Source organism: Pseudomonas sp. PDM32 (genome assembly GCF_019219225.1).
Taxonomy (GTDB): domain Bacteria; phylum Pseudomonadota; class Gammaproteobacteria; order Pseudomonadales; family Pseudomonadaceae; genus Aquipseudomonas; species Aquipseudomonas laurylsulfatiphila.
This window is the reverse complement of sequence record NZ_JAHUWE010000005.1, coordinates 345,538-401,669: the sequence shown is the minus strand read 5'-3', so window position 1 is coordinate 401,669 and position 56,132 is coordinate 345,538. Positions and strand designations below refer to the sequence as shown.

Sequence of the window (56,132 nt, the reverse complement as noted above, 5' to 3'; positions counted from 1 at the left end):
GCCGGCAGGATGATTTTGTACATGAGTTCCTCTCTCCCACTGAAAAATGCCGACACATGGCGCGGCAGACTCACTCTAGCCTGCCCCGTCGTCACCTGCGCTATCATCGCCCGCCTCGATGCCCCAAGAGCCTTGACCCCGGATGTCCGAAACACTGCCACTGCCCGATGATCACCCAGCCCTGCCGCCGGTCCTGGCGGGCCCGCTGCTGCGGCGCCTTGAGCCCACGCGGCTGGTGCTGTGGCTGGTGGGTTCCCGGGCGCTGGCGCTGACCTTGCGCTTGCAGGGCGTCGGTGACATCCGCCTCGATAGCGGGCAATGCACGGTGATTGCCGCAGGGACTCATGCCTTTGTGCACTTGATCGACGTGCCACTCGATTGCGCCCTGCCCTGCGACCAGTCGATCGACTACGACCTGCTGATCGATGGTGCAGAACAAGGCATCGCCGACTGGGCGCCGCACCTGCTGTACGGCGATGCCCGTTGCCCGAACTTCGTCCTGCGCGCACGGGTCGATCAATTGCTGCACGGCTCTTGCCGCAAGCCTCACCACCCGGCGGCAGACGGCTTGCTCTGCGTCGACCGGTTGCTGGCGCAGGAACATGCAGCCAAGGACCGCCCGGCGCTGCTGATGATGACCGGCGATCAGGTCTACGCCGACGATGTCGCGGGGCCGATGCTGCGGGCGATTCACGCCTTGATCGAGCGCCTGGGCCTATTCGGCGAACACCTCGAAGGCGCCGTGGTCAGCGACAGCGCCAGACTCTACGAGCACCCGGCCAGTTACTATCACCGCGCGGACCTGCTGCCGGCGCTGCAAAGCAATGAAACCCTGCGCGAGCGTTTCTTCGGTGGCGCACGCAAGCCGATCTTCACCAGCAGCAGTGCCGACAATCACCTGGTGACCTTCGCCGAAGTCATGGCCATGTACCTGCTGGTCTGGTCCCCAGTGCCCTGGACCCTGATCGCCCCCCAGGCACCGACGCTGACACCGGAACGGCTCCAGCGCTACGCCCTTGAACAGACGCGCATCGATGCCTTCACGGCCGGCCTTGGCAACGTCGCGCGGGCACTGGCGCATCTGCCGACGCTGATGATGTTCGACGACCACGACATCACCGATGACTGGAACCTGTCCGCGCAATGGGAGGAAACGGCCTACGGCCATCCGTTCTCCCGGCGCATCATCGGCAACGCACTGCTGGCGTACATGCTGTGCCAGGGCTGGGGCAACAACCCGAATGCCTTCGCTGCCCTGCTGCACAAGGCCGGGGCGTTGAGCGCCAGCACACAGGAGCGCCACCTCGACTGCAGGGTCCAGGACGATCTGATCGATGACCTGCTGAAATTCCAGCATTGGCATTACGTGCTGCCGACCACCCCGGCCATGGTCGTGATCGACACCCGCACCCGGCGCTGGCGCAGCGAAATGAACCTCAAGCAACCTTCCGGCCTGCTCGACTGGGAAGCCCTGAGCGAACTGCAACAGGACCTACTGGACCACCCGAGCGCGATCATCGTTTCACCGGCGCCGATCTTCGGCGTCAAACTGATTGAAACCGTGCAGCGGGTCTTCAGCTGGTGCGGTTATCCACTGCTGGTGGACGCGGAAAACTGGATGGCCCATCGCGGCGCGGCCCAAGTGATCCTGAACATATTCCGCCACTCGCGCACGCCGGGTAACTACGTGGTGCTGTCGGGCGATGTGCACTACTCCTTCGTCTACGAAGTGCTGATCCGCCATCGCAAGGCCGGGCCACGCATCTGGCAGATCACCAGCAGCGGCATCAAGAATGAATTTCCCGCTACCCTGCTCGAATGGTTCGACCGCCTCAACCGCTGGCTGTACTCGCCACGCTCGCCACTGAACTGGCTGACCAAACGTCGCCGCATGCGCATCGTGCCGCATGTCCCGGAACACGCCGAAGCCGGAGAGCGGCTGTGGAACTCGGCGGGGATCGGGCAGGTGTTCTTTAATGAAAAGGGTCAACCGCAGGACATTTTTCAACACAACGCCAATGGCTCGCCAAAGACACGAATGGTTGCGCCGGAGGGTGAGTACTAAAGGTATAACCCCTGTGGGAGCGAGCTTGCTCGCGATGGCGGCGTATCAGTCGACATCGATATTGGCTTTGAGTCCGTCATCGCGAGCAAGCTCGCTCCCACAGTGATCCTCGTCAGGCACATAGGTAGAGGCAACTCGGCATGAACCTCACCCGCACCCTGATCATCGGCAACTCCGGCTCCGGCAAAAGCTGGCTGGCACAGCGGCTAGCCCAGCAATTGCGTGAGCCCTGGACCGATCTCGACCGGATTCACTGGCTGTCGGACGAACACAGCATCCCCCGCCCCCGCGCCGAAGCATTGGCCATTGCACGGATCGCGACCGACGAACAGCGCTGGGTAATCGAAGGGGTTTACGGCTGGATCATCAGCGAAATCCTCCATCGCGCCACAGCGTTGATCTGGCTGAGCATCGGCGACAAGGAATGCGTCGCCAACATTCACCAACGGGAAACGCAGGATGACGAACGGTTGGTGGCAATGCTGGAGTGGGCTGGCAGCTATCGCACCCGTGACGACTCAAGTGGATTTGCTGCGCACCAGCGCCTTTTCGATGGGTTTTGCGGCGAAAAAATCCGATTGGCAGATCGAAAGGAAATCGCGGCGCTGATTCATCACCTGTAGGTTTGCGCAGCTGTGGTCGGACACAAACCCAATGGATGGCATGTAGCTCAGAATGGGATTACATCAGTCACGGAAACGTCCTGAGGAACATTCGGCGATACTCGATACTGACGTGGATGCACTCTCCACGTAACAACCACTCGTAGGTATCGCCTTGCTAACATGTACTCATTTCTGTACGGTCTTTGCATCAAGCGAGGACAATCACATGGAAACCATCAACTACACCAACGCTCGGGCACACCTGGCGCAAACCATGGACCGGGTGAATGAAGATCGCGCCCCGCTACTGGTAACCCGTCAGAAAGGCGAGCCGGTAGTGATGATGTCATTGGCCGAATACAACGCTCTCGAAGAGACTGCCTATCTGCTGCGCTCCCCCGCCAACGCTGAGCGCCTGATCAAATCAATCGGTAACCTGCGAGCCGGCAAAACCAAAACCAGGCAACTGATTGAAGAATGAATATCGAGTTCACCCCGGAAGCCTGGGACGATTATCTCTGGTTCCAGCAGAACGATAAGGCTGGGCTCAAACGTATCAACCTGTTGATCAAGGCTATCCAGCGTGAGCCCTTCGACGGCCTGGGGAAACCCGAACCGCTCAAGCATAACTTGAGCGGATTCTGGTCACGCCGGATTACGGCTGAACATCGTCTGGTCTACGCCGTTGAAGACGGCGAAATACGCGTCGTGATGTGCAGATACCATTACTGAGCAGAACTTCAGCCCTCTTTCATCACATCACTCACCCCTCTGACAATCATCTCCACCTCCCGCTCATCAAGCGTCAGCGGCGGTAGCAGGCGAATGGTTTTCCCCCGCGTGACGTTGATCAGCAAACCATGATCCCGCGCAGCGATCAGACTCAGGTCGCGGATCGGTTGCTTGAGCTCGATGCCGATCATCAGCCCCTGACCACGGATCGCCACGACGTTCGGGTTGCCCGCCAACTCGGTGCGCAATCTGTCGAGCAGCCGCGCACCCTGGAGCCGGGCGTTTTCCAGCAACCCTTGTTCTTCAACGATATCCAGCACTGTGCAACCGACCCGGCAGGCCAACGGATTACCGCCGAAAGTGCTGCCGTGGCTGCCCGGTGTGAACAGTTCGGCCGCCTTGCCACGGGCCAGGCAAGCGCCGATGGGCACGCCGTTGCCCAAGCCTTTGGCCAGGGTCATGACGTCCGGAACGATGCCTTCGTGCTGGAAGGCGAACCACTGGCCGGTGCGGCCGATTCCGGTCTGGATTTCATCGAGCATCAACAGCCACGAGCGACGGTTGCACAGCTCGCGCACGGCCTTGAGATAGCCCGGTGGCGCCAATTGCACGCCGCCTTCGCCCTGGATCGGTTCCATCAGCACCGCCACGATCCGCGAACCGTAAGCCTGTTGCACCTTGTCCAGCGCATCGAGGTCGCCGAACGGCACTTTGACGAAATCCCCCGGCAGCTGATTGAACCCCAGACGCACCGCCGGGCCGTCGCTGGCCGACAAGGTGCCGAGGGTGCGGCCATGGAACGCGTTCTCCATGACCACCACCAGCGGCTGTTCGATACCTTTGTGCCAGCCATGCAGCCGGGCGATTTTCAGTGCGGTTTCGTTGGCTTCGGCCCCGGAGTTGTTGAAAAACGCCCGGTCCATGCCCGCCAGCCGCGTCAGTTTCTGCGCCAGCCGTTGTTGCCAGTCGATGCTGTAGAGGTTCGACGTGTGCAGCAGCAATCCGGCCTGCTCGGTGATGGCGGCGACAATTTTCGGGTGGGAGTGGCCGACGTTGGTCACCGCCACACCGGCGACCGCATCCAGGTATTCGCGCCCGGCCTGATCCCACAGGCGAGTGCCCAGGCCCTTGTTGAAGCTCAGGGCCAGGGGTTGGTAAGTGCTCATCAGGCAGGCGGCGGTCATGACGTCAAGCTCCAGCAAGGGTCGGTGTTTTTGCAGTATGGTTAGCCACCTGAGCTGGATAAACGCTGTAAAACTTCAATCATTTAAAAGCTGGGCTTGATAATGGATCTGTTCCAGGCAATGAGCGTCTACGTGAAAGTGGTGGAGACCGGCAGCATGACCGCCGCCGCTTTGCAGTGCGATATGTCCACGACCATGGTCGGCAACCACCTCAAGGCCCTGGAGCAGCGGCTGGGTGTACGCCTGCTGAATCGCACGACGCGGCGTCAGCGGCTGACCGAGTTCGGCGTCGCGTATTACCAGCGTTGCCTGGAAGTGCTGGGGCTGGTGGCCGATTCCGAGCGTCTGGCCGAGCAGGCCCTCGATGAACCGAGCGGGACGCTGCGCATCACCGCTCCCCTGACCTTCGGCACCGAACGCCTGGCACCGGCACTGAGTGAGTTCAGCCGGCAAAACCCGCGGGTGAAACTTGACGTGGTACTGACCAACCGGCGCCCGGATCTGCTGGAAAACGGACTGGACGTAGCCTTTCGCCTCGGCGCGCTGGAGCCCTCCAACCTGATCGCCCGCCCGCTGATCGACTACACCCTGACCATGTGCGCGTCACCGGACTATCTGGCCCGTCGCGGCACACCGCAAACGCCTGAAGACCTGCGACACCACGACTGCCTGTCCTTTGCCTATCCGGCCGGGGATGACTGGCAATCGGTGCAAAAGGAATGGCGCCTGGCCGGGCCCGAGGGCGAAGTCAGCGTGGGGGTCAGCGGGCCGATGCTGATCAACAGTTCGGCCGGTTTGCATCAGGCGGCGCGCACCGGCATGGGCATCGTGATGATGCCCGACGCCCTGGTCGAGCAGGACCTCAAGGACGGAAAGCTGTTGGCCTTGATGCCCGATTACTGCCCGCCCAGCCGGCCGATGCACCTGGTCTATGCCCAGGATCGCCACCGTTTGCCGAAACTGCGACGCTTCGTCGAATTCGCCGTACAGATGTGGGGCAAGCACTAGTCGGCCGAACAGGCCATGCACTAATCTGCTGACTGGCGAGTCACTGGCAAGGAGAGCTCAGATGGGCGAAGCATCGAATATCGAACCGTTGAAGTTCAATGTCGAAGACATGAGCGACGGCATGCTGCACACCATTCTCGAGCTGGTCAGCGACGGCATTTGGGACTGGAACGCCAACACCGGTTTCGTCTACCGCACGGCTCGCTGGTACGAGATGCTCGGCTATACGCCTCACTCTCTGGACAACAACGTGCTGACTTGGGAAAACGTCATCCATCCCGATGACTACCCACGCGTCATGGCCCTGTTTGACGACTACCTGAGCCAACGTGCCTGCGGTTATCAGGCCGAATATCGCTGCCGCATGCAGGACGGCAGCTACCTGTGGATAGAAGACCGCGGCCACATCCTGGCGCGCAATGCCGATGGTTCGGTAGCGCGGATGATTGGCGCGCACCGCAGCATTGAAGACAAGCGCCGACTGTTCGAGGCGCTCGAACGACGCAATCACTCCCTCGAGGCGTTGATCGAAGAACGCACTCTGGAGTTGTCACGGGTCAATCATCAATTGCAGCTGCAGCTCGAAGAAAACCGCAAGCTGGCGCAAACCGATACGCTGACTGCCGTTGCCAATCGCTATCGACTCGAACAGGTCCTGCCCCAGGCCTGCGACCGCGCCCAGCGCTTTCGTGAACCCCTGTCCTTGATCGCCATGGACATCGACGACTTCAAGACCATCAACGATCACTACGGCCATGCCTTGGGCGATGCCGCGCTGGTGCATGTGGTCGAGAACGTCAAACGCTTCGTGCGCGAGGGCGACCTGCTGGCCCGTTGGGGCGGCGACGAGTTCATCATGACGCTGCCCAACACCCCGTTGGCCGAAGCCCGGACCCTCGCCGAGAAGATCCGCCACGGCCTTGCGGACTTGCTGCCCGTGGGAGACTTTCAGGTGACCATGAGTTTCGGCGTGGTCCAGCGCTTTGACGAAGAACAGCAGAGTGGCCTGATGGCACGGGCCGATCAGGCGCTGTACCGCTCTAAAATCGCCGGCAAGAACGTGATCTCGGGATAACCCTTACCTCCCCGCCTTCACCAGCACCGGTTGCTCCTGATAGCGATCCGGGTACAGCTGCTTGAGCTGCGCCACTTTCGGTAGATCGTTGATCACGATGTAGGGATAGGTCGGATGTTCGGTGAGAAAGTCCTGATGTTCCTCCTCCGCCGGGTAGAAGCCGTTGTAGCTTTCCAGCCGGGTCACGATCGGTTTGTTGAACGACTTGGCAGCGTCGAGCTGGGCAATGTAGGCCTGGGCGACTCGTTGCTGTTCGCTGCTCCTGGTAAAAATCGCCGAACGATACTGGGTGCCGGTGTCCGGTCCCTGGCGATTGAGTTCGGTCGGGTTGTGCGCCACCGAGAAGTAGATTTGCAGCAAGGTGCCGTAGCTGACCTGAGCGGGATCGAAAGTGACTTCGACCGACTCCGCATGGCCGGTATTGCCGTCGCTGACGCGCTCGTATTGCGCGGTATCGGCCGCCCCGCCCGCGTAACCGGAGACGGCGTTTTTCACGCCTTTGACATGCTGGAACACCCCTTGCACACCCCAGAAGCAGCCGCCGGCGAACACCGCGGTTTCGCTGCGGGCCTGGGTGGTTTCGTCGAGGGCCGGCGGTGGAATGACCACCGCCTCTTCGGCACCACCGAAGGAGAAGGCCGAGCATTGGCTGATGATGCCGGCTGCGGCCAGCCCCAACAATGTACGGCGCCAGGTGAACAGGGTTTTCATGAAATGGACTCCTGAAAAAAACAAGGGCAATCAGCCGAAGGTAAAGGCGTAGGCCGATGCGCCCGGATCAAGAAACTCGATGCTGAAGGTCCGGTCTTGCACACCACCGCTCTGGCGCACCAGTTGATACAAACGCTGCTCGGTCACGGTGCCGCTGCCATCGGGCGCCACATCCATACCGTGGTCGTCACCCGGTGCCTTGCCGTCGATCAGCACCTTGAAGCGCACCGGTTTGCCATCGGCACCGGGACCCAGGACCAGATGCAAGTCACGGGCGTGGAAGCGGTAGACGATGCGGCTGTCCGTTGCGCTGGCAGTGGCTCGCTCGGAGCCGACATGCCACTGACCGCTCAGGCTCCAGTCGTTGAGCGCCAATTGTGCAGGCGGGTTGTAGGTGGCGACCTTGTCCGGCACCAGCGCGGTTTGCGGCACGAAATGCTCGGCACGCTGGTAGCCGACATAGGTTTCCGGCGACTGCACTTCGCTGCTGTCCGGCGCCATTTGCACGCCATCGGCCTTGGCCTCGATCAGCCCGTCCGACACCTTGCCACCCGCCTCACGCAACAGTTGCTGGATGACCCGCTCCGACTCGGCATACTCGCCTTCACCGAAGTGGTGATAACGAATACGGCCCTGGGCGTCGGCAAAGTAATGCGCCGGCCAGTACTCATTGTTGAAGGCGCGCCAGATCTTGAACTCGTTGTCGATGGCCACCGGGTAGTGGATGCCCAGGTCCTTCATGGCTTTGGTGACGTTGTTGACGTCACGCTCGAAGGCAAACTCCGGCGCATGCACGCCGATCACCACCAGGCCCTGATCGCGATACTTCTCGGCCCAGGCTTTCACATAGGGCAGCGAGCGCAGGCAGTTGATGCAGGAGTAGGTCCAGAAGTCCACCAGCACCACCTTGCCTTTCAAGGCCTGGGCATCGAGGGGTGGCGAGTTGAGCCATTGCACGGCGCCCTCCAGTGGCGGCAGGCTGCCTTCGACCGGCAAGGTGCCCGGGGATTTCTCGGCCACTTGCACCGCGCCTGCGGTAGTTGAGTTCTGCGCCATCATCGCCCCGCTGTTACGCGGTAACTTGCCGGACAATTTCTCCACCAGCGCTTGCTCGATACCACCGGTAGACGCCGTGGAAAAACGCGCCAGAACCCCCGTGTCCAGCCCCAGGGCAATCGCCACCACGCCGACCAGCATCGCCGCGCCAAGACCGCGACGAACCCATTCGCCCGCGCCAATCGAGCGTTTCATCGCCGTGAAAACCTTGCCACCCAGCAGCAACGCCAGCGCAAGGGAAGTGGCAGCCCCCGCCGCATAAGCCAGCAGCAAAAAGGTGGTCTGGATGCTCGCGCCTTGCAGCGCCGCACCGGTCAGCAACAGGCCCAGGATCGGCCCGGCGCAGGGTGCCCACAGCAGGCCGGTGGCGACGCCTATCAGGAACGAGGCACCGGGACGTGGCCGCGCATCGGCGCCCGCCGCTTCCGACAAGCGACTGCCCGCCGCCACCAGCGGCCGGGTCAGGCGCTCGGCCAATTGCGGCAGCAACAGCGTCAGGCCGAACAACGCGACGAACACCAGCGCCAGCCAGCGCCCGTACTGATTGAGCTGCACCACCCAGCCACCGCCCACCGCGGCCAATGTGGCAACCAGCGCGAAGGTCAGCGCCATCCCGACCAGCAGCGGCAATCCGCTTTTGACGAAGGGTTGCCCGGTGCGGGCGAAGACAAACGGCAACACCGGCAGAATGCACGGGCTGACAATCGTCAGCACACCACCGAGATAAGCGAGGACCAGCAGCCACATGGCGATTACCTGCAAAAAAGTGAGTGGAAGGGAATCACACCGTCTTCGGCACGAATTTCATCGCCAGGCCGTTCATGCAGTAGCGCAGGCCGGTGGGTTTCGGGCCGTCGTCGAAGACATGGCCCAGATGCCCGCCACAGCGCCGGCAGTGCACCTCCTCGCGGACCATGCCGAACGCACGGTCCTGCCGAGTGGCCACGGCCTTGTCCAGCGGTGCCCAGAAACTCGGCCAGCCGGTGCGGCTGTCGAACTTGGTGGCCGAGGAAAACAGCGGCTGGCCGCAACCGGCACAGGCGAAAGTACCGTCGCGGTGCTCGTTGTTCAGCGGGCTGCTGTAGGCCCGTTCAGTGCCCTCCTCGCGCAGGATGTCGTACTGTTCGTCGCTGAGGATCGCGTGCCATTCGCTGTCGCTGTGGGTCACTTCGAACGCCTCGGCTGCGCTGGCCGCACTGATCAAGGCCGAGCCTGTGGAAAACTTCGGCAACAGGCCGATCGCCAGGGCTGCAACGCCCAACCCGCCGCCCGCCAGAAGAAATTGCCGTCGTGAAAACATGCTCGCCTCCAAAATTCCAGGGGTGTTTCATGCAACACAGCCTAGGCTTTGGGTGATCGCCAAATCCTCACGGGAAGTTAAACAATTCGTGATAACTCGGGCCCCGAAAAACCCGCACAATGGGTATGCCCTTAACTGACTTCACTGGCTTCACTGACTTCACTGACTTCACTGACTTCACTGACTTCACTGACTTCACTGTAGGAGCTGCCGCAGGCTGCGATCTTTTGATTTTTAAAAACAAGATCAAACGATCGCAGCCTGCGGCAGCTCCTACAGTGAGTGGCACTACGCACAATGCGCTGAAGGATTGACCTGGATGGAACAGACCAAACGCGTCCTCGTGGTCGAGGACGACCAGCACATCGCCGACCTGATTTGCCTGCATCTTCGCGATGAGCAGTTCGAGGTGGTGCACAGCGCCGATGGCGATGAAGGCATGCGCCTGCTGCAGCAAGGCAACTGGGACGCACTGGTCCTCGACCTGATGCTGCCCGGTGCCGACGGCCTGGAAATCTGCCGCCGCGCCCGGGCCATGGCGCGCTACACGCCCATCATCATCACCAGCGCGCGCTCCAGCGAAGTGCACCGCATTCTCGGCCTCGAACTGGGCGCCGACGACTATCTGGCCAAGCCCTTTTCCATGCTCGAACTGGTGGCCCGGGTCAAGGCGCTGCTGCGCCGGGTCGATGCCATGGCGCGCAACCTGAAGATGGACGCCGGCAGCCTGCTCACCGACGGCCTGGCGATCGACCCGATCACCCGCGAGGTGGCCCTCGACGGACGACGCCTGGACCTCACGCCCCGGGAGTTCGATTTGCTGTACTTCTTCGCCCGCCAGCCCGGCAAGGTGTTTTCGCGCATGGACCTGCTCAACGCCGTGTGGGGCTACAGTCACGAAGGCTACGAGCACACGGTCAACACCCACATCAACCGCCTGCGCGCCAAGATTGAGGCCGACCCGGCGCAGCCTGTACGCATCCTCACGGTCTGGGGCCGCGGCTACAAATTCGCCACCGGGGAGGAGCCGCAGCCATGAGGCTGACCCTGACGCAACGCCTGTCCCTGGTGTTCGCCGTGCTGCTGCTGGTGTGCTGCGGCACGTCGGCGTGGTTGCAGGTGCGCTCCAACCAGATGCATGAACAGGAAGTGGTGCAAGGCTTGTCCCGGGACCTGGCGCAGCACATCGCCAGCGACACGGTGCTGATGGACACCCAGGGCCTGATGCCCAATGCCGTGCGCGATTTGTTCAGCAAGCTGATGCAGGTCAACCCCAGTGTCGAGGTGTACCTGCTCGACACCGAGGGCAAGATTGTCGGCAGTGCCGCGCCCGAGGGCCGGATCCGTCGGGAGCGGGTCGACCTCGCGCCGATCCAGCGCCTGCTGCGGGGCGATCCGCTGCCGATTCCCGGCGACGACCCGCGCAGCGTCGATGCGCGCAAGGTGTTCAGCGCAGCACCGCTGAAGGTGGATGGCAAGCCGGTGGGTTATCTCTACGTGGTGCTGCTCGGTGAGGATCACGACCGCCTGGCCGAACGCGGTGCAACCAGCGCGGCGCTCAACACAGCGCTGCTGTCCATCGGCCTGGTGGCATTGCTGTGCCTGATTGCCGGCCTCACCGCGTTTGCCCTGATCACCCGGCCGTTGCGCCGCCTGACCGAAACCGTGAGCCAGTTCGACATTGATGGCGTACCGGTCACGCCGGCCCTACCCGTCGCGGTGGAAAAAGCCGCCAGCCACGATGAAATCGCCGTGCTCGATGCCGCGTTCCGGCAGATGCAGGCCCGCCTGGGCGAGCAATGGCGTTCGTTGACCCGCCAGGACCAGGAGCGCCGCGAACTGGTGGCGAACATCTCCCACGACTTGCGCACGCCGCTGGCCTCGCTGCACGGCTATCTGGAAACCCTGTCGCTCAAGGACGCCACGCTGTCCCCTGCAGACCGCCGTCGCTACCTCGGCATCGCACTGGACCAGAGCCGCAAGGTCGGTGGTCTGGCGCAGTCGCTGCTGGAACTGGTGCGACTGGAGCACGGCTTCGTGCAACCGGTGCTGGAACGTTTTTCCCTGACCGATCTGGCCCAGGACATCTTCCAGAAATTCGAACTCACCGCCGAAGCGCGCAAGGTCGAACTCAAGGCCACGTTCGCGCCAAACGCCTCGGCGGCCTGCGCGGATCTCGGGTTGATCGAACGGGTGCTGACCAACCTGTTCGACAATGCCCTGCGCCATACACCGCCAGGTGGAGACATCGAACTGGGCCTGCGTCCGCAAGGGTCATTCATCGAGGTCACGGTCAGCGACACCGGCCCGGGCATTGCCCCGGAACTGCGCGAAGGTTTGTTCCTGCGCCCGTTCAACATCGGCGGCGCACGGCGTGATGGCGGGCTGGGGCTGCGGATCGTGCATCGCATCCTGCAATTGCATGGGCGCGAAATTCAGTTGATCGATATGCCGGGGCGGGGGGCGACCTTTCGGTTTTCGTTGCCGATCGATGAAGAGACAGCGTCGGCGCTGGCGGTGCGGTCGATGAACCTCAATACACCGCGGCAGGCCTGACGACCGCAGCGCCTGCTTCGCGAGCAGGCTCGCTCCCACATTTGGAATGCATTCCCCTGTGGGAGCGGGCTTGCTCGCGAAGAGGCCAGCCCAAACAACCGGGAATCCGAATCAGTCCCGATACCCCGGCGCCACCCGATCCAGCATCCGCAACAACGCCGCCCACGCCAGTTGCATGGCATCCGGATCGTTCAACTCACCCTCTTCCAACAGCCGCCCCGGATCATTGAACTGCCGCTCGGTGTGCGCGCAGACCTCGTGCGACGGCAGAACAACTTCACCGGCCGCTTGCGCGGCCAACTGGATTTCACAGGCCTTTTCCAGGTAATACATGCGCATGAACGCCTGCCCTACCGTCTCGCCCACCGTCAGCAAGCCATGGTTGCGCAGCATCATCACCGGCTTGTCGCCCAGGTCCGCCACCAAGCGTTGCTGCTCGCTCAAGTCCAGCGCCACCCCTTCGTAGTCGTGATAGGCAACACGGCCGTAGAACTCCATGGAAATCTGGTTGACCGGCAACAACCCGCACTTCAACGCCGCCACCGCGCACCCGGATTTGGTGTGGGTGTGCAGCACGCACTGCGCGTCTTCCCGAGCACCATGGATGGCGCTGTGGATCACGAAACCGGCCGGGTTGACCGGGTACGGCGATGGCTCTACGGCGTGGCCGTTGAGGTCGATCTTCACCAGGTTCGACGCGGTGATTTCTTCGAACATCAGCCCGTAGGGGTTGATCAGAAAGTGATGCTCCGGCCCCGGAATGCGCACCGAGATGTGGGTGAAGATCAAATCGGTCATGCGAAAGTGCGCAATCAGGCGGTAGCAGGCCGCCAACTCTTCACGCAGACGTTGCTCTGTCGATGTCATACCCCGGCAACCTCTTTCACGGTGCAATCTTCCAGCCCTTGCCCCAATGCCTCCCAGCCATCGAAACCCCGGCGAGCGATGAACACCAGGCGTGTGGCGTTGGTATGAGCGTCATCCAGCGCCGGCAGAAACTGACTGCGGGTGCCGACATGTTGCAGCCAATGCGCCATGCTGCCCGGCGTCAGCAGCACCAGGCCTTTGACCCGGAATACATCACTGGGCAGCGCCCTCAACCAGCCGCGCAAGCACTCGACGTCGAGGGCTGCGTTGCTCTGCCACAACCAGCTGCTGAACATCTCGCCGTGATCGCCGTCGGACACCCGGGTCAGCGGTTTCTGTGCCCGAGGCTCAAGGTCCAGATCGGTATCCAGCCACAACGCATCGGGCAACTCGGCTTGCACACTTTCATGCACACGCGTCCTGGCACCCAGTGCATCGCGCAACGCCTGCAACTGCGCCTCATCGACCAGATCGGTCTTGTTCAGTAACAGCAGGTCGGCAGCGGCCACCTGCGCCCGAGCCAGGCGCGCGTATTCACCGTCGAGTTGCAGATGGCGGGTGGCGTCGACCACGGTGATGACCATGTCCAATTGCATCTGGCTGCGCAGCTGTGGATAAGCCAGGGTCTGCACGATGCGCTGCGGGTCGGACACACCGCTGCACTCGATGACGATACGCTCCAGCCGCGGTTCAAGCTGCGCCAGGCTGCCGAGTTGCGCCAGCAGGTCTTCCTGCACCGTGCAGCAGATGCAGCCGTTTTGCAGGCTGTACACCGCGTCGGTGACTTCGGAAACGATGGCCGCATCGATGTTCAGTTCGCCGAAATCGTTGACGATCACCGCCAGCCGACTGCCTTCGGCACGGCGCACCATACGGTTGAGTAAGGTGGTTTTACCGGCGCCGAGAAAACCCGACACCACGGTCACGGCGATACGTGGGGAAGTCATTCTGCCTTGCCCTCCAGCACCGGTGGTTCGCCTTGCCAGACAGCTTTGAGGCCGACGGTTTCCAGCGTTGAGTGGCGGTCGTAGACCAGTTGCCCTTCAACGAAGGTCAGCAGCACCTGGGTCTTGTGGATGTAGTTGCGTGCCGGTGCAGCGAACAGGTCACGGTCGATGACAATCAGGTCCGCCGACTTGCCCACTTGCAGGCTGCCGGTGCTGTGTTCCAGGCCCATGGCCACGGCGCCGTTGCTGGTGATCACGGTCAGCGCCTGCTCGAGGCTGATCGGGTCGCCGAAGCAGGCCGGGTCGTCGTTCCACGGGTTCTGCCGGGTGATCATGGTTTCCAGCGCCAGCCACGGGTCGATGGACGCCACCGGCCAGTCGGTGCCCATCACCGCCGTGCCACCGGCGGCGAGCACGCCTTTGAAGTCGTAGATGCGCTTGAGGCGTTCCTGGCCGTAACCGGAACGTGCGCCGCTGGCGAACGGCGTCGGGTACCAGGCGGCCGGGGAAAACTCGGCGATGACATTCAGTTCCTTGAAGCGCGGCAGGTTGCCGGGGTGCAGCAAGGTGCTGTGGGCGCACTGGTGGCGCACACCGCTGAAACCGTTGCGACGACGGGCCTCGGCCACGGCATCGAGGAACACGTCGGACGCGCCGTCGCCGGTGCAGTGGGCGATCACGCGGATGCCCTTGCGGTCCATGTCCACCACCATGTCGGTGATGTGTTCCGGGGTCAGGTTGAGCTTGCCGCGCCAGCTCGATTCCTGCGGCCACGGGGTCAGCAGGTACGAAGACTTCGGCTCCACGGTGCCGTCGAAGTGGAACTTCACCGCGTTGGCGCTCAGGCGCGCGCTGCGGTAGTAGTGACGTTCGCCGGCCAGCAGCTCCCAGCGACGACGCACCGGGAAGATGTCGTCCTGCCAACTGATCGCCGCTTCGATGCGCACCGTCAGTTCGCCGCTGTCGTCGAGTTCCTTGAGGGCTTGCAAACGCTGTTCGCAGACGTGCACGTATTTGCTCGCCGTGACGCCGCGCGAGCTCTGGAAGTGCACACCATCGCGGTAGGCGCGACGCAGCACGCTGACCGGCGTCGGTGGCATGGCCGCGTGAATCATCGCGTAGGCACCGTCGATCATCAGCCCGGTGGGTTCACCGGTCAGCTCGTCACGCTCGAAATAACCGTTGCGTGGGTCGGACGTGTGGCGGTCGATGCCGGCCAGTTCCAGGGCCTTGGAGTTGACCATCATGGTGCCCCACATGCGGTCGAGCAGTGCCACCGGGCGGTCCGGCATGACGCTGTCGAGCCACTCGCGGCCCGGGGTCAGGCCGGCCTCGCGGAAGGTGTAGCGCACCCAGTACTGGCCGTAGATCCAGCCGTCGCCGGGATGGCTGTCGGCGTAGGCGAGGATGCTTTCGCGCAACTGCTCCGGGGTAGGGTCTTCAATGCCGACGTCGAGGTCATCGGCGTAGCGCGGCGCCAGCGCGAGGTCGGGGTGCGTGTGCATGTCGTGCAGGCCCGGCATGCAGAATGCGCCTTGCAGGTCGTGCACGCGGGTGTTCGGGCCCTTGAACATCTCGATCTGGCCGAGGCTGGCGACTGCGATCAACTTGCCGTCGCGGATAGCCACGGCCTCGGCCCACGGGTTGGCCGGGTCCTGGGTGTAGATACGTCCGTTGGTGAGGATCAGGTCGGCGTAGGTCCCCTGCACGGAATGGGTAGAGGAAAAGTTATCGGACTCAGCCATGTAAGCCACCTTCGAGTTCAGGAGATTGAAAGGTCGACCGGACGTTGTGCGTGTCGGCGACCTGAAAAATTTGTTGTTGTTTTAGTCAGCCAGAAACATGGTGGCGTCGACCTCGATCATCACCGGCTCATCGCTGCTGCCGAGTTGCCCCAGCAGCTCGCGCAAACCGTCCAGGTCGCGTGCCCGGTGATGGCTGACGTGGCAGCTTTGCGCGAGGGCGGCGAAGTCCGGCGTGAGGATGTCCACCCCCAGCAACGGCACCGCCTTGGCGTTCATGTAGTCGCGGATTTCGGCATAGCTGCTGTTGTTCCACAGCAGCAGGATCACGCCGACGCCGGCCTCTTTGGCGGCGATCAGTTCGGCGCTGGAAAACTGCAAGCCACCGTCGCCGACCAACGCCACCACCGGGCGCGAAGGTTGGGCCAGCTTGGCGCCGATGGCGGCGGGCAAACCGTAGCCGAGGGTGCCGTAGCCACTGCCGGCGTTGAACCAGCTGTTGGGGGTTGGCGCCCGGTAGCCGAGCGCGCCCTGGTACACCGGTTGGGTCGAATCGCCGACGATCAGTGGCTGCGGCAAGTGATCGCGCAGGGTATCGAGCAGCGCTTGCATACGGGATTGTCTGGCGCTCCAGCCGGCGTGTTCGAGGGCGTTGACCTTGCCCGCTCGCTCAGCCGCCCAGGCTGGATCGGCCTGGCGCTGCGGCAGTCGATCGAGCAACAACAGCAAGCCTTGCCCGGCATCGCCCAGCAGGCCGACCGAGGCCGCTTGTACACCGAGTATTTGCATGGGATCGATGTCCAGGCGAATCAGCGGTGCCTTGAACTGCACAGGGCCAAGACCGAAAAAGTCGTAGTCGGTTTCCCCGAGTTCGGTGCCGACGGCCAGCACCAGGTCGGCCTCGGCAAATAGCTCACGACCATGGGCCGAGGACTGCACACCGTCGAGCAGCAAAGGATGTTCGGGGGCCAGCAAACCGCGGGCGTTGGTGGTCAGCGCCACAGGGGCCTGCAGGCGTTCGGCGAGTGCGGTGAGCGCCTCACTGGCCTGGCGTGCGCCACCACCGGCGAGAATTAACGGACGCTTGGCGTTGTTGATCAGGGCCACGGCGTCATCGATGGCTTCCGGCGCCGGGGCCGGTGCGGCCGGCAATGAACGCGGGTGCAGGTCCAGCCCGTCGGCAGACATTTCCAGCACATCCAGCGGAATCTCGATGTGCACCGGCCGCGGCCGCGTACAGCCGAACAAGGCAAAGGCCCGTGCCAGCACTTCCGGCAATTGCGACGGGTGTTGCAGCGTATGGCTGAAAGCACAGACCCCGGCGACCAGCGCGCGCTGATCCGGCAATTCATGCAGGTGGCCATGGCCCAGGCGCAGGTGTTCGCGACGGTTGCAGGTGGAAATCACCAGCATCGGCACCGAGTCGGCATAGGCCTGGCCCATGGCGGTGATGATGTTGGTCATGCCCGGTCCGGTGATGATGAAGCACACCCCGGGCTTGCCGCTGGCACGGGCATAACCGTCGGCCATGAACCCGGCGCCCTGCTCGTGGCGCGGGCTGATGTGCTTCAGGCGACTGCCGTGCAGGCCACGATACAACTCGACGGTGTGCACGCCGGGAATGCCGAAGACGGTTTCAACACCATAGCCTTCCAGCAACTGAACGAGCGCCTCGGCACAACGGGTCATGCAGCACCTCTTGGAAAAGGGGCCAGCTCGGCCCAACGACGAATGGGGCTAGTATTGTTGAATCAACCAATACAACAATCGATTTTTTTTGGCCTGACTGTTCGATTTACGTCACCATACAAGAGAGCTGTGGCGAGGGAGCTTGCTCCCGCCGGGGAGCGCAGCGGTCCCAAAACCCGATTCACCTCGGACACACATTTGCGACTGCTGCGCAGTCGAACGGGAGCAAGCTCCCTCGCCACAGGGGTTCAGCGTTTGCCTGTTTCCTTCAACTTTGAGCGGGATGATTTATGCGTTTTCCTTCGATGACAGCCCTTCGTGCGCTGGATGCGGTTGCCCGCACAGGCAGCGTGTCGGTCGCGGCCCGTGAACTGAACCTGACCCGCAGCGCCATCAGCCACCAGATCAGCAAGCTTGAGGAGTGCGTCGGTTTCGCCCTGACCGAGCGCATTGGCCGAGGCATCGGCCTGACGTATCAGGGCGAACGCTATGCGCGGGAAGTGCACGGGATTCTGTTGAACCTGCTCGACGCCGGACAGTTGGTCGACGACCAGGAGATTTCCGGACGGTTGTGTGTCAGTTGCGCGCCGGGGTTCGCCACCTATTGGTTGTGCCACCACATCGGTGCTTTTTTGCGGCAGTACCCGCAAGTGCAGTTGCAACTGGTTTCCCCGCGCACACCGGACGACACCAACAACCACAACGTCGACCTGTTCATCGCCTACGGGATTGGCGACTGGCCGGAAATGAATGTTGAAGAGATTGTGGCATTGCGTTTCTTCCCGGTGTGCAGCCCGCGCCTGATCAACGCCTTGGGTGGCCTGAAAAGCCCGCAGGAACTGAGCAGCTACCCCTTGCTGCACATGACCGACTACTCGGACTGGCGCGTGTGGCTGACCGCTGCGGGGGCTTCCGGGGTCAATGCGACGAGCGGCATCCTGTTCTCCGATGCGCACTGCGCCCAATCCGCGTGCATTGCCGGTCAGGGCATCGCCATCGGTGACAACCTGATCAGCGGTGATGCGTTATCCAAGGGTTTGCTGGTGCGCCCGTTCGACATCGGCATCGATTTGCACCGTGGCTACTACCTGGCGGCAGACCCGCAAAAAGCCGACCGCGCCGTGGTCCAGGCCTTCGGCAACTGGGTCAAGACCCAGCTGCAATCGTCTCGCCAGACCTGGCAGGACACCCTTTAAAACTCACAGTACATCCCCCCTGTGGGAGCGGGCTTGCTCGCGAAAGCGGTGTGGCAGTCACCAAAAAGGTTGAATGTGACGCCGCCTTCGCGAGCAAGCCCGCTCCCACAGGGGAAGGCTCTGTTTCAGGGCCTCTGGGCTGCATGGAATCCCCGGCCAATTTGTTCAATAAAACTAACCAATACGAGCAAAATAATTCCATTGATGTAGCGATATTTTTAACAATAATAAGTCCCCAAAGCCCATTTCGGATTCGCATCCGTCCTCGTACGTCTTATGGGCAATAAAAAGAGGAACCTCATTGTGTCCAGCCGTTCAGCGATCCAGCTCAGCGCTCAAGGTATCAGCCAGTATTACGGCCGTTTCGCGGCGCTGGATAACGTCGATCTCGACGTTCGCCAAGGCGAATTTCTTACCCTGCTGGGTCCGTCCGGCTCGGGCAAGACCACCTTGCTGATGATTCTGGCCGGCTTCCTCAGCCCGACCTCGGGCAAGCTGATGGAGCAAGGCGTCGACATCATCCGGCGCTCCGCCGAGAAGCGGAACTACGGCATGGTGTTCCAGGGTTATGCGCTGTTCCCGCACATGACCGTGGCCGATAACGTGGCCTACCCGCTGCGCATCCGCAAAGTCCCCGCTGAAGAACGCAATCGCCGGGTCAAGCACATCCTTGAGGTGGTCGGCCTCGGTACGCACATGCACAAGAAACCCGCCGAGATGTCCGGCGGCCAGCAGCAGCGCGTGGCGATTGCCCGGGCGCTAGTGTTCGAGCCCGAACTGCTGCTGCTCGACGAGCCGCTGTCGGCGCTGGACAAGAACCTGCGCGAACAACTGCAAACCGAGCTGCAACGCATCCACCGTCAGGTCGGTACCAGTTTCGTGTTCGTCACCCACGACCAGAACGAAGCGTTGGCGCTGTCCTCGCGCATCGCGATTTTCAACCACGGCAAGCTGACCCAGGTCGACACCCCGGAAAACATCTACAACCGCCCCGAGAGCCGTTTCGTCGCCGAGTTCCTCGGCAAGATGAACCTGTTCCCGCTGGACAACCTGACCCGCAACGGCCAGAACGCCAGCGGCCGCTGCGGCACCAGCGTATTGCATGCCCAGGCGCCGAACGCACTGAGTGCGGCACCGATCGTGCTGGCCGTGCGCCCCGAGCACATGGAATTGCACAGTGAGTGCCCGACTCGCGACGGCTACAACGTGATGCCCGCGCAACTCACCGACAAGGTCTATCAAGGCTCCAGCACCCATCTGGCCCTCAAGGTCGGCGGCGACACGCTGCCGATCAACCTGTCCGTACCCGGCAATCACCCTGGCGCGTCGATGCCCAGCGGCGCGCCGGTGTGGTTGAGCTGGCCGGTGCAGCAAAGCTTCCTGCTTCAGGCCTGAACCCCCAAAAAACTGCGTCACAAAGCTCTCTTCCAATGACAACAAAAAGGCCGGTGCCCACGCAGGCACCGGCCGACTGAGGACTTGCCCATGCGCCAGGATCACCAACAAGACTGCATCGAAGTGCTTATCGACAAGGCCCGCGACGGTCAGATCAACCGTCGCACCTTTATCCAGGCCATGGGCCTGCTGGCAGCGGTGCCCCTGGCGCTGCGCAGCGGCATCAGCTGGTCGGCGGACAAGCCGCTGGTGGTGGTCAACTGGGGCGGCGACGCCCTGAACGCATTCCGTTCGGCGTGGACCGACACTTTCACCAAGAACACCGGCATCCAGGTGCGCATCGACGGCGCCGGCCCGACCGAAGGGGCCATCCGCTCTCAGCTGGCCAGCGGCCAACCAAGCTGGGACGTGGTCGACGTCGAGAGCTACAGCGCCATCGTGCTGGGCCGGGAAAAGATCCTGCAGCCACTGGACTACAACACCATCAAGCGCGTTCAGGTGGCCCCGGCGCTCTCCTCCGATTACGGCATCGCCAGCTACCAGTTCAGCTACGTGATGGCCTGGGACAGCGAAAAGTTCGGTGAAAACGGACCCAAGACCTGGGCCGATTTCTGGGACGTGAAGAAATTCCCCGGCAAGCGCACGCTGTACAAGTGGATGAACGGCATGCTCGAAGCGGCGTTGTTGGCCGACGGCGTTCCGCCTGACCAGCTGTACCCGCTGGACGTGCCACGGGCGCTGAAGAAGATCGACGAGATCAAGCCGCACGTCCTGTCGTTCTGGAGTTCGGGTGCCGAAAGCCAGCAACTGATGGTCGACGGCGAGGTGTCGGTGGGTGCGATCTGGCACACCCGCGCCAAGCTGCTCAGTGAAGACACCGACAACCGCGTGCGCTGGAGCTTCGACAACGGCTTTATCAACTCCAGCAGCTGGGCGGTATTGAACGGCAACCCCGGCGGCACTCAACCGACCATGCAGTTCATCCAGCAAGCCTTGCAGCCTGAAGGCCAGCTCAAGCTGTTCGAACTGCTGGGCAACGGACCTTCCAACAGCGCCACGGAGAAGCTGATGTCGGCCAAGCAACTCGAAGCCAACTGCGCCTCTGAAGAAAACCTGAAAAAGCAGATCGCTCTCAACGCCCAGTGGTACGCCGACAACTACTCCAAAGCCCTGGAAGAGTACCTGACGCGGCTGTCCAAGTGAGCCTGTGACCATGACCACCATCCTGACCTCGACCCTGACCGCCCCCAAGCCCCGCTTCAGCTCGCCGGGCCTGGAGCGCGGCCTGCTGCTGTTTCCGCTGCCGGTGTTGCTGCTGGTCTTCTACGTGCTGCCGTTCCTCGGCGTGGTCGGCTGGAGCTTCTCGCTGCCGACGCCGGGTATCGAGCAGTACCAGCGCATCGCCACGGACCCGGCGATCCACGAGATGCTATGGCGCACGTTGCGCCTGTGCCTGACCGTCAGTGGCCTGGCCTTGATGATCGGTTACCTGCTGGCCTACTGCTGGGTGTTCAGCCCGCCGTTCTGGCAGCGCGTGGTGGAGATCTGCATCTTCATTCCGTTCTGGATTTCCGTGCTGGTGCGGGCCTTCGGCTGGTTGATCGCCCTGCGCAGCAACGGCGTGCTCAACAACGGGCTGATGGGCATGGGGCTGATCGACCAGCCGCTGCAACTGAGCCGCAATGAGATAGGCGTAGTCATCGGCATGCTCCACGTGATGATCCCGTACGCGGTGTTCCCGCTGCTGTCGACCATGCGTCAACTCGACCAGCGTGTGCTCATGGCCTCTCGCGGCCTGGGGGCCGGTGCCTTGCGCACCTTCTGGCAAGTGCTGCTGCCGCAGACCCTGCCAGGCATTCTGGGCGCGTTCATCATGGTCTTCGTGTTCTGCCTGGGCTTCTTCATCACCCCGGTGCTGTTGGGTGGCGGGCAAACGGTGATGATTGCCGAGTACGTGTTCCTGCAAATGTTCCAGACCAGCAACTGGGGCCTGGGTGCGGCACTGAGCGTGGTGTTGCTGGCCCTGGTCAGCGCGCTGATCTGGGTGCTGTTGAAAATGACCCGCGTCAACCGACTGGTAGGCTGAGATCACTATGAATACCCATCGCACAAGCCTGAGTACGCGGCTGTTGGCCGTGGTCGCCATGGCCTTCATGCTGTTCCCGCTGCTGACGGTCATTCCGGTGTCGTTCACCAGCAAACGCTTCCTGTCGATGCCCGAAGGCAACTGGTCGCTGCGCCACTACGAAGCGCTGGTGAGCAACCCGGACTGGTTCCACGCCATCAGCCAGAGCCTGACCATCGCCTTCGCCACCAGCGTCATCGCCACCTTGCTGGCTGCGAGTTTCAGCCTGGGCATCTGGTACATGCGCTCGAAATGGGCCACGGCCCTGATCGGCCTGGTGCTGTTGCCGATGGCGATCCCGCCGGTGATTTCCGCGCTGGTGCTGTACTTCATGGAGACCAAGCTCGGTCGCTTCGCCCCGGGCATGGGCTACGACACCCTGACCGGCGTGGTGATTGCCCACGTGATCATGGTGGTGCCGTACGGCGTAGTGACCATGCTGGTGGCCCTCAGCCAGATCGACCGGCGCATCGAACTGGCCTCGCGCAACCTTGGCGCCAGCCTGATGCAGACCACGTTCATGGTGATCCTGCCGAACCTGAAACTGGGTCTGGCCTCCACCGCGCTGTTGGGTTTCGCCCTGTCCTGGGAAGAAGTGGCGGTCACGCTGTTCATCACCAGCGTCAACGTCGACACCCTGCCCAAGCGCATCTGGAGCGGCTTGCGCGATAACGTCGACCCGAGCGTCGCGGCGATCTCGGTGTTGTTGATCTCGCTGACGTTGCTGGTGTTGATCGGACGGCTGGTGGTTCAGCATCTGGCGGATAAACGGGCGCAGAAACTCCTGCATCCTTGACTGAATACGCGCCCCTGTAGGAGCTGCCGCAGGCTGCGATCTTTTGATCTTAAAAAATCAAGATCAAAAGATCGCAGCCTGCGGCAGCTCCTACAGGGGCTTCGTCTATTGGGCCGTGACAACGCGGTCCCGGTCCAATAGATTAGGCGGCCTGAAAAAGCCCCCGGGCTTTCTCGCCCCTATTCAAGCTGAAAAAAGTAGTGAAATTTCAATGTCCGATTCCAACACCGCTGAATCCGTAGTCACCTTGTCGTCCAAAGCGGAATACGAAAACTCCATCAATCTTTCACAACACGTACCCCAGGCGAAAACCATCAGCGAGATGGTGCTGGACGCTTTCCAGTCCACCCGCGAAAGTGACCAGATCCGCGAACTGCGCGCCGCCATTCGGCAGGCCCACGACAGCTTCGACGACGACAAGGCCTATGAACTGATGGGCCAGCTCAAGCAACTCAAGGACGCCGAAGCCGCCGACATCGCCGCGCTGGAAGACCTGAGCAGCAAGTTCCCGATCAGCCGTATCCTCTCCAGTTTCAAGGACGACCCGGCGTTCCAGGAAATCGTCTACGGCCTGGCCCTGAAGGTGCTGAACCAGACGCACCAGGCCATCAGCAACCCGAGCGGCGGCAAGAGCAAGGCCGCCAAGGCCAAGAAAGAAGTCGAAGTGTTCACCATCAGCAAGGACGGCATCAGCGTCACCCTGCCGCTGCGCACCCCGCGCTCGCGCCTGAACGTCGACCGTGAAGCCCTGGAGTTCCTAGGTTTCACTTTCGTGGGCGAAGGCGACGAGGCGGAACTGGAAAGCGAGACGTTCCTGGACAACAGCGGCGCCGAGCAAGCGGTCAACCGCAAGAACATCATCACCGCCCTGCAACAGCAGACGGCGTTCGATGGGTACAGCATCGCCGCGCAGTAAGGCGCCCTGTGGTCAGAGGACTGTCTGTGGAGAGGGGGCTTGCTCGCGCTCGGCGGCGCAGCCGTCGTAAACTCGGTGAATGCGGTTTTACTGAAAGACTCAAATAGCTTGATTGGGGTGGCTGCGCCACCCAACGGGGGCAAGCCCCCTCGCCACAGGCAAGCCCCTTTACCACAAAGTTCTCAGCAACTGACTCAAGAGCCCCGCCATCCGTGCGGGGCTTTTTATTGCCCGTGATTCGGGCAAAACCGCGATTACTCTTCCAGTATCGACGCAGAACAACACTTCCCTTTACCCATGAGCACCACGGGTCCGCCTGCGGGGAGCGTCAACTCACTTTCCAGCCCAGACCTCGGTGGTGCAACTGCTGAGGTCATCATGAACACGACCCCTTTGTATCGCCAACTGGCCAATCACTATCTGGACGCTATCCGCAGCGGCACCTTGAAAACCGGTGAACGCTTGCCCTCGATCCGCTTGATGATGGAAAAACACGCCGTCAGCCTGTCGACCGCGGTGCAGGTGTGCCGGGAACTGGAAGACTGCGGCGTGCTGGAAGCCCGACCGCGTTCCGGCAACTACATTCGCCAGCCCGACACCCTGCCCAGGCCCGCCCCGGTTGCCTCGGCGCCAGCGCTGGATACCAGCGCCTATGTCGGCATTCATCAACAGGTCTCAACGGTGCTCAAAGCCAGTCAACGCGCAACGATCAAGGTCAATTTCGCCAGCGCCTACTGCGCGCCGGAGCTTTATCCGCTGAAGACCTTGCAAGACAACATGATCAAGTCGCTGCGCTACGACACCCGCCTGCTCGGCGCCGCGGGCTCGACCTGCGGCAACAGCGCATTGCGCCACCTCCTGGCGCGGCGGGCGCTGGCCAGCAAGACCCACCTGGCCCCCGAACGGATCGTGATCACCAACGGCGCCACCGAAGCGATCAACCTGGCCTTGCGTGCGGTCACCCGCCCCGGCGACACCGTGGCCGTGGAGTCGCCGACCTTCTACGGTCTGCTGCAAATTCTCGAAAGCCTGGGCCTGCGGGCAGTGGAAGTCCCGGCCTCGGCCCACACCGGGCTCAATCTGGCGGCCCTGGAGCTGCTGCTGCAAGGCCCCGAACAGATCAAGGCGTTGATCGTCATTCCCAACCTGCAAAACCCGCTGGGCAGCATCATGCCCGACGCCAACAAGGCACGGCTGGTGAAACTGTGCGCCGAGCACGACACCGTGCTGATCGAAGACGACACCTACGGCGACCTGGTGGACACCGAACAACCGCTGTCCACGCTCAAACATTGGGACCGCACCGACAACGTGATCTATTGCGCCTCGCTGAACAAAACCCTGGCACCCGGCATGCGTCTGGGCTGGATCAGCGCTGGCAAATGGCACGACCGTGTGGAGATGCTCAAGCACACGCAGTCGCGGGGGTGCGAGCTGTTATCGCAACTGGCGGTCAGCGAATTCATGCGCACAGCGTCTTATGAACGTTACCTGCGACGGTTGAGGAAAACCCTGACCGTACAACGCGCGCAGATGAGCACGGCGATCGCCCGCTATTTCCCCATCGGCACCAGCGTGACCCACCCGCAAGGCGGCACGTTGTTGTGGGTGGAATTGCCTCGCCGGCATTCATCCATGGCGTTTTTTCACGAGGCGCTGAAGGTCGGCATCCAGATTTCCCCTGGGGATATCTTTTCCAACACCGAGCGTTTCAATCACTTTGTGCGCATTGGCTGCGGCGCGCCGTATTCGCCGCGGATCGATGAGGCGTTGGCGACCTTGGGCAACATCCTAAAAAACCAGTACTAACCACAATCCCACCCGTAGGAGCTGCCGCAGGCTGCGATCTTTTGATCTTGAAAATCAAAAGATCGCAGCCTTCGGCAGCTCCTACAGGGGGGGCGGGATTTACCGGGGGGGTTGGTGCAGGCAAATGATATGCGGGTCGTCATTCCAGTGCGGGAAGCGCTCGGCGATCAGCGGGTCGTGCCCGGGGATGACGTGGTCTTCACCATCGGCCAGGCGGTCGATCTCGGTGAAGGCTTCGAGGGTTTGTGCCAGGTCATCGAGGATCGGAAACGGACTGCGCTCACGAATGTTCACCCAAAGGTGCGCGGCATCCGAGGCCAGTACAATCCAGCCGCGCTCAGTATTCACCCGCACCACCTGGCTGCCGGGCGTATGCCCGCCCACCGGGTGCAAGGTCACACCGGGAAGCACCTCGACGACTCCACCGTGCAAACGCATCCGCCCTTCGAACAGCGGCGGCAGCGCCGACATCACGTCCTCGACCTCGTAGGTTTTGTTCACCGTGCGATGGGACATTTTCGGCCCGGTGCAAAAACGCAGTTCCGCTTCCTGCAAATGCACGGTCGCCTTCGGGAACAGCCCGAGGTTGCCGGCATGATCCCAGTGCAAATGAGTGAGGATCAGGTGCTCGACCCGGGCCGGATCGATGTCCAGTTGCCGCAGGGATTCTTCCGGCAGGCGGTACATCTGGCGATTGCGCCGGTCCGCCGTGGCCGGCTGGAAACAGGTGTCGACCACGATCACCTGCTGCTCGTTGCGGATGACCCAGAAGTAGTAATCCAGCGGCATCGGCGCATTCGGATCACCGCAACAGGCGTCGTAAAGAAAATTCTCCCTGGCGGTGCGCTGGGCGTTTGCGCCGACACGGATGGCGAACACTTCGTACACAGGCGTGGACATAGTCACCTCCGGGCTCAGGCGGCCGCCGTGGTTTTGAGGGTCGGACGGAAGTCGAAATCGATCTGCTCGCTGATGCCCAGGTCCTGTGCCAGTTTATGCAGGCCGCTGTAGTCGCGCATGATGGTCGCGTTCTTGTTGCTTTCTCGGGTGTCGGCAATGATCAACGTCGCCTCCTCGACCCCGAGCTGGGTCAGAATCGCCTCCCACATCGAGTAGTCCTGAGCAATAAAGGCACTCAGCGCCACCGACAGGTTGCGTGCGAAAAATTCCCGCTGGGTCGGCTGCATATTGGCGTACATGACCTTCGCCACTTCAGCCAGCACCTTGCTGTGCGCGTATTCGTCGCGGTTGTGCTGCTCGGCCACCTGGCGGTTCTGCGGCTGGATGGTCTGGTCATCCGCCAGCAAATCCAGATAGGCGTTGACGCTGATTTCGGCCACCACCGCAAAGGTGATCGCCGCCAGATCCCGCTGCCATTGCTCGGCCAGTTCGGCCTGCAAGGCCTTCAGGCGCAGGTAAGTGACGGACGGCGGCAGATCCAGATTCTGATCCAGCGCCCGCTCCAGCCTGGTCCGTTCGATGGCGCGCAGGTGCATCAGCGTGTGGTAGTGCTCGTCGATCAGGGTCTGTTGCATGGCCTCGCGAAAATGCCAGTCGTCCTTGCCCAGGTACTGATTGGCAATGACGCTGAGGGCCGGATTGACAATGTGTTCTTCGGCGGTGACGGTGCGCAGGTTGTAGCCGATCCAGCCCCAGGTCACCACGCTGCTTTTGAGCTCGTCACTCAAGGCCTGGAATTTTGGGTGATGGAAAAACGGCACCATGCACTCCGGGTAATCCGGGCGCAGCGGGTCGAATTCTTCAGTGATCCGGGCCCTGTCCGGCGCACAAACGGAGGCGCGCCGGGTCCAGGCCTGGTTGAGCCGCACGATCAGTTGATGATCAACCTGGGCGATCTCGATTGCTGTTTGCATGACGCGATACCTGTAAGACGCGTACCCGCCAAGGGGTACGCCATAAGAATGAAGGGCGCCGGAAAAATCAGGCCAGCCAATAGCGGGTCAGGTTGCGCGCCGGATCAGTGTAACGACTGCGGGCGTGAATCATCCGCCAGTTGTCCCAAATCAGCAGGCATCCGTCGGGAATCAGCACCGGAATGTTGTGCTCGACGAAGTACGCTTCGCCGAGCGCGGCAAACCTGGCCAGCGGCGAGGTGCTGTTGGCGACCAGGGATTGCTGCAGGGCGTCCCTGGACGGATTTACATCGCCATAGTGAAACTGGTTGTAACTGAAGCGGAAAATATCCCCGTCCTCCGTGGGCGTGAGGATGTACTCCTTGACCCGCCGTTGTCCCGGTTCGCCCGGTTTGGCGGTGGCGACAAATTCTACGGGCGTGTCATCCAGCCACTCACGCAGTTCTGGTTCACTGCGCTCCAGGGACTTGAGAAATTCGTAGCCGTCCACCAAACCGGTGTGCCCGCCGCCACACGTCGCCTGTTTATGGCAATGCAATGCCAGGTAACGTGGCGGCGGCCCGTACACGGGCGCCTCGGTGTGTGGGCCAATGCCGTTCATGCTCTGGGAATACGGCAAGTCTTCGTAACCTGGCTTGCGAGTGATGGGAAAGGCCATCTGGCCGTTGAACTGCGGAATGATCCGACCGAACGCCTGCAAGGTGCCGGCGACATCATCGGCAAATTCGTCCGCCGTCAGCACAGTCCAGCCCAGCGTCGACAGTTCTTCATGGCGATGGCCGAGCGAAATGTAAGGTTGAGACGCAACAATCCCTTGATCCGACATGGTGAGATTCCTGGCAGCTGATCAGGCGTTTACGGTTGAGGTGTAGGCGGCAATGAAGTCGCGGCAGGCGTCGCCCGGTCGATAGCGCCGCTCATCGATGCTCTGCACCGGGGTGATTTCGGCAGCGGTGCCGGTGAGAAAACACTCGTCGAAGTCGCCGAGTTCCGTCGGCAGAATCGTCCGCTCGACCACCTGATAATCCAGCGCCCTGGCCAGTTCGATCACGGTTTGCCGGGTAATGCCGTTGAGAAAACAATCCGGCAGCGGGGTGTGCAGCGTCCGGCCTTTGACGAAGAACACATTGGCGCTGGTGGCTTCGGCGACGTGGCCGCGCCAGTCGAGCATCAGCGCATCGTGGTAACCCGTGTTCTCGGCGTCGTGCTTGCTCAGCGTGGCGATCTGGTAATGCCCGGAGGCCTTGGCCTCGAACGGGCTGCAGCAGGGTGGCGGACGGCGCCAGCTCGCGGTTTTCAAGCGGATGCCGGCCATGCGCGCCGCCGGGTCGAAATAACTCGGCCACTGCCAGCAGGCGATGGCCACGTGCACACGGTTGAAGCGCGCCGAGGTGGAGATCATTTCACTGCCGCGCCAAGCCACCGGGCGCAGATAACCCTCGAGCACCTTGTTGCGTTGCAGCAGTTCATGGCTCGCCGCTTCCAGTTCGGCCAGCTCATAGGGGATGGCAAAGTCCATCAGGTGCGCCGAGCGGTACAGCCGCTCGCTGTGCTCGCGCAGCTTGAAGATCCTGCCGTTGTAGACCCGCTCGCCTTCATACACGGTGCTCGCGTAATGCAGGCCATGGGTCAGCACATGCAACTGCGCCCGGGACCACTCGACGAACTCGCCGTCGAGCCAGATAACACCCTCGCGCTGATCGAACGGGATACTGCTCATTTCCATATCTCCCCATTGCTCATGAATGTTCCTACGCCGTTTCCAGCAACACCGGTATCAATTCCGGCACGGCGGCGAGCTCGGTCTGAAAGAAGAACGAACGCTCGCCGAAGGCCGGTTGCAAGTCATCAAACCAGGTCACTTGCGGATCGAAGCGCGCGTAGAACGTGCGCAACACCCATTGCGGATTGCGTGCCTGGAGGAACTGCAAGACGAAGACTTTTTCCCCGGCGACGGTCTCGATGCCGTTGATCAACACCTTGCCGTAGAAGGTGCTCATGGACGGCCCGCGCACCGTTCGCGCAAGCCCCGACACCGTGCGGTACGCCGCCTGGAAGATCTCGAAGGCCCGGGCCAGCGGCATCGCGAAGTAGTGGCTGGGGCCGGTGTCACGCTCGACGAACATGTAATAAGGCACCGCCCCGAGCCGCACGCCTTCAGTCCACAGCGCGGCCCAATCGGCGGGATTTTCGTTGATGTGGCGGATCACCGGCGCCTGCATGCGCAGCGTCGCGCCCGTCGAGCGGATGCGCTCGATCGCCTGGCGGGCAATGGCCTGGCGGATCTCCACCGGGTGGTTGTAGTGGCCCATGATCGACAGGTTTTTACCCGCCGCGACGATGCGCTGGAACAGCGCCAGCAGCTCGGGCGCATCCTTGTCGCTGACAAAACGCTGCGGCCAGTACGCCACCGATTTGGTGCCGATGCGGATGCTCTTGAGGTGTGGCAATTGCAGCAACGGCTCGATGTATCCGGCCAGCGAGCGAGTGTTCATGATCATCGGGTCGCCGCCGGTAATTAGCACGTCCGTGACTTCGGTATGCACCCGCAGGTAATTGACCAGCTCCTGGGACTCGCGAGCGTTGAACTTGAGTTCTTCCTCGCCGATGAACTGCGCCCAGCGGAAACAGAAGGTGCAGTACGCGTGACAGGTCTGACCGGCACCGGGGAAAAACAGCACGGTCTCGCGGTACTTGTGCTGGATGCCCGGCAGGACTTTGCCGTTGAGCGTGACGCCGTTGTGGGTCAGCTGCCCGGCCGGATGCGGGTTCATGCGCAGCCAGATCGCCTCGATCCGGCGCTTGATCGCCGCGCTGTCATCCAGTTCGATCAGTTGTTTGAGCGAGGCATATTCCTCTGCCAGCAACATGTCCTTGTGGGGAAAGGTCATGCGAAAAACAGGATCGTCCGGAATGTTGTTCCAGTCGATCAGCGTACCCAGCACGTATTCGTTGGTGCGAAACGGCATGACCCGGGCCACCACGGTCATGGCCTCCTGCAACGCCGGCGTCAGCTTGTGCCAGTAAGGTGTGTCACGGATGGTGCGTGAGTTATAGGGTTTGTAGCGTTCGTGCTCCGACAGTCCTTGCATGGCCGCGCTCCTGGTGGTTGCCCTGAGTGTTGTTAGGCGATGGCCGGCGCTTTGCGCTCTATGTCCATCCACGCCCGAACGCTGTCGCGATCCCACTGGCGACGCACATAGGCCTGGAGCCGTGCCGGCACCGGGTCGCCGTTGGCAACCAGGCGGTTGAGCATGATTGCCAGGTCGGTGTCGGCAATGCTCCAGTCACCGAACAGATGTTCGGCGCCCTCCTCCAGCAAATGGTCGGCGACGAACAACAGGCGCTCGACGGCGGCTTGGGCCTCGTCGGACAGCGCGGTGTTTTTCTTGCCGAAGTACACCAGGTCAAACGGGCGCTCCTTGCGCACCACCAGCAAGTCACTGCGCAACCAGGCCTGCAATTGACGGGCGCGGGCACGCTGCTGGAGGCCCTGCGGATAGAGTTTTTTATGCCCCGGGCAGAGTTCATCGAGGTACTCGGCAATCGCCGAGGATTCCGACAAGGCAAAATCGTCGTGAACCAAGGTGGGAATTTTGCAGGTCAACGAAAGATCGCGATAACTCGCCCTATAGTTTTCGCGTGACTTCAGATCAACCGTGACAAGTTCAAATGAAAGTTGCTTTTCCTTGAGCGCGACAAAAGCCGACATCGCAAAAGCGCTGACATGATCGGCGCCGATATACAGTTTGAGCTTCCTGTTTTCCATAGAGCACTCCATTCACTGACTGCAGGGATTAACGTGCATTGGAGGTGATCGTAGTTAGTTGAATGGAGGCTGAATAGATACAGAATTTGTCCGTTTCAATCGATACAGAAAGTTGTTTTTTAGCGGCAGACACGCAGCCAAAAGTGCTGCAAATGGGGATACAGGGGCAGGCCTCTAAAACAAAAAAAGGGAGCCAACGAAGGTTGGCTCCCTGGGTTGATGCGTTGGGAAATTACGGCTGGGTGGTGATCAGGCCATGGCTGTCGGCAAAGTTCGAGAGCAGTGCCATTTGTGGCATGTTGCTCATGTTGAGCATCGCCAGAGGCTCGTGTTTGCTGGTGTTGACGAAGCCATGCCGGGTCCAGGCCGGCACCAGCAGCACGTCGCCGCTGCTGACGTTGACCTCATCGGCATCGCCGAGGGTCAGCACGCCGCTGCCACACTGGATAACGAACAGATGCCACCAGGAGTGGGCATGACCGTTGAGCGTTACACCGGGGTTCAGCCATTGCATGGCAATCGCCATCCCGGGCGTCACTGCACAGCCGTCAATGCTCTTGTCGTTAGCCAGCGCGACAATATCAACATCGCTGGCCTCAAGGGTCTGACGCATATCCGCAAGTTCGGTGCCTTTCCACACCTTGGCACTTTGCTGTCGATGATGCAGGCTCTGACGAAAGTCCTTGTATGAAAAAAACGCACCTTGAAAGCTATCCATTCGCACGTCCTTTCTTTTTATTTCACACACTTTAGCGCTAAACCTTAAGTGATAGGGTTCAGCGCTGTAAAGTGTGGAATTAATTTACAAAACCGATGGGCGCAAGGCGGCAATCATGTCAACTTCTATCGCGGCATTCTTCGGTAATTGATAAACGCCGACTGTAGTGCGCGTATGTTTACCAGCATCGCCCAAGACGTGGCTGAACACATCCGAAGCACCGTTGGCCACTTCGCTCAAGTCGACAAAGTCCGCCGTGGACTTCACATAGACCGTTACCCGGATCAATGACTTGATCTTGTCCAGCGAACCGATGGCATCGACAATCAACGCCAGCCCGCGCATCGCACTGATGCTGGCGGCCGCTTGCGCATCGGCCATGCTGAGGTCCAGCCCGACGCGGCCGGGGTAATGGATCTTGCCGTTCATGCGTGGCACCAGGCCGCTGATATACAGCTCATCGTGATGACGAATCAGCGGCGCGTAATGCCCGCCTGCGGTGTTTTCGCCGTAGATGTCATAGCCAAACTCTTTGGCCAGGGCGATGAAACGTTCATCGCAGGTCATGTGCTGGATCATTGATCGAACCCTCTTAATCAGTAATGCAAAAAACGGGTGCTTGCGGGCTCAGCACACGGCGCGGGTGGCCGGTACCACGCAAGTCACCTCAATGCGTGACTCAATCGACTCGGCCAGGCGCAACAGGTCGTGGCTCAGTTGCCCGTAGTGTTCGTTGAACAACACGATGTGGCCGATGAATGAGAAGTTGTCTTTGACCAGCGCGCTGACCGAGTCGCCGATGCGCTTGGCGTACTGCCCTTCCACCAGGTCGATGCGCAGAGCGCGGGCCAGGGCCTCGATGTCTGGCGTTGCCCGCAGGATGCCGCCGGCCGGCGCCCGGAGCAGGCGAATGCCGCAGTAGCCGCGAGCCACTGGCTCATGCTGCTCGGTCTTGCCTTCCACCGCCCAGCGCACCCAGCGTTCCCACGGATCGAAATTGACGAAGGCGCGCTTGGCCAGGTCCCAGATGTGCATGCCGCCGGGGCGCATGTTGGTTTCCACAGCGCTGGTCAGGTTGTCGCGGCGCAGGAACACTTCGTTGTGCCAGGCACCGTTGTCCCGGGACACCAGACCCGCCATATGCCGACCGGCAGCCATCAAGCGCGCCTGGGCCTCAGCCGGCAGCGGTGCGGGCACGACTTGCTGGATCTCGGCGCGGTAGGCGCCTTCGGTGGTGGTTTTTTCAGTCACCCAGGTGCTGCCGGCCACACAGTCCCAGCTGTATTCGCGAGCGTTCTGCACCAGCTCTTCAAGAACGATGCCGCCTTCGCGGTAGGGCTTGAGGGCGAGCCAGGCGTCATCGCACTCCGAAGGGTGATGGATCACGCGACAGCCTCGGCTCGCCCCTTCGCAGGCTGGCTTGATGAAGGCCTTGCCGCCCAGTTCGACGACGCGCTGGCGCAGTTCCGGCAGGCTTTCGACCCGCACGGAAATCACCGGCCGGTAATCTTCGGGGGAACGGCTGGCCGTGGCTTCGAGACGGCGAAAGATCTGCTTGTCCAGGCCCGCCCGCGCTTCGTCCGGGGTAATGCCCGGCAGGCCGAAGTGGCTGGCCAGCGCGGCACCGAGCAGCACGCCGCGATCGGAGAACGGCAGTACGCCGATCAGCTTCCAGCTGTCGGCATTCAGGCACCCCACCACCAGTTCAAGGGACGCCGCCACGTCTTTCTCGGCCAGCGAAGTGCTGCAGACGTGATCGGCCACCTGGTCGTCATGGGGCTGAATCTTCTCGACCAGCAGGATGAGCCTGGCGTTGTAGAGCGACTTGCACAACTCGCGCAGTTTCTGGATGTCGTGAACCCGATTGCCGTTGTAACCGACCACTACCACGCATGAAGTCGTATTCATAATGCCCCCGACCTGCAAAGTGAAACCCGCAACGGCGATGACTCAGTCATGCAACGACGCATTGGATTGACGGTTGAGCCAGTACCAGGCCAGGATCCCGCCGGCGCCGATGGCGGCGAGGACCAGCGCGTTGTACGGCGCCGGCACCACTCGCATGATCAACACGGTCAGCCCGGCCCCCACACCCAGGGACACTTCCTTGACGAACATGTTGTTTTGCTTGACCGAGAAGTAATCGAGGTAGCTGAAGGCGCATTCGGCGATCGACAGCAACGCCACCCAGATCAGCGCCCCGACAAGGGTTTCGACGTGGAACGCGGCTGGCGAAGACAACACGGCAAAGCCGACGACGATGATCCCGATCACCGCCACGACCTTGAAGCGCCCGGTGCGCTCGATCAGCTTCATCACCGGCACCTGGGCGAACACCACCACGGCGCTGTTGAGGATCAGCATCAAGCCGTACCAGGCCGGCAGCTCGCCGGTCTTGAGCAGGATCGCCTGTGGCAGGATCGAGAACACCCCGAACAGCTTGATGCCCATGATGATCCCGGCGATCACCCACGGCAGTTTGTTGCCCCAGCTGCTGCCGACCTGACTGGCCGGACGGGATATCAACGGTTCGCTGGTGAAAGTCGCGCCGAGGGCGATCGGCAGGCACAGCAACACGAACGCCGCCGCACCGAGGAAAAACATCGTTGGCGTGAGCAGCGGCGACAGCAGGATCAAACCGGCCACCAGGCTGCCCATGTTCATGGCCACGCGGTTGTAGGCCGCGCCTTCCTTGGTCTGGGCCGCTTCGCTCTTGATCAGGTAGCCGGCAATGGCAATGCCATAGGCAAACAGTGCGGCAGCAAACATCACCATGCCTTGATTGCTGGTCAGCGCCAGCAGCACCAGGCCAAGGCCGGCACACAACAGCGTGACGCTCAGGGAGCGGCGGCCAAGCACCAGTAAAGTCAGGGGCAACAACAGCAACAAGGCACGATATCCAAGGGCCAGGATGCTGTTGGTGGCCGTGTCGAGCCAGACGTTGGCCTTGCCCAGCACTGCGAACAGCGAAACAGCCGTGATGATCCGGATCGTGAATAACCGCAGGTTAATGACCGGCTTGGCCACCGCGACCGTTGTTTCGACACTCATGCAGCACCTCAGGAACCGGATGAACGCCCGCCAACAAAGGCCGACATTCAGAAAAGTCTGTAAGGGCATGGTAGAGAGAGAGGCTTGTCCTGATCAGGGCAAGTTCGTATAGAATCCAACGAACTTTACTGCCGGAGAGACCAGTAAAATGCAGGTTCAACGTGCAGTCATCAAAGCCATTGAATTTCAGCCCGGCGCACCGCTGGTGCAGCAGATCGTCGATCAGCTGACGCAGGCGATCAGCACCGGTGGCCTGCCCCACGGCGCCAAGCTGCCGCCGATTCGCGAACTCTCCGACTTGATGAACGTGGGCAAATCCACAGTGGTCGATGCGCTTGACCGCTTGCGCGCCAAGGGACTGGTGGTGTCGCGCCAGGGCTCGGGGCATTACGTGCATCGCTCCGAAGCGGCGCTGAAAAGTGGCACCGGCCCGGACCTGCAACCCCAGGACACCCTGAGCGTGGTACGCCGCGCACTGCTGCTGGACAACGGCGCACTGCGCCCCGGCTGCGGTTTCCTGCCGACCTCCTGGCTGCCCGCCGAAGAATTGCAGAAAGCCGTGCGCGGCACCCTGCGAGCGACCTCGTTGCGCATGGGCGAGTACGGCGTGGCCGGCGGTTACGTGCCGTTGCGCCAGGCCTTGCGGGTCAAACTGGCGACCTTCGGCATCGAAGCGCCGGTGGACCAGATCATCACCACCGCCAACACCATGCAGGCCATCGACCTGCTGATGCGCCTGCTGGTCAAACCCGGCGACACCGTACTGCTCGACGATCCGTGCTACTTCAACATGCACGCCAACCTGGCGCTGCACGGGGCCAAAGTCATCACCATCGCCCGGGATTGCGACGGCATGGACCTCGACGCGCTCGAGCAACTGCTGATCGCCCACAAACCCGTGCTGTACATGACCAACAGCACACTGCACAACCCCACCGGCCACTCGTTCACCCCGGCCCAGGTCTACCGCTTGCTGGAGCTGAGCCACCGCCATGGCTTCCACATCGTCGAAGACGATCTGTACTGCGACATCCAGCAACGCCGCACCCCGCGCCTGGCGGCCAGCGGGCTGGACAATGTGAGTTATGTCTCCGGCTTCTCCAAGACCCTGACCGCCAACAGCCGCGTCAGCTACACCGTGCTCTCACCACAACTGGCGGCGCGGATGGTCGCATTGAAGATGGCCTGCGGCGGCGTGACCTCGGAACTGGCGGAGCAGATCACCTGCACCATGCTCAGCGACGGCAGCTACGCCAAGCATGCGCGGCGCACGGTGGATCGGTTGTATGAATCCAACAGCCGAGTGGCCAGTTGGTTGGCGGAGGCCGGGTGTTCGCTTTCCTCGTTGCCCGGTGAAGGCGTGTTTATCTGGGCGCGGTTGCCCGAGGGCTTGCACGCCGAGAACCTGGCTCGACAAGGGCTGGAGAACAACATGGTGTTGGCGCCGGGGACATTGCTGAGCAAAGGGCCGAATGCCAGTCAGTTCCTGCGTTTCAATGTGGCGCACAGCGATAGTCTGCAGGTGCGGGAGCGGTTTTTCCGGTTGCTGGATAAACCCCATAAATAACTGACTGCTCTCAATCCTGTGGGAGCGGGCTTGCTCGCGAAGAGGCCGTCACATCCAGCATCAATGTTGCCTGGCACACCGCCTTCGCGGGCAAGCCCGCTCCCACAGGAGGTCAGCGTCGTACATAAAATTGGCGGCACCACCAATCCAATGTGGGAGCGGGCTTGCCCGCGAAGAGGCCGTCACATCCAGCATCAATGTTGCCTGGCACACCGCCTTCGCGAGCAAGCCCGCTCCCACAGGGGTTGTGGTGTCCCGGCCATCCCCCGGCCAGCAGATCGCTACGATTGCCGACTCCATCCTTGCCGGCTAACTTCGCCCGGTCGCTGCCAATTCAGCGACCGGGCCTGAGAACCCGAGTAAGATGCCACGCAGCTACGCCCCACGATTGTTGGCGTTTTTTTACGCCTGAATTTTCGTGCTATGGCGGCTGTGTGTGGGAGACCTTAGGGTCTGCCGGGTCCTGCATCTCCGGTTTCTCAGCCTGCGCACAGCTACCACCCATTCGCCTGAGAACGAACGGGACAGCTTCACTTATGCAGGAGTTACAAATGAACGCTATCGATCCGTCTGCTACACCAGTCACGCCCCTCCACCTCCAGCCCAACAGGAGGTGAAGCCCAATGACCAACCCCCAAGACCTGAAAACCATCGGCCTCACCCCCTTCTCCTACCACGCCAACGAACCGCTGTTCCGCATCAACGCCGGTGTCCCGGTGATCGAAGCCCTCTACCACGCCTCCGACCTGCTCCACCTCGCCAAACTGCTCGCCTCAGACACCGCCATGGTTCGCGACTCCGACCGGCACGCCTGGGCCTCGCACTTTTTGCAGGACATGAGCAAGGCGATCATCGATGACGTGGTGAAGGTGCTCGATGCGCCGTGTAACAACCGCGCGTAAATGAAAAAGCCCCGCGATTCGTTTGAATGCGGGGCTTTTCAGTACATAGGCAGGCATATCGCTAATCCTCACTTCCGGTCTGACCCCGCGCTTTTTCTTCAGCGGGCCAGGAAAATCTTAAGATTTTGAAACTCTCTCTATTTTTTCTTAAGCAAATTCGCGAGTCGGTTAGCTCCCACCATAAAATCAGCGTCAAGCAAATACCCCCCCTGCGGCAGCTCCTACAGGGGGGCGGCGTAGAACTCAAAATTGGCGGTAGCACCTGAATTACGCCCGACAAAAAATCCCGCCCTTCTCTCAAAGGGCGGGATTTTTGCTTAACCAAAATCGTACGAATGGATCACCAAATCTTCATTGAAGTTCAGACTCACACGTTCTGGCCGTAAATCCGCCGTACCGGCGAAACCAAAACCCATTGGGCGAACAGTGCGCCCAGTGAGCTGCGACAATGCCTCACGCAGTGACTCGCTGTATGGTTTGCCGATAGCGGCATTCAAGATGGTTTTGGTTTGTTCGAGATTTAACATGGTGCCTCCTGGCATCTATGGGTTATGCGCGTTGTTCCTCAATGCGCCACTCCACTATCGAGCACCCAAACAATTTAGTGCGGTACATATGTATCGCTTTTCCAAAAAGCAAAAAAAAACCGCCCTTCTCTCGAAGGACGGTTTCTTTACAGCATCCGACGCTTAAGGCGCGTACGTCAGCAGCAACTCGGTCGGCACTTTGAAGTCCAGGGACATCATCACGCTCAACGCGGTAATGGTGAAGATCGAGAACACGAACAGCTTGCGTGCCCAGACCGTATCATCCACTGCCTTGTAGCCGGTCCAGGCCATGTACAGCCAGTACATGCCCATGGCCGCGGCGACGGCGAGGTAGCTCATGCCGGCGTAGCCGCTGAAGGTCAGCATCAAGGTCGCCACGAGGAAGGCCAGGATGTAGATCAGGATGTGCTTCTTGGCCACTTCGATCCCGCGTTTCACTGGCAGCACCGGAATCGATGCGGCCAGGTAATCGTTGAAGCGGAAGATCGCGATGGCGTAGGAATGCGGCATCTGCCACAGGCTGAACATCACCAGCAGGGTCAGCGCAGCCATGTCGAAGGTGTTGCTCACCGCGACGTAGCCGATGACCGGCGGCATGGCGCCCGACAGGCTGCCCACCAGCGTGCCGTGAACCGACTTGCGCTTGAGGTACAGGCTGTAGAAGCCGACGTAGATCACGAAGCCGATGACGGCGAACAGCGCGGCCAACGGGTTGGCCACCTTGTACAACAGGGCAACGCCAGCGACACCCAGGACGGTCGCATAAGCCAGAGCCAGTTTCAGGGAGATCAAGCCCTGGACCAGCACCCGGTTCTTGGTGCGTTCCATTTTCAGGTCGATGTCGCGGTCGATGCAGTTGTTGAACACGCAACCGGAGGCAACCACCAGGGACGTGCCGATCATGGCGGCCAGGAAGATGGCCAGATCGACATGCCCTTTGGAGGCCAGGAAAAATCCGCCTGCCACAGAAAGCACGTTACCGAAAATGATCCCCGGTTTGGTGATTTGGATAAAGTGCTTAAGGGACATGCGGATCTACCTCACTTCGCCATCATGAACGTGTGGATGCTGAACATGATCCACAGCGACAAGCCAACCAGCAGGACAATCACGATCGCGGCAAAGACAAACGCAATCACGTTGTTACGCTGTGCGGCCGAACGGTCCAGGTGCAGGAAGTACACCAGGTGCACCAGCACCTGGATAACTGCGAACGCGACGACGATCATCAGGGTGATCGACTTCGGCAGCGTCGGGTACATCACCAGACCGAACGGGATCAGGGTCAGGATCACCGACAGGATGAAGCCGATGGCGTAGGACTTGACGCTGCCGTGACCGGCGTCGTGGCTGTCATGGCCATTGTGGGAATGAGCTGCATTAGCCATTTACATAGTCCCCATCAGATAAACAACGGTGAATACGCAGATCCACACTACGTCCAGGAAGTGCCAGAACAGGCTCAGGCAGCTCAGACGGGTCCGGTTGGTCGCCGTCAGGCCTTTTTTCTGCACCTGGTACATCATGATCGCCATCCAGATCAGACCGCTGGTCACGTGCAGACCGTGGGTGCCGACCAGGGTGAAGAACCCGGACAGGAAGCCGCTGCGGTTCGGGCCGTAGCCTTCGGAGATCAGCATGTGGAACTCGTTGATCTCCATGCCGATGAAGCCGGCACCGAACAGGAAGGTCATGGCCAGCCAGCCCAGGACCTGCTTCTTGTTGCCACGGAAGAACGCCAGCATGGCGAAGCCGTAGGTGATCGAACTGAACAGCAGCAGAGCGGTTTCGCCCAGTACGTATGGCAGTTCGAAGATGTCGTGGCCCGACGGGCCACCCGCTACGTTGTTAACCAGTACCGCGTACGCCGCGAAGATCGACGCAAAAAGAATGCAGTCGGTCATCAGGTAGAGCCAGAAACCGTATACGGTCATCTCGCCCGAGTCGTGGTGATGGTCATCATGCCCATGTCCATCGACATGGGTGTGTCCAGCATTGGTCACTAAGTTCGACATGGTTTAAGCCTGTTCCAACGAGGTTTCAACACGGGTGGCGGTGGCCGGGATTTTCCCTGCCGCAACCAGACGCTTGTGCTGCTCGGCTTCGATGCGCTCGATCACGTCGACCGGCACCATATAGCCTTGATCATCACGGGCCGCGTGGATCGCGAAGTAGATCACGGTGCCTGCCAGGCTCGCGATCGCCAGCCACCAGATGTGCCAGATCATCGCGAAACCGAACACGGTCAACAGCGCGCCCATCACCACACCGGTCGCAGTGTTGTTTGGCATGTGGATCGGCTCGTACTTGGCCGGAACCTTGTACGCGGTGCCGTTTTCCTTGGCTTCGGTGAACGGGTCGACAACGTCGGCTTTAGGCAGCACAGCGAAGTTGTAGAACGGAGGTGGCGACGAGGTCGACCATTCCAGGGTGTGTGCATTCCACGGGTCACCGTGTTCGCACATGTTTTCCGGCTTGTTGCGGTCACGCACGCTGACGTACAGCTGGATCAGCTGGCAAGCGATACCCACGGCGATCATCACCGCACCGAACATGGCGACGTACAGGTACGGCACCCACTCAGGGTTGGTAGTGGCGTTCAGACGACGGGTCATGCCCATGAAGCCCAGTGCATAGAGCGGCATGAACGCGACGAAGAAGCCCGAGATCCAGAACCAGAATGCAGCCTTGCCCCAGCCTTCGTGCAGTTTGAAGCCGAACGCTTTAGGGAAGTAGAACGCGAAACCTGCGATGTAACCGAATACCGCACCGCCGATGATCACGTTGTGGAAGTGCGCGATCACGAACAGGCTGTTGTGCAGAACGAAGTCAGCACCCGGGATGGCCAGCAGTACGCCGGTCATGCCGCCGATGGCGAAGGTCACCATGAAGCCCAGGGTCCACAGCACCTGGCTGGTGAAACGCAGACGGCCCTGGTAGATGGTGAACAGCCAGTTGAACAGTTTCACACCCGTCGGGATGGAAATCAGCATCGTCGCCAGACCGAAGAAGGCGTTGACGCTGGCACCCGAACCCATGGTGAAGAAGTGGTGCAGCCAAACCATGAAGCCCAGGATCGAGATCGCGCCCGATGCGTAGATCATCGAGTGGTGGCCGAACAGTTTCTTGCCGGTGAAGGTCGAGATGACTTCGGAGAAGATACCGAACGCCGGCAGGATCAGGATGTACACCTCAGGGTGACCCCAGGCCCAGAACAGGTTCACGTACATCATCGGATTGCCACCAAGTTCATTGGTGAAAATGTGGAAATCCATGTAACGGTCGAGGGTCAGCAGTGCCAAGGTAGCGGTCAGGATCGGGAACGAAGCCACGATCAGGACGTTGGCCCAGGTGCAGGTCCAGGTGAAGATCGGCATGTCCATCAGCTTCATGCCAGGGGTACGCATTTTCAGCACGGTAGCGAGGAAGTTAACCCCCGTCAGCGTTGTCCCCAAACCGGATAGCTGTAGCGCCCAGATGTAGTAGTCCATCCCCACGCCAGGGCTGTATTGCAGGCCCGACAGCGGCGGATAGGCAACCCAGCCGGTCTTGGCGAACTCGCCGACGCCCAGGGACAGGTTGATCAGCACCACGCCGGAAACCAGCAGCCAGAAGCTCAGGGAGTTCAGGAATGGGAAGGCAACGTCACGCGCGCCGATCTGCAGCGGCACTGCAAGGTTCATCAGGCCGGTGAAGAATGGCATCGCCATGAAGATGATCATGATCACACCGTGAGCGGTGAAGATCTGGTCATAGTGTTCAGGTGGCAGGTAGCCAGGCGAACCCTCGGTGGCCATGGCCAGCTGGGTACGCATCATGATGGCGTCGGCAAAGCCGCGCAGCAGCATGACCATGGCGACGATGATGTACATCACGCCGATTTTCTTGTGGTCGACCGACGTCAGCCACTCGGTCCACAGGTAGGTCCACTTCTTGAAGTAGGTGATTGCAGCGAACAACGCCAGACCACCGAGCGCGATCATGGAGATGGTCACCATGACGATCGGCTCGTGGAACGGGATCGCTTCCCAACTTAATTTACCAAACATCGTTTACTCCTCTGCCCCGGCAGCTGAATGCGAGTTCATGTCCGTAGCGGCCACTTCTTTCTCTTTCTTCTCGTGGTGCACCTTAGGACCCGGTTTCATGCCTTCGTACTTGTCGACGATGGTCTGGAACAGGTTCGGTGTCACCGAGGAGTAGAGCTCGACTGGGTTGTTCTGGCTTGGCTTGGCAAGGGCTGCGTATTCAGCTTGTTCAAGCTGTTTAGGTGCCTTTTTGACTTCACTTACCCAGGCGTCGAAATCTTCCTGGGAAGTTGCGATCGCTTTGAATTTCATGCCGGTGAAACCAGCGCCGCTGTAGTTGGCGGAGATACCGTCCATTTCAGCGTTTTCGTTGGCGATCAGGTGCAGCTTGGTCTGCATGCCCGCCATCGCGTAGATCTGGCCACCCAGCGCAGGGATGAAGAACGAGTTCATCACGGCGTCAGAGGTAATGCGGAAGTTGATCGGGGTGTGCGCCGGGAACACGATCTTGTTGACCGTGGCGATGCCTTGTTCCGGGTAGATGAACAGCCATTTCCAGTCCAGCGCGACCACTTCGATGGTCACCGGCTTCACATCCGACTCCAGCGGCTTGTACGGGTCCAGAGCGTGGGTCGACTTGTAGGTGACGTAACCCAGGGCAATGATGATCAGCACTGGAACGGCCCACACCGCGATCTCGATCTTGGTGGAGTGGTTCCATTTCGGGGTGTAGGTGGCGCTGGTGTTGGACGCGCGGTATTTCCAGGCGAACAGGAAGGTCATGACGATGACCGGAACCACGACCAACAGCATCAGCAGCGTTGCGGTGATGATCAGGTTTCGCTCGTCCAGACCGACCTGGCCCTTGGGATTGAGCAAGGTCATGTTGCAGCCTGACAGCAACAACGTGCCGATCAGCGGCAATAAGCCTAGTAGTCTGGGGTACCTGTTTTTACTCATCTCACGACCTCTAAAGCAGCTTGCGCAATGCAGTTGGGTTTTGATCGCCAACACTTCACCCTGCCAAGGGTTGGCATTTTTCTTGGATTGAATAAGGGCATGCCCGTCGTGCGTCAGACGCTGTACGACAAATCCCGGGCCTGCGGTGAGTTCTTATTCGAATTCGTGGTCAAAGGCCTTGTTACAGACCAATTCCATTTGGTGCGGGTAGTTGGAGGCTCCGACACCTGGGCATCGCATGAAGCCACCAGACCTCTCGACACCCTGTTCCTGCTCACACCTGGTTAAGATTTGAGCAGCGTCGGGAATTCAGTGCGGGCGATTGTAGATATGTAGCGTTTTATAAACCATGTCTCATCCCGAAATAATTTTTATCCGAACCGGCAACAATCATTCACCATTTTCGCAAAAGTGGCGCATCTTATCGAAATTGATTCTCAACAAAAACACCAAAATAAGTAGGTCTTCCACCCGCAGTTCAGACAGTATCGGGGGCCTCCCTGTTGCCCTTGACCCTGCCAGAGGCCCGATATGACGGGGACTGCGGCCATTCGCCAGGCCCTGTTAAAACTGCCTGTTCGGGTTCGGAGCGGGAAAAAACGGGAGCCTGCAAAACAGCCCAATTTAGTTACGATTCCATGTGCCAATCCGGCTTCCATGAACGCCCTGCGACACCGACTCTGTGACAACATGTCGCACATATGTCGCACCCTTGGCTGCCTCACATCACGGTCTTTTTACCGGGTCTCTGGAATACGCTCGGCAAGACAAAAAAAGCCCCGTTCCTCTGTACAAGGAACGGGGCTTTTTTGTCCGACAATGTGTGGCGGCAGATGACCTCAGCGCAGCGCTTTGCGGTTACGCGACGTCAACAGCGGCACCAGCACCACAATCAGTACGAATGCCACCAGCGCCCACTGCGCCAGTGACAAACCGAGGATCGGCGGGTATGGCGTGGAGCAGAAACCATCGACCTGGAAACCCAGCGGGAAGATCTTCGCCAGCGGCAAGTCATCGACAATCGGTTGCAGCACATCGATGCCGCAGCTGACCGCCGGGTAGAACTGCGTATAGACGTGATGCCCGGCAACGCCTGCGCCGGCCAGCGCGCAGATCACCACCAGGGTTTCGAACACCGTGATGCTGCGACGGTTGCGCATGGCCGCGCCGATGAAGGCGAAGATCGCGATCAACAGCAACGCATAACGTTGCAGGATGCACAGCGGGCAAGGCGCCTCGCCCAGGACAATTTGCATGTACAGCGCGCCGCCGATCAACGCCAGGCAAATGATGCCCAACAACACCAGGTAGCGCCGTTCACGCCCCAACCGCATGGATTCATCGCTCATCGCGTTTCCCTTCAAGATTCGAGTGCCCGCCAGTCTACACGCTGGCCCGGACCTTTGAGAGTCTGGAGCATGTCCGGGGGATTCGGGGGGGAATAGACGACAAGGCGGTTAAGGAGGGATTAACTTTTCAGCTTTTTTCCATTCAAGACCGCGTCGCCTTCATCGCGGGCAAGCCCGCTCCCACAGGTTGTGTGTCGTTCACATCAATCTGGATCGACACAAATCCCTGTGGGAGCGGGCTTGCCCGCGATGAGGGCGACGCGGTCTCCGGTACTATTTATTCCAGCGCCGCTGCCGGCCCGAAGAACTCATAGCGGCTTTGCTTCTCCGGCACACCCAGTGCCTTGAGATGGTGCTTGATGGACGCCATGAAACCTTTCGGCCCCAGGAAGTAAACATCCAGGTCACGCTGCTCCGGCAGCCATGCATTCAACTGCTGCTGGCTCAACAAACCGACCTTGTGCGCCGCCGGGCTCACGCCGTCGTCCTCGGAATAGCAGTAGAAACGCTTGAGTTGCGGATGACGTTCGGCCAGGCCATCGATCCAGTCGCGGAAGGCATGCACACTGCCGTTGCGCGCGCAGTGGATGAAATGCACCGGCCGTTGGGTCTCCAGGGCCGCTTCGAGCATCGCCAGGGTCGGGGTGATGCCGACGCCGCCGCTGATCAGCACCAATGGTTTGTCGCTGGCGGTCAGGGTGAACTCGCCCGATGGCGGGAACAACTGGATGCTGGCGCCGACATGCATCTGGTCATGCAGGTAGTTGGAAGCGCGACCACCGGCTTCACGCTTGACACTGATGCGGTACTGGCCTTTGTTTGCCAGCGCCGACAGCGAGTAGTTGCGACGGATCTCTTCACCGTCGAGGATCAGTTTCATGCCGATGTACTGGCCGGGCTCTGCGGCCAGGATCGGGCCTTTGTCAGCCGGTTCGAAGTAGAACGACGTGATCTCGGCGCTCTCCTCGACCTTGTCCACCACGATGAACTCCCGCGCCCCGCGCCAGCCGCCGTGGGCCTGTTCTTTTTGGTCGTAAACGCTGGCTTCGGCACCGATCAGGATGTCCGCCAGTTGGCCGTAGGCCGCGCCCCAGGCCGCGATCACTTCCGGGGTGGCGATCTCTTCGCCCAACACTTCGGCGATGGCCCGCAGCAGGCAGCTGCCGACAATCGGATAGTGCTCAGGCAGAATCTGCAGGGCCACGTGCTTGTTGATGATCTTGGCCACCAGGTCGCCCAACTGGTCGAGCTGGTCGATATGGCGCGCATACATCAATACGCCGTTGGCCAAGGCACGCGGCTGGTCACCGCTGGCCTGGTGGGCCTGGTTGAACAGCGGGCGCACTTGCGGGTATTCGGAGAGCATCATGCGGTAGAAGTGCGTGATCAGCGCCTCGCCTCCGCTTTCGAGCAGCGGTACGGTGGATTTGACGATGGCACGGTCTTGAGCGCTCAGCATAAGGTGACTCCTGGTCTTCTTGGGTTGCTAACGGATTACCCTGTGCGTATCAGCTTTCGTGCCAACTATTTAATCGTTATAAATCAATAAGTTAATAACATAATAGTCATTTCGACACTGTCTGCTTTATAGTCATAGTGACTACATGGAGTCACTATGACTGCAAAACCTCTGCTCACCGCCTTGCTGCCCCTGGTCTCCGACCTTTCCCGCGAACTGCCCGAGGGCGAGCGTTATCGCCGCCTGCTGGAAGCCATGCGCGCCCTGCTCCCGTGCGATGCCGCCGCCCTGCTGCGCCTTGATGGTGAATGGCTGGTGCCACTGGCCGTCGACGGCTTGAGTACCGACACCCTCGGTCGGCGCTTCAAGGTCAGTGAGCACCCGCGCTTCGCAGCGCTGCTCAGCGGCCCCGGCCCGACCCGTTTCGCTGCCGACAGCGACTTGCCTGATCCCTATGACGGTCTGGTCGATGGCCTGGATGATCACCTGGAAGTCCACGACTGCATGGGTTGCCCCTTGTTCATCGACGAGCGCCCCTGGGGTCTGCTGACCCTCGACGCCCTCGACCCGGAACGCTTCGAGCCGATCGAACTGGATGCCCTGCAAGCCTTCGCCAGCCTCGCGGCCGCCACGGTCAACGCCGCCGAACGCATCGAGCGGTTGAACAACCGGGTCGAAGATGAGCATCAGCGCGCCGAGGTCTACCGCCAGGCCAGCGGTCAGCAGAATCGTGAGTTGATTGGCCAGAGCAAGGCCCACAAGCGTCTGGTCGAAGAAATCAGCCTGGTCGGTGGCAGCGACCTGACCGTGCTGATCACTGGCGAAACCGGGGTCGGCAAGGAGTTGGTGGCCCAAGCCATTCATGCCGCCTCGCCCCGCGCCGACAAACCGATCATCAGCCTGAACTGCGCCGCGTTGCCCGATACCTTGGTGGAAAGCGAGTTGTTCGGCCATGTCCGCGGCGCGTTTACCGGGGCGATGAACGACCGCCGTGGCAAGTTCGAACTGGCCAATGGCGGCACGCTGTTCCTCGATGAAGTCGGTGAGTTGTCGCTGACCGTGCAGGCCAAGCTGTTGCGCGTGTTGCAGAGCGGTCAGCTGCAGCGACTGGGTTCGGACCAGGAGCATCAGGTCGACGTGCGCCTGATCGCGGCGACCAACCGCGACCTCGCCGAGGAAGTGCGCAGCGGTCGTTACCGTGCCGACTTCTACCATCGCCTCAGTGTTTACCCACTGCTGGTGCCGGCCCTGCGCGATCGCGGGCGCGATGTCCTGCTGCTCAGCGGTTACTTCCTCGAGCAGAACCGCTCGCGCATGGGCCTCAACAGCTTGCGCCTGAACAGCGACGCCCAGGCCGCACTATTGGCCTACGACTGGCCCGGCAATGTACGCGAGCTTGAGCACTTGATCGGCCGCAGCGCCTTGAAAGCCCTGGGTAATTGCAAGGAACGGCCGAAGATTCTCAGCCTGAGCGCCGCCGATCTGGACTTGCCCAACGCCAGCGTTGAAACCGCTGCCGAGCAGCCTGTCGCCACCGTCACCCAAGCGCCAATCGGCGATTTGCGTGAGGCCACCGAGCGTTATCAGCGTCAAATGATTGGTGCCTGCCTGGAACGGCATAACAACAACTGGGCAAGCGCGGCCCGTGAGCTAGGCTTGGATCGGGCGAACCTTGGGCGAATGGCCAAGCGGTTGGGGATGAAATAAGCAAAGATTTCCGACAGAGAAATGCGATCCCTGTAGGAGCTGCCGCAGGCTGCGATCTTTTGATCTGCCCTTGAGTCATTGAAACTAAAGACTGCCCCCGACAAGTCGATAACCCGGCATCGAAGTCATGGCGATCCCGGGATTGCCCGTCACCTTTTTCCAGAGAAGGTTCATATGTCCTCCACCAAAGCCCGCGCAGACTCACTTTCGCTTCTGCTGTTTACGTTGCGCAGCGGCAAGCTGATGGCGATCAACCTGCTCAAGGTCAGTGAGATCATACCCTGCCCGCCGCTGACCCGGCTGCCGGAGTCACACCCCCACGTCAAAGGCATCGCCACCCTGCGCGGTGCATCGCTGTCAGTGATCGACCTCAGCCGCGCCATTGGCGAGCGCCCGCTGGAAGACCCGAACGGCGGCTGCCTGATCGTCACGGATGTCAGCCGTTCCAAGCAGGGCCTGCACGTGCAGGCCGTGAGCAAGATCGTCCATTGCCTGACCACCGACATCCGCCCGCCGCCTTTCGGCTCCGGTGGTTTGCGCGCCTACATCACCGGCGTGACGTCGGTCGATGGCACCCTGGTGCAGGTACTGGACATCGAAAAAGTCATCCACGGCATCGCCCCGGCACAAATCGAAATGGCGCCGACCGAACTGAGCATGGAAGACGCCGAACTGCTCGGCAACGCGCGCATCCTGGTGGTCGATGACAGCCAGGTCGCCTTGCAGCAATCGGTACACACCTTGCGTAACCTTGGCCTGCAATGCCATACCGCCCGCAGCGCCAAGGAAGCCATCGATTGCCTGCTGGATCTGCAAGGCACTGCGCAGCAGATCAACCTGATCGTCTCGGACATCGAAATGTCCGAGATGGACGGCTACGCCTTCACCCGTACCCTGCGGGAAACCCCGGACTTTGCCCATCTATACGTCTTGCTGCACACGTCGCTGGACAGTGCGATGAACGCCGAGAAAGCACGACTGGCGGGGGCAAACGCGGTGCTGACCAAGTTCTCTTCGCCGGAATTGACCCAGTGCCTGATCACTGCGGCCAAGGCTGTCGCCGAACAGGGATATTGAGCCTTGGCCGAGGACTTTTGCTGGCTGATGCGGCGCGACCTCACTGAAGTCGTGCCGTCACCCGATTGGCCAGCCGGCCTGCAACTGAGCGAATACCATCCCGAAATCGGCGCAGCCGTGCATCGATTGATGGAGTTCGGTTACCTCGAAGGTGGCGGTCGCGTGGCAGCGCTGGACATGTGGCAATGGCAATTCGAGAACGATCCGGAGTATGACCCGGCGCTGTGCTTCATCGCCCGGGATGCCGAAGGCATTGTCGGCGTGTGTCAGTGCTGGACCAGCGCCTACATCAAGAACCTGGTGGTGCATCCACGGTTTCAGGGCCGAGGATTGGGGCGTGCCTTGTTGTTGCAGGCGTTCAAGGTGTTCCAGCAACGTCGCGAAGGATTTGTGGACTTGAAGGTGCTGGAAGACAACCACCGGGCGCGGCGATTGTATGAAAGTGTCGGGATGCGTGCCGTTCGCCGGGAGCCGGTTCCAGACTGATACGCCGCAATCGCGAGCAGGCTCGCTCCCACAGGTTAGCCGTCGTACACACAATCTGTGGCAATACTCGGTCACTGTGGGAGCGAGCCTGCTCGCGATGAGGCCCACATAATCTGCGCCAAATCTTCAGGCATACTCACCTTTCGGCCACAGCCCAAGGACGCCTGAACCATGAAAGCAGCAACACTGACTTTTATCTGCCTCACCGCCCTCACCTCGCAGGCCCACGCCTCCAGCCCCGACGCCTGGGCCGCCTACGACAAGGCCGTACTCGCCAGTTGCACCAAGGCCAGCGGCCTGACGAACAGTAAACCGGTCGGCAACGCCGCACAGTTCGATGACCGGGTTGGCTATACCGCGCTCCTGCTCCAGGGCCAGTACCCGCAAAAGCACATGAAAGGCGCACAAGGCACCGAGCTGTGCCTCTACAACAAAAAGAGCAAAACCGCGTACGTCACCGAATGGGACTCCATCCGCCCGGCCGCCAAGGCCAATTGAGTGGTGCACATTTCGTTGCGGGCAGCTTGATCAAAAACCTGGGCTACCGGCAACGGCCCCATCGCGAGCAGGCTCGCTCCCACAAGGGATCTTCAGTGAACATGGAATTTGTGTACGACACCGACCCACTGTGGGAGCGAGCCTGCTCGCGATGACGGCAGGCCAGGCACTGGAATTTCAGCGCTTGCCCATCGACCGACGAGTCCCCGGCGGTGCCATGCCCGGCGTCTTGGTGTGGCCGTTCTTGGCTCCGTTCTTGTACCACGGCTGGTTCGAGCCTTTGGCTGCCGCCAGTTCGCCCGGCTTGAACGGGAACTTGAATGCCGGGATTTCGGCTTTGGTTTCGCTGTCGGCGCTGGAGTCGACGCTATCTGGCATCTCTACCTGCACGTCGCTCTGGGCGTCGGCGACCGACGGTTGTTTCGGGGAAGTCATGAAAGCTCCGGGTGATGCATGAAATGTCGGGCCCGGTAAGTGAGCCGCATGCCGCAGTATAAGAAGTACGGCAGTATAACGGAACGGCAGCGACAAGCTTCAATCGACAAGCTTCAAGTTAAAAACCATGAGAGCGGCTTTTAGACTTGCAGCTTGCCGCGTGAAACTTGTAGCTTGCTAAGCATTCTTCACCGCCCGACGAGCCCGCCTCCCATGAAAAAGACTGTCCTGGCCTTCAGCCGCGTCACCCCGGCAATGGTCGAACGCCTGCAACAGGATTTCGACGTCATCGTGCCGAATCCGAAAAATGGCGACATCAACGCCCAATTCAACGAAGCCCTGCCCCACACCCACGGCCTGATCGGCGTTGGTCGCAAACTCGGCCGCGCCCAATTGGAAAACGCCGCCAGGCTGGAAGTGGTGTCTAGCGTCTCGGTGGGCTACGACAACTATGATCTGGCCTACTTCAACGAACGCGGGATCATGCTGACCAACACGCCGGACGTGCTCACCGAAAGCACCGCCGACCTGGCGTTCGCGCTATTGATGAGCAGCGCACGTCGCGTCGCCGAACTGGATGCCTGGACCAAGGCCGGGCAATGGCAGGCCACTGTCGGTGCGCAGCTGTTCGGTTGCGATGTGCATGGCAAGACCTTGGGCATCGTCGGCATGGGCAACATCGGTGCCGCCATCGCCCGACGCGGTCGACTGGGATTCAACATGCCGATCATCTATAGCGGTAACAGTCGCAAGACCGCGCTGGAACAGGAACTCGGAGCACAATACCGCAGCCTTGATCAATTGCTGGCCGAAGCTGATTTCGTCTGCCTGGTGGTGCCGCTCAGCGAGAAAACCAGACACTTGATCAGCCATCGTGAACTGGCTTTGATGAAGCCGAGCGCCATACTGGTGAACATCGCCCGTGGCCCGGTGGTGGATGAACCGGCGCTGATCGAAGCGCTGCAAAACAAGCGCATTCGTGGAGCCGGGCTGGACGTGTACGAAAAAGAACCGCTGGCCGAGTCGCCGCTGTTCCAGCTGAACAATGCCGTGACCTTGCCGCACATCGGCTCGGCCACCCATGAGACCCGCGATGCCATGGCCAACCGTGCCTTGGCCAACTTGCGCAGCGCCCTGTTGGGCGAGCGCCCGCAGGACCTGGTCAACCCGCAAGTCTGGAAGGGTTGAAAAAAGGGCAGGCGTTATTTGCGCCTGCCTTTAATGCAAAGAATAAAACAATATCACTTTCAACCTGTCATAAAACTGCCTGAATACACACCCTGCAATTCAGTCAATAAACAAACAACAAAACAACCCGCTAGACTCTCCTTACTTTTCAAGGAACAACGAAAACAATAAAGGAGATCACCACTTTGAACCAACTTACGACAAGTAAAATCATACGTTTCAGCAAAGCCACACTAATGTTATTCATTAGCTTTTTTGGATTGCTGGTGATGTACAGCAACTTTACAGACTACGCAAGCAACTACGAAAGCATCAGCAGCATCCTGAATATGGAGAGCACAGGTGACGACGGGAGATACAACTACAGGGCCATTACCTCGCACATGCTCCACCACCGTATCTACTGGCTCATCATTACACTCGAGGTTATCTACACGATCTTCTTCATGATCGGAACCTGTTATCTTTATAAAAGTATGAACAGCAGCGCCGAAGAGTTTCACGAGTCCAAAAAGCCCGCGATCATTGGATTACTCATTGCGCTCTTGCTGTACTATGTCGGCTTTCAAGTTATCGGCGTGGAATGGTTCAACATGGACCAATCACACGTTTGGAGTTACAAAGACTGGACCCGGCACATTGTCGACTTCATACTTCCGCTGCTGATTTATATTGCGATCAGAGTCGAGGACTGAGGACTTCAGCGCTCGATGAACGTCATATCAAGCGAGCTTGCCACTCCCCTGAACCAAGCGTGGTTTGGGTTTGCGAAACACCAGTACGTTGCCCGACATAACCAACACCAGCCCCAACAGTGCCGGCATCGTCCACTGATAACCCTCGGCGAACGCTGATACGTTGAGCGCCACCACCGGAAACAGCACTGTGCAGTACGCCGCCCGCTCAGGCCCCATGCGGCCGACCAGTGTGAGGTAGGCGGTGAAACCGATCACTGACCCTGGAATCACCAGGTACAACAGTGAGCCGATATAACGCGCGCTCATCTCCATGTCGAAGGGAATTCCTTTGACCAGGCACCACACCGAGAGCATCGCCGCCCCGTAGGCCATGCCCCAGGCATTGGTAGTCAGCGGCTTGAGACCGGCCTTCTGTTGCAGGCTTGAGAGCATATTGCCCGCCGAGAAACACAAGGTGCCGCACAGGGCCAGACCAAGGCCGAGCAAGGTTTCCGGGCTGGCGGTATGCCCGGCCAGCTCCGGCCAGAACAGCAAGCCCAGCCCCAGCAGGCCCAGCGCACCGCCCATCAGCACGTTGCGGGCGATTCTCTGGCCGAAGAACACTCGCGCGTTCAGGGCATTCCACAGGGTGGCGGTGGAAAACACGACGGCCACCAGACCGCTGGGGATCCACTGGCTCGCGGTAAGGAAGCACATGAAGTTGACGCAGAACAGGCACAGGCCCTGAGCCAGGCAAATCAAGTGCCCGCGACGGTTCATCACTTGCAGGCGCCGACTGAGCAACAGGATCACGAACAGCACCAGCGCGGCGAGGCCGAAGCGATAGACGATCGACACGGGAATCGCCACCACGCCCAGTTGCCATTTCAAGGCAATCCAGGTGGTGCCCCAGATCAGCACGGTCAGCAGGTACAAAGAAAGGTTCATGACAAAGGCTCCTCGATAGGCGCCCAGTGTCCGGCGTCACGCCTTGGCGCACTTGCATAAACTTGCGCTTTTGTCTCGCGATGGGCTGGCAGGCGCACGTCTACGGAGTAGCATGCAGGGCGTTGGATGCTGGTGTTAGAGAGCAACGATCATGGCTGCACTGGATACCCTACAAGTCTTTCAAGCCCTCAACAGCTCGCCGAATGCTCGTCTGGAGCACAGCGCCGAGCTGGGTGACGGCATGTCTGCCGCTTTGTGGAGCAATCACCACGACGCCCGGGAATACGAGGCGCCCAGCCACCACACATTGTCCTGTTACATAGCCGGCGGCACCGGCACCTTCCGTCGCGGTCAGCCCGGCAACAAGGGCGGCCCGGACAAACTGTGCATCCTGCCGGCCGACCACCAGTCAGGCTGGGTGATCAACGGCGACATCCGTCTGGCACACCTGTACTTCAGCCCCGAACAATTTGCCCTCGGCTGCGTCACCCTGCTTGATCGCGAACCACGGGAAATGCAGCTGCGCGAGCAGACCTTTCTCGATGACCCGCAGCAGGCGCTGCGCTTTCGGCAGTTGATCCGCTTGAACTGGGACGAGCCGGGCGAGCGTCTGCTGACCAGCAGCCTGGCCCACGAACTGCTCAGCCATGCCCTGCTCAGCCAGGTCAACGCCCGGCAAGGCCTGCGCCTCAAAGGTGGATTGGCCGCGCATCAGCGCCGGCATCTGGTGGAATACATCGACAGCCATCTGGACCAGGCCATCAGCCTTGGTCAGTTGGCGGCGCTGTGCGCGTTGTCGGAGTACCACTTCGCGCGGATGTTCCGCGAGAGCCTCGGCTTGCCGCCCCACCAGTACCTGCTGGCGCGGCGCCTGAACCGGGCGCGGGAATTGCTGCGCACGACCTCGCAGCCACTGGGGGAGATTGCGCTGGCTTGCGGCTTCTCCAGTGCCAGCCACTTCACCAACCGCTTTCGCCAGGCTTTGGGCGCAACACCCGGCGAGTATCGACAGGCGTTTTTGCGCTAGAGCATTGCGATCCCCCTGTAGGAGCTGCCGCAGGCTGCGATCTTTTAATCCGCTACGGCAAGATCAAAAGATCGCAGCCTTCGGCAGCTCCTACATTAGAACTCCAGGGTGCTGGACAGCGTCACCTGCCGCGAATCGCCCATGGACACAAAGAACCGGCTCGCCGCCGAGGTGTAGTAGGTGCGGTCGAACAGGTTCTTCACGTTGAGCTGGAACTTGACCCTCTGCCCGTCGACCTGGGTGTCGTAGGTGGCGAACGCATCGGCCACGGTGTAGCTCGGCAGGTCGAAATCGTTCACCGCGTTGCCCGCGCGCTCCCCCACATAACGCGCCCCGGCGCCGACCCGCAGCTGATCACCGCCAATGACGCTGCCGAAGTCATAGACCGCCGACAACGAGCCGCTGTTCTTCGCCACGTTTTGCAGTTGATTACCCTTGTAAACCGGGTCTTCGGTGACTTCGGCATCGGTGTAGGCGTAGCTGCCGATTATGCTCCAGCGATCGGTGAGTTGACCGCTCAAGTCCACTTCCAGGCCACGGGAACGCACTTCACCAGCGGCGCTGTAGATTGTGGTCGGGCCTTCGGCGTTGGCCACCAGTACATTGCGTTTCTTGATGTCGAACAGCGCGATGTTGCCGGTGACGCGGCCCGGCAGATCAAGCTTGGCCCCCAATTCCCAGGACTTGGCTTCTTCCGGTGCGATACCGCCGTCAAGCACGGTACTGCTGCCGCTCAACGGCGCGATGGTCGAGTTGGGTTTGAACGATTCGGTGTAGCTGCCGTAGAACGACAAGGCATCGGTGTACTTGTACACCAGGCCTGCGCGCGGCACCCATTTCTGCCCGTTGCCGTCGGTGTTGGCGTGGAACGGCACGCCTTTGCCGGCGTATTGGTCGTACGCCTGGAAACGCGCACCGGCCACCAGAATCCATTGCTCGTTGAGGTGGATGGAGTCCTGCAGGAAGGCAGAATCGCTGCGCAGTTCATCGGTCTGCGCGCTGTCGGCCGGGCTGACGGTGGTGCCCGGCACTTCCTGGCCATAGATCGGGTTCACGTAGCTGAAGTTGGTACGGCTTTTCTGGCGGATCAGGTCTTCGCGATAGATCTTGCGGTATTCGTCGTCGATGCCGAACAGCAGGTCATGCTGCAGGCCGAGCACATACACGTTGCCTTCGAGGCTGGCGGTGGTGAATCGGTCGGTGCTGATCGCGTTCTGCGTGCCGTCCATGCTGCGGGTCAGGGTGCCCTTTTTGGTGTCGATGGCGGTTACGCGCACCTGGCTGGCGTCGTAGGTTTCGCGGTTCCAGCTATAGCCGAAATGGGCTTTCCAGTTGTCGTTGAGTTCGTGATCGGCCTCGACGTGATAGAGGTCCGAACGCCCTTCCATGTTGTTGAATGGCTCGTCGAAACGCTCGTTGCGCGAGATGTCCAGCGGGTGGTTGGTCCGTGGGTCGATCAGCGTGCCACGGTCGAACGGCGTGAGGAATTCGCGGTGCTCATAGGCGAACAGCAGCTGGGTGCTTTCGCCGTACCAGGCCAGCGACGGCGCAATCAGGCTTTCACGATGCACGCCGAAGTTGCGCCAGTAATCTTCGTCTTCGTAGTCCAGCACCATGCGGTAGGCCAGCCCGGAATCGCCGAGGGCGCCGGTGCTGTCGAGAGTGCCGCCGCTGCCGTTCTTGCCGTCGTCATAGCTCGAACCGCGCGCAGTCAGCGCGTTGTACTGCTCAAGTTCGGGCTTCTTGCTGACCATGTTGACCACACCGCCCGGATCCTGGATGCCGTACAGCAACGAAGCCGGGCCCTTGAGCACTTCGACCCGATCCACACTGGCGTTGAGACCACGGCCCTGCACGATCGGCATGCCGTCGCGCATGATCGAGCCGTTACGGTTGTCGCCAAAACCGCGGACCATCACCGAGTCCTGGGTGCTGCCCAGGGTATTGGCCTGGGTGATGCCACTGACATTGGCCAGGGCGTCATCGAGATTGCGCGGCGCCTGGTCGCGAATGACCTGGGCCGGGACGACGTTGATCGTCTGCGGGATCTCCTGAACCGGGGCCGAAGAGCGCATCACTGAAGTGGTGGG

The 56,132-nt window shown here is 60.8% G+C and carries 55 protein-coding genes (2 of these 55 only partly in view); 25 read left to right on the top strand and 30 right to left on the bottom strand.

Annotated features, from left to right (window positions below):
- Positions 1–23, bottom strand: the 5' portion of a protein-coding gene (locus tag KW846_RS12475; protein ID WP_218482469.1) for a hypothetical protein. Its footprint begins 241 nt before the window's first position; 23 of the gene's 264 nt are visible here — the first part of the coding sequence; the start codon lies at positions 21–23; its stop codon lies off the left edge, out of view.
- 119 nt (positions 24–142) lie between these two features.
- On the opposite strand from KW846_RS12475, the gene KW846_RS12470 reads away from it, so the two are divergent.
- The 4 genes from KW846_RS12470 to KW846_RS12455 all read left to right on the top strand — a co-directional run bounded on the left by KW846_RS12470 (position 143) and on the right by KW846_RS12455 (position 3,402).
- The gene (locus tag KW846_RS12470) at positions 143–2,065 is read left to right on the top strand and encodes an alkaline phosphatase D family protein (protein WP_218482467.1); all 1,923 of its coding nucleotides are present in this window, start codon (positions 143–145) and stop codon (positions 2,063–2,065) included.
- A gap of 140 nt (positions 2,066–2,205) precedes the next feature.
- The gene (locus KW846_RS12465; RefSeq protein WP_218482465.1) at positions 2,206–2,688 is read left to right on the top strand and encodes an adenylate kinase; all 483 of its coding nucleotides are present in this window, start codon (positions 2,206–2,208) and stop codon (positions 2,686–2,688) included.
- Positions 2,689–2,896: 208 nt separating this feature from the next.
- Positions 2,897–3,151 (top strand): type II toxin-antitoxin system prevent-host-death family antitoxin, encoded by a 255-nt coding sequence (locus KW846_RS12460; RefSeq protein WP_056728535.1) that lies wholly within the window; start codon positions 2,897–2,899, stop codon positions 3,149–3,151.
- The gene (locus KW846_RS12455; RefSeq protein ID WP_015093589.1) at positions 3,148–3,402 is read left to right on the top strand and encodes a Txe/YoeB family addiction module toxin; all 255 of its coding nucleotides are present in this window, start codon (positions 3,148–3,150) and stop codon (positions 3,400–3,402) included. The genes KW846_RS12460 and KW846_RS12455 overlap by 4 nt, the downstream gene beginning before the upstream one ends.
- 8 nt (positions 3,403–3,410) lie before the next feature.
- On the opposite strand, the gene KW846_RS12450 is transcribed toward KW846_RS12455, so the two are convergent.
- Positions 3,411–4,586, bottom strand: a complete 1,176-nt coding sequence (locus KW846_RS12450; RefSeq protein WP_218482463.1) for an aspartate aminotransferase family protein — start codon at positions 4,584–4,586, stop codon at positions 3,411–3,413.
- A 102-nt stretch (positions 4,587–4,688) separates the two neighbouring features.
- Here KW846_RS12450 and KW846_RS12445 point away from each other — a divergent pair, with 102 nt between their 5' ends.
- On the top strand, positions 4,689–5,594 hold the full coding sequence (locus KW846_RS12445) for a LysR family transcriptional regulator (protein ID WP_007979198.1): 906 nt from the start codon (positions 4,689–4,691) through the stop codon (positions 5,592–5,594).
- Between the two features lie 61 nt (positions 5,595–5,655).
- On the top strand, positions 5,656–6,669 hold the full coding sequence (locus KW846_RS12440; protein ID WP_218482461.1) for a sensor domain-containing diguanylate cyclase: 1,014 nt from the start codon (positions 5,656–5,658) through the stop codon (positions 6,667–6,669).
- A gap of 3 nt (positions 6,670–6,672) precedes the next feature.
- On the opposite strand, the gene msrA is transcribed toward KW846_RS12440, so the two are convergent.
- Genes msrA through msrB form a run of 3 tightly spaced genes read right to left on the bottom strand, consistent with a single transcriptional unit; the run spans position 6,673 to position 9,736 of the window.
- Positions 6,673–7,380, bottom strand: coding sequence for a peptide-methionine (S)-S-oxide reductase MsrA (gene msrA, locus KW846_RS12435; protein WP_218482459.1), 708 nt, complete (start codon positions 7,378–7,380; stop codon positions 6,673–6,675).
- Between the two features lie 30 nt (positions 7,381–7,410).
- Complete coding sequence (locus tag KW846_RS12430; protein ID WP_218482457.1) at positions 7,411–9,183, bottom strand: cytochrome c biogenesis protein DipZ; 1,773 nt, start codon at positions 9,181–9,183, stop codon at positions 7,411–7,413.
- Positions 9,184–9,217: 34 nt separating this feature from the next.
- Positions 9,218–9,736 carry a peptide-methionine (R)-S-oxide reductase MsrB gene (gene msrB, locus KW846_RS12425; RefSeq protein ID WP_218482455.1) on the bottom strand — a complete coding sequence of 173 codons (519 nt, stop codon included), beginning with the start codon at positions 9,734–9,736 and terminating at the stop codon, positions 9,218–9,220.
- Between the two features lie 319 nt (positions 9,737–10,055).
- Here msrB and KW846_RS12420 point away from each other — a divergent pair, with 319 nt between their 5' ends.
- Both KW846_RS12420 and KW846_RS12415 read left to right on the top strand, forming a co-directional pair.
- Positions 10,056–10,775 (top strand): response regulator transcription factor, encoded by a 720-nt coding sequence (locus tag KW846_RS12420; protein ID WP_218482453.1) that lies wholly within the window; start codon positions 10,056–10,058, stop codon positions 10,773–10,775.
- Positions 10,772–12,292: a HAMP domain-containing sensor histidine kinase gene (locus KW846_RS12415; RefSeq protein ID WP_218482451.1), complete on the top strand. Its 1,521-nt coding sequence runs from the start codon at positions 10,772–10,774 to the stop codon at positions 12,290–12,292. The genes KW846_RS12420 and KW846_RS12415 overlap by 4 nt, the downstream gene beginning before the upstream one ends.
- 111 nt (positions 12,293–12,403) lie before the next feature.
- On the opposite strand, the gene KW846_RS12410 is transcribed toward KW846_RS12415, so the two are convergent.
- From KW846_RS12410 to KW846_RS12395, 4 genes are all read right to left on the bottom strand, one after another.
- Positions 12,404–13,159, bottom strand: coding sequence for a class II aldolase/adducin family protein (locus tag KW846_RS12410; RefSeq protein WP_218482449.1), 756 nt, complete (start codon positions 13,157–13,159; stop codon positions 12,404–12,406).
- Positions 13,156–14,106 (bottom strand): GTP-binding protein, encoded by a 951-nt coding sequence (locus tag KW846_RS12405; RefSeq protein WP_218482446.1) that lies wholly within the window; start codon positions 14,104–14,106, stop codon positions 13,156–13,158. Before KW846_RS12405 ends, KW846_RS12410 begins: the two co-directional genes overlap by 4 nt.
- Positions 14,103–15,851 (bottom strand): amidohydrolase, encoded by a 1,749-nt coding sequence (locus KW846_RS12400; RefSeq protein ID WP_116581036.1) that lies wholly within the window; start codon positions 15,849–15,851, stop codon positions 14,103–14,105. The genes KW846_RS12405 and KW846_RS12400 overlap by 4 nt, the downstream gene beginning before the upstream one ends.
- An 81-nt stretch (positions 15,852–15,932) precedes the next feature.
- Entirely contained in the window at positions 15,933–17,537 is a 1,605-nt protein-coding gene (locus KW846_RS12395; protein ID WP_116581035.1) for a 5-guanidino-2-oxopentanoate decarboxylase, read from the bottom strand.
- A 290-nt stretch (positions 17,538–17,827) separates the two neighbouring features.
- On the opposite strand from KW846_RS12395, the gene KW846_RS12390 reads away from it, so the two are divergent.
- The 7 genes from KW846_RS12390 to KW846_RS12360 all read left to right on the top strand — a co-directional run bounded on the left by KW846_RS12390 (position 17,828) and on the right by KW846_RS12360 (position 25,774).
- Positions 17,828–18,733: a LysR substrate-binding domain-containing protein gene (locus KW846_RS12390; protein WP_218482444.1), complete on the top strand. Its 906-nt coding sequence runs from the start codon at positions 17,828–17,830 to the stop codon at positions 18,731–18,733.
- A gap of 303 nt (positions 18,734–19,036) precedes the next feature.
- Complete coding sequence (locus KW846_RS12385; RefSeq protein WP_218482443.1) at positions 19,037–20,128, top strand: ABC transporter ATP-binding protein; 1,092 nt, start codon at positions 19,037–19,039, stop codon at positions 20,126–20,128.
- A gap of 90 nt (positions 20,129–20,218) precedes the next feature.
- Positions 20,219–21,331, top strand: a complete 1,113-nt coding sequence (locus KW846_RS12380; protein WP_218482441.1) for an ABC transporter substrate-binding protein — start codon at positions 20,219–20,221, stop codon at positions 21,329–21,331.
- A 10-nt stretch (positions 21,332–21,341) separates the two neighbouring features.
- Complete coding sequence (locus KW846_RS12375; protein ID WP_218482439.1) at positions 21,342–22,214, top strand: ABC transporter permease; 873 nt, start codon at positions 21,342–21,344, stop codon at positions 22,212–22,214.
- 7 nt (positions 22,215–22,221) lie between these two features.
- On the top strand, positions 22,222–23,049 hold the full coding sequence (locus tag KW846_RS12370) for an ABC transporter permease (protein WP_015093575.1): 828 nt from the start codon (positions 22,222–22,224) through the stop codon (positions 23,047–23,049).
- A gap of 211 nt (positions 23,050–23,260) precedes the next feature.
- Positions 23,261–23,965 (top strand): hypothetical protein, encoded by a 705-nt coding sequence (locus KW846_RS12365; protein WP_007970398.1) that lies wholly within the window; start codon positions 23,261–23,263, stop codon positions 23,963–23,965.
- Positions 23,966–24,343: 378 nt separating this feature from the next.
- Positions 24,344–25,774, top strand: coding sequence for a PLP-dependent aminotransferase family protein (locus KW846_RS12360; RefSeq protein ID WP_218482436.1), 1,431 nt, complete (start codon positions 24,344–24,346; stop codon positions 25,772–25,774).
- Positions 25,775–25,873: 99 nt separating this feature from the next.
- On the opposite strand, the gene KW846_RS12355 is transcribed toward KW846_RS12360, so the two are convergent.
- The 10 genes from KW846_RS12355 to KW846_RS12310 all read right to left on the bottom strand — a co-directional run bounded on the left by KW846_RS12355 (position 25,874) and on the right by KW846_RS12310 (position 35,186).
- A complete protein-coding gene (locus KW846_RS12355) occupies positions 25,874–26,674 on the bottom strand; it encodes an N-acyl homoserine lactonase family protein (protein ID WP_218482434.1) in 801 nt (266 codons plus the stop codon).
- A 14-nt stretch (positions 26,675–26,688) separates the two neighbouring features.
- On the bottom strand, positions 26,689–27,648 hold the full coding sequence (locus KW846_RS12350; protein ID WP_218482432.1) for a diiron oxygenase: 960 nt from the start codon (positions 27,646–27,648) through the stop codon (positions 26,689–26,691).
- A gap of 67 nt (positions 27,649–27,715) precedes the next feature.
- Entirely contained in the window at positions 27,716–28,474 is a 759-nt protein-coding gene (locus KW846_RS12345) for a TauD/TfdA family dioxygenase (protein WP_218482430.1), read from the bottom strand.
- 21 nt (positions 28,475–28,495) lie between these two features.
- Positions 28,496–29,368 carry a branched-chain amino acid aminotransferase gene (locus KW846_RS12340; protein ID WP_218482428.1) on the bottom strand — a complete coding sequence of 291 codons (873 nt, stop codon included), beginning with the start codon at positions 29,366–29,368 and terminating at the stop codon, positions 28,496–28,498.
- Between the two features lie 31 nt (positions 29,369–29,399).
- On the bottom strand, positions 29,400–30,740 hold the full coding sequence (locus KW846_RS12335; protein WP_218482426.1) for a KamA family radical SAM protein: 1,341 nt from the start codon (positions 30,738–30,740) through the stop codon (positions 29,400–29,402).
- A 32-nt stretch (positions 30,741–30,772) separates the two neighbouring features.
- Entirely contained in the window at positions 30,773–31,417 is a 645-nt protein-coding gene (gene yfcF / locus KW846_RS12330; protein ID WP_218482424.1) for a glutathione transferase, read from the bottom strand.
- Between the two features lie 232 nt (positions 31,418–31,649).
- Positions 31,650–32,135 carry a cupin domain-containing protein gene (locus KW846_RS12325; protein ID WP_218482422.1) on the bottom strand — a complete coding sequence of 162 codons (486 nt, stop codon included), beginning with the start codon at positions 32,133–32,135 and terminating at the stop codon, positions 31,650–31,652.
- An 84-nt stretch (positions 32,136–32,219) separates the two neighbouring features.
- Positions 32,220–32,714, bottom strand: a complete 495-nt coding sequence (locus KW846_RS12320; protein WP_046040191.1) for a RidA family protein — start codon at positions 32,712–32,714, stop codon at positions 32,220–32,222.
- 48 nt (positions 32,715–32,762) lie between these two features.
- Complete coding sequence (locus KW846_RS12315) at positions 32,763–34,043, bottom strand: acetyl-CoA carboxylase biotin carboxylase subunit family protein (protein WP_218482420.1); 1,281 nt, start codon at positions 34,041–34,043, stop codon at positions 32,763–32,765.
- 42 nt (positions 34,044–34,085) lie between these two features.
- Entirely contained in the window at positions 34,086–35,186 is a 1,101-nt protein-coding gene (locus KW846_RS12310; protein WP_218482418.1) for a hypothetical protein, read from the bottom strand.
- A 148-nt stretch (positions 35,187–35,334) separates the two neighbouring features.
- Here KW846_RS12310 and KW846_RS12305 point away from each other — a divergent pair, with 148 nt between their 5' ends.
- On the top strand, positions 35,335–36,753 hold the full coding sequence (locus tag KW846_RS12305; protein WP_218482415.1) for a PLP-dependent aminotransferase family protein: 1,419 nt from the start codon (positions 35,335–35,337) through the stop codon (positions 36,751–36,753).
- Between the two features lie 623 nt (positions 36,754–37,376).
- A complete protein-coding gene (locus KW846_RS12300; RefSeq protein ID WP_218482413.1) occupies positions 37,377–37,655 on the top strand; it encodes a DUF3077 domain-containing protein in 279 nt (92 codons plus the stop codon).
- Between the two features lie 317 nt (positions 37,656–37,972).
- On the opposite strand, the gene KW846_RS12295 is transcribed toward KW846_RS12300, so the two are convergent.
- The 6 genes from KW846_RS12295 to cyoA all read right to left on the bottom strand — a co-directional run bounded on the left by KW846_RS12295 (position 37,973) and on the right by cyoA (position 43,191).
- Positions 37,973–38,182, bottom strand: coding sequence for a hypothetical protein (locus KW846_RS12295; protein ID WP_218482410.1), 210 nt, complete (start codon positions 38,180–38,182; stop codon positions 37,973–37,975).
- A 162-nt stretch (positions 38,183–38,344) separates the two neighbouring features.
- A complete protein-coding gene (gene cyoE, locus KW846_RS12290; protein WP_218482408.1) occupies positions 38,345–39,232 on the bottom strand; it encodes a heme o synthase in 888 nt (295 codons plus the stop codon).
- 11 nt (positions 39,233–39,243) lie between these two features.
- Positions 39,244–39,591 carry a cytochrome o ubiquinol oxidase subunit IV gene (gene cyoD, locus KW846_RS12285; RefSeq protein ID WP_007970373.1) on the bottom strand — a complete coding sequence of 116 codons (348 nt, stop codon included), beginning with the start codon at positions 39,589–39,591 and terminating at the stop codon, positions 39,244–39,246.
- Positions 39,592–40,218 (bottom strand): cytochrome o ubiquinol oxidase subunit III, encoded by a 627-nt coding sequence (locus tag KW846_RS12280; RefSeq protein ID WP_007970372.1) that lies wholly within the window; start codon positions 40,216–40,218, stop codon positions 39,592–39,594.
- Between the two features lie 3 nt (positions 40,219–40,221).
- Entirely contained in the window at positions 40,222–42,252 is a 2,031-nt protein-coding gene (gene cyoB, locus KW846_RS12275; protein ID WP_007970371.1) for a cytochrome o ubiquinol oxidase subunit I, read from the bottom strand.
- Between the two features lie 3 nt (positions 42,253–42,255).
- Entirely contained in the window at positions 42,256–43,191 is a 936-nt protein-coding gene (cyoA, locus tag KW846_RS12270; RefSeq protein ID WP_218480044.1) for a ubiquinol oxidase subunit II, read from the bottom strand.
- A 27-nt stretch (positions 43,192–43,218) separates the two neighbouring features.
- On the opposite strand from cyoA, the gene KW846_RS12265 reads away from it, so the two are divergent.
- The gene (locus tag KW846_RS12265) at positions 43,219–43,479 is read left to right on the top strand and encodes a hypothetical protein (protein ID WP_007970369.1); all 261 of its coding nucleotides are present in this window, start codon (positions 43,219–43,221) and stop codon (positions 43,477–43,479) included.
- A 551-nt stretch (positions 43,480–44,030) separates the two neighbouring features.
- Here the strand turns inward: KW846_RS12265 and KW846_RS12260 are convergent.
- Both KW846_RS12260 and hmpA read right to left on the bottom strand, forming a co-directional pair.
- Positions 44,031–44,540, bottom strand: a complete 510-nt coding sequence (locus KW846_RS12260; protein WP_007970367.1) for a disulfide bond formation protein B — start codon at positions 44,538–44,540, stop codon at positions 44,031–44,033.
- Positions 44,541–44,817: 277 nt separating this feature from the next.
- A complete protein-coding gene (gene hmpA, locus KW846_RS12255; RefSeq protein WP_218482405.1) occupies positions 44,818–45,999 on the bottom strand; it encodes an NO-inducible flavohemoprotein in 1,182 nt (393 codons plus the stop codon).
- 156 nt (positions 46,000–46,155) lie between these two features.
- Between hmpA and norR the strand changes: the two genes are divergently transcribed.
- The 4 genes from norR (at position 46,156) to KW846_RS12235 (ending at position 49,767) form a co-directional block, all read left to right on the top strand.
- The gene (norR, locus tag KW846_RS12250) at positions 46,156–47,706 is read left to right on the top strand and encodes a nitric oxide reductase transcriptional regulator NorR (RefSeq protein ID WP_104450997.1); all 1,551 of its coding nucleotides are present in this window, start codon (positions 46,156–46,158) and stop codon (positions 47,704–47,706) included.
- A gap of 174 nt (positions 47,707–47,880) precedes the next feature.
- Positions 47,881–48,783: a chemotaxis protein CheV gene (locus tag KW846_RS12245; protein WP_007970363.1), complete on the top strand. Its 903-nt coding sequence runs from the start codon at positions 47,881–47,883 to the stop codon at positions 48,781–48,783.
- A 3-nt stretch (positions 48,784–48,786) separates the two neighbouring features.
- Positions 48,787–49,269, top strand: coding sequence for an N-acetyltransferase (locus KW846_RS12240; protein ID WP_007970362.1), 483 nt, complete (start codon positions 48,787–48,789; stop codon positions 49,267–49,269).
- Positions 49,270–49,440: 171 nt separating this feature from the next.
- Positions 49,441–49,767: a hypothetical protein gene (locus KW846_RS12235; RefSeq protein ID WP_218482403.1), complete on the top strand. Its 327-nt coding sequence runs from the start codon at positions 49,441–49,443 to the stop codon at positions 49,765–49,767.
- A gap of 177 nt (positions 49,768–49,944) precedes the next feature.
- Here KW846_RS12235 and KW846_RS12230 read toward each other — a convergent pair whose 3' ends face one another.
- Complete coding sequence (locus KW846_RS12230) at positions 49,945–50,202, bottom strand: hypothetical protein (RefSeq protein WP_218482401.1); 258 nt, start codon at positions 50,200–50,202, stop codon at positions 49,945–49,947.
- Positions 50,203–50,415: 213 nt separating this feature from the next.
- Between KW846_RS12230 and KW846_RS12225 the strand changes: the two genes are divergently transcribed.
- The gene (locus KW846_RS12225) at positions 50,416–51,390 is read left to right on the top strand and encodes a D-glycerate dehydrogenase (protein WP_218482399.1); all 975 of its coding nucleotides are present in this window, start codon (positions 50,416–50,418) and stop codon (positions 51,388–51,390) included.
- A gap of 185 nt (positions 51,391–51,575) precedes the next feature.
- A complete protein-coding gene (locus KW846_RS12220; protein WP_218482397.1) occupies positions 51,576–52,085 on the top strand; it encodes a DUF2165 domain-containing protein in 510 nt (169 codons plus the stop codon).
- 27 nt (positions 52,086–52,112) lie between these two features.
- Here KW846_RS12220 and KW846_RS12215 read toward each other — a convergent pair whose 3' ends face one another.
- A complete protein-coding gene (locus KW846_RS12215) occupies positions 52,113–53,015 on the bottom strand; it encodes a DMT family transporter (RefSeq protein ID WP_218482395.1) in 903 nt (300 codons plus the stop codon).
- A gap of 151 nt (positions 53,016–53,166) precedes the next feature.
- On the opposite strand from KW846_RS12215, the gene KW846_RS12210 reads away from it, so the two are divergent.
- Positions 53,167–54,042: a helix-turn-helix domain-containing protein gene (locus KW846_RS12210; protein ID WP_218480051.1), complete on the top strand. Its 876-nt coding sequence runs from the start codon at positions 53,167–53,169 to the stop codon at positions 54,040–54,042.
- Between the two features lie 95 nt (positions 54,043–54,137).
- Here the strand turns inward: KW846_RS12210 and KW846_RS12205 are convergent, their stop codons facing one another.
- On the bottom strand, positions 54,138–56,132 hold the 3' portion of the coding sequence (locus KW846_RS12205; protein ID WP_218482393.1) for a TonB-dependent receptor. Its footprint extends 435 nt past the window's final position; the window shows 1,995 of its 2,430 coding nt (coding positions 436–2,430); the start codon falls outside the window, past its right edge; its stop codon occupies positions 54,138–54,140.

Excerpts from the sequence above, each read along its gene's own strand:
- KW846_RS12310 (WP_218482418.1), bottom strand. The coding sequence starts at position 35,186 with ATGAGTGTCGAAACAACGGTCGCGGTGGCCAAGCCGGTCATTAACCTG.
- KW846_RS12320 (WP_046040191.1), bottom strand. The coding sequence starts at position 32,714 with ATGATCCAGCACATGACCTGCGATGAACGTTTCATCGCCCTGGCCAAA.
- KW846_RS12380 (WP_218482441.1), top strand. The coding sequence starts at position 20,219 with ATGCGCCAGGATCACCAACAAGACTGCATCGAAGTGCTTATCGACAAG.
- KW846_RS12430 (WP_218482457.1), bottom strand. The coding sequence starts at position 9,183 with ATGTGGCTGCTGGTCCTCGCTTATCTCGGTGGTGTGCTGACGATTGTC.
- cyoE (WP_218482408.1), bottom strand. The coding sequence starts at position 39,232 with ATGTCCCTTAAGCACTTTATCCAAATCACCAAACCGGGGATCATTTTC.
- KW846_RS12445 (WP_007979198.1), top strand. The coding sequence starts at position 4,689 with ATGGATCTGTTCCAGGCAATGAGCGTCTACGTGAAAGTGGTGGAGACC.
- KW846_RS12215 (WP_218482395.1), bottom strand. The coding sequence starts at position 53,015 with ATGAACCTTTCTTTGTACCTGCTGACCGTGCTGATCTGGGGCACCACC.
- KW846_RS12365 (WP_007970398.1), top strand. The coding sequence starts at position 23,261 with ATGTCCGATTCCAACACCGCTGAATCCGTAGTCACCTTGTCGTCCAAA.
- KW846_RS12450 (WP_218482463.1), bottom strand. The coding sequence starts at position 4,586 with ATGACCGCCGCCTGCCTGATGAGCACTTACCAACCCCTGGCCCTGAGC.
- KW846_RS12395 (WP_116581035.1), bottom strand. The coding sequence starts at position 17,537 with ATGACCCGTTGTGCCGAGGCGCTCGTTCAGTTGCTGGAAGGCTATGGT.
- KW846_RS12370 (WP_015093575.1), top strand. The coding sequence starts at position 22,222 with ATGAATACCCATCGCACAAGCCTGAGTACGCGGCTGTTGGCCGTGGTC.
- cyoD (WP_007970373.1), bottom strand. The coding sequence starts at position 39,591 with ATGGCTAATGCAGCTCATTCCCACAATGGCCATGACAGCCACGACGCC.
- KW846_RS12405 (WP_218482446.1), bottom strand. The coding sequence starts at position 14,106 with ATGACTTCCCCACGTATCGCCGTGACCGTGGTGTCGGGTTTTCTCGGC.
- KW846_RS12300 (WP_218482413.1), top strand. The coding sequence starts at position 37,377 with ATGACCAACCCCCAAGACCTGAAAACCATCGGCCTCACCCCCTTCTCC.
- KW846_RS12315 (WP_218482420.1), bottom strand. The coding sequence starts at position 34,043 with ATGAATACGACTTCATGCGTGGTAGTGGTCGGTTACAACGGCAATCGG.
- cyoB (WP_007970371.1), bottom strand. The coding sequence starts at position 42,252 with ATGTTTGGTAAATTAAGTTGGGAAGCGATCCCGTTCCACGAGCCGATC.
- KW846_RS12345 (WP_218482430.1), bottom strand. The coding sequence starts at position 28,474 with ATGTCGGATCAAGGGATTGTTGCGTCTCAACCTTACATTTCGCTCGGC.
- KW846_RS12210 (WP_218480051.1), top strand. The coding sequence starts at position 53,167 with ATGGCTGCACTGGATACCCTACAAGTCTTTCAAGCCCTCAACAGCTCG.
- KW846_RS12465 (WP_218482465.1), top strand. The coding sequence starts at position 2,206 with ATGAACCTCACCCGCACCCTGATCATCGGCAACTCCGGCTCCGGCAAA.
- KW846_RS12440 (WP_218482461.1), top strand. The coding sequence starts at position 5,656 with ATGGGCGAAGCATCGAATATCGAACCGTTGAAGTTCAATGTCGAAGAC.
- KW846_RS12455 (WP_015093589.1), top strand. The coding sequence starts at position 3,148 with ATGAATATCGAGTTCACCCCGGAAGCCTGGGACGATTATCTCTGGTTC.
- KW846_RS12360 (WP_218482436.1), top strand. The coding sequence starts at position 24,344 with ATGAACACGACCCCTTTGTATCGCCAACTGGCCAATCACTATCTGGAC.
- KW846_RS12245 (WP_007970363.1), top strand. The coding sequence starts at position 47,881 with ATGTCCTCCACCAAAGCCCGCGCAGACTCACTTTCGCTTCTGCTGTTT.
- KW846_RS12225 (WP_218482399.1), top strand. The coding sequence starts at position 50,416 with ATGAAAAAGACTGTCCTGGCCTTCAGCCGCGTCACCCCGGCAATGGTC.
- KW846_RS12415 (WP_218482451.1), top strand. The coding sequence starts at position 10,772 with ATGAGGCTGACCCTGACGCAACGCCTGTCCCTGGTGTTCGCCGTGCTG.
- KW846_RS12305 (WP_218482415.1), top strand. The coding sequence starts at position 35,335 with ATGCAGGTTCAACGTGCAGTCATCAAAGCCATTGAATTTCAGCCCGGC.
- KW846_RS12375 (WP_218482439.1), top strand. The coding sequence starts at position 21,342 with ATGACCACCATCCTGACCTCGACCCTGACCGCCCCCAAGCCCCGCTTC.
- yfcF (WP_218482424.1), bottom strand. The coding sequence starts at position 31,417 with ATGGAAAACAGGAAGCTCAAACTGTATATCGGCGCCGATCATGTCAGC.
- KW846_RS12410 (WP_218482449.1), bottom strand. The coding sequence starts at position 13,159 with ATGACATCGACAGAGCAACGTCTGCGTGAAGAGTTGGCGGCCTGCTAC.
- hmpA (WP_218482405.1), bottom strand. The coding sequence starts at position 45,999 with ATGCTGAGCGCTCAAGACCGTGCCATCGTCAAATCCACCGTACCGCTG.
- KW846_RS12335 (WP_218482426.1), bottom strand. The coding sequence starts at position 30,740 with ATGCAAGGACTGTCGGAGCACGAACGCTACAAACCCTATAACTCACGC.
- KW846_RS12265 (WP_007970369.1), top strand. The coding sequence starts at position 43,219 with ATGCAGTTGGGTTTTGATCGCCAACACTTCACCCTGCCAAGGGTTGGC.
- KW846_RS12420 (WP_218482453.1), top strand. The coding sequence starts at position 10,056 with ATGGAACAGACCAAACGCGTCCTCGTGGTCGAGGACGACCAGCACATC.
- KW846_RS12295 (WP_218482410.1), bottom strand. The coding sequence starts at position 38,182 with ATGTTAAATCTCGAACAAACCAAAACCATCTTGAATGCCGCTATCGGC.
- KW846_RS12260 (WP_007970367.1), bottom strand. The coding sequence starts at position 44,540 with ATGAGCGATGAATCCATGCGGTTGGGGCGTGAACGGCGCTACCTGGTG.
- KW846_RS12355 (WP_218482434.1), bottom strand. The coding sequence starts at position 26,674 with ATGTCCACGCCTGTGTACGAAGTGTTCGCCATCCGTGTCGGCGCAAAC.
- KW846_RS12325 (WP_218482422.1), bottom strand. The coding sequence starts at position 32,135 with ATGGATAGCTTTCAAGGTGCGTTTTTTTCATACAAGGACTTTCGTCAG.
- KW846_RS12340 (WP_218482428.1), bottom strand. The coding sequence starts at position 29,368 with ATGAGCAGTATCCCGTTCGATCAGCGCGAGGGTGTTATCTGGCTCGAC.
- KW846_RS12350 (WP_218482432.1), bottom strand. The coding sequence starts at position 27,648 with ATGCAAACAGCAATCGAGATCGCCCAGGTTGATCATCAACTGATCGTG.
- KW846_RS12400 (WP_116581036.1), bottom strand. The coding sequence starts at position 15,851 with ATGGCTGAGTCCGATAACTTTTCCTCTACCCATTCCGTGCAGGGGACC.
- KW846_RS12230 (WP_218482401.1), bottom strand. The coding sequence starts at position 50,202 with ATGACTTCCCCGAAACAACCGTCGGTCGCCGACGCCCAGAGCGACGTG.
- KW846_RS12235 (WP_218482403.1), top strand. The coding sequence starts at position 49,441 with ATGAAAGCAGCAACACTGACTTTTATCTGCCTCACCGCCCTCACCTCG.
- msrB (WP_218482455.1), bottom strand. The coding sequence starts at position 9,736 with ATGTTTTCACGACGGCAATTTCTTCTGGCGGGCGGCGGGTTGGGCGTT.
- KW846_RS12390 (WP_218482444.1), top strand. The coding sequence starts at position 17,828 with ATGCGTTTTCCTTCGATGACAGCCCTTCGTGCGCTGGATGCGGTTGCC.
- msrA (WP_218482459.1), bottom strand. The coding sequence starts at position 7,380 with ATGAAAACCCTGTTCACCTGGCGCCGTACATTGTTGGGGCTGGCCGCA.
- KW846_RS12460 (WP_056728535.1), top strand. The coding sequence starts at position 2,897 with ATGGAAACCATCAACTACACCAACGCTCGGGCACACCTGGCGCAAACC.
- cyoA (WP_218480044.1), bottom strand. The coding sequence starts at position 43,191 with ATGAGTAAAAACAGGTACCCCAGACTACTAGGCTTATTGCCGCTGATC.
- norR (WP_104450997.1), top strand. The coding sequence starts at position 46,156 with ATGACTGCAAAACCTCTGCTCACCGCCTTGCTGCCCCTGGTCTCCGAC.
- KW846_RS12470 (WP_218482467.1), top strand. The coding sequence starts at position 143 with ATGTCCGAAACACTGCCACTGCCCGATGATCACCCAGCCCTGCCGCCG.
- KW846_RS12280 (WP_007970372.1), bottom strand. The coding sequence starts at position 40,218 with ATGTCGAACTTAGTGACCAATGCTGGACACACCCATGTCGATGGACAT.